Origin of the sequence: Sinorhizobium kostiense (assembly GCF_017874595.1) — a bacterium.
GTDB lineage: Bacteria > Pseudomonadota > Alphaproteobacteria > Rhizobiales > Rhizobiaceae > Sinorhizobium > Sinorhizobium kostiense.
Genome location: NZ_JAGILA010000001.1, coordinates 960619 through 1017297, shown reverse-complemented (window position 1 = coordinate 1017297; position 56679 = coordinate 960619). Strand labels below are relative to the sequence as shown.

The following is a 56679-nucleotide window of genomic DNA, read 5'->3' as shown; positions in this document are numbered from 1 at the left end:
CGCTCACGCCCTTGCCGCCAGTGATGCAGATCGTGTCGCCGTCGCCGATCTCGTCGATCAGCAGGCGGGCTGCCGCCTCTCCGACCGCCTGGAGCGCGGTCTGCGGATTGTCGGAAACGGTCGGCACCACGACCGCGCGGCTGATCCCGCCGAGCGCCAGAAGCCGTTCCTCGAGATCGACCAGCGACTCGACCGGGGACTTGATCTTGATCTCGACGAGGCCGAGCTGACGGCCGCGCTTGATAAGGCGATTGACGGTTGCTTGCGAGATCCCGAGTTGCTCGGCGATCTGCGCCTGCGTCAGGCCCTCCATGAAGTGCAAGACCAGTGCCTGATGCATCTGGCGTGCGATCACGATGGCCTCGCGCGGCGTACTGGTCGTCTTGGCTTTCGTTTTGGCAATCGGCATGTCAGGCGGCCTTCCGCTTGTGCAGGAAATGGTCGATGGAAACGGCGGCGAGAAGAATGCACCCCTTGATCATATCCTGCCAATATACCGAGACGTCGAGCAGGATCAGCGAGCTCGTGACGACGGAGAGGAGCGCGATGCCGAGGATGGCGCCGAGGATCGTGCCCGAGCCGCCGCTGAGCGAGGCGCCGCCGATCACCGCCGCAGCGATGATGTTGAGCTCCATGCCGACGCCGAAGGTCGGAGTCGCGGCACCGAAGCGGGACATGTAGATGACGCCTGCGACACCGGCGAGCGTGGAGCAGAGCACCGTCACCCAGAATTTCACCTGGTTGGTCTTGATACCGGAATAGAGCGCCGCCTTCTCATTGCTGCCGGTGTAGAACACCTTGCGGAAGGCCGTCGCCCGGCGCAGCAGGAAATCGAACAGGACGACGACGGCGACGAAGATCAGGATGACGTAGGGAACGCCGTAGAACGTGCCCTGCCCCACCGCCTTGAAGCCCGCCGGCAGCGTGAAGAGCGAAAGGGGCGTGCCTTTCGTGACGATGAGGCAGAGCCCGCGGACGATCACCATGGCGGCGAGCGACGTGATGAAGTGGTTGAGACCGACGACGGTCACGAAGAAGCCCATGATGCCGCCGATCGCGCTGCTCACGGCAATGCCTGCGAGCGAGGCGATCCAGGGGTCGACCCCGGCGAGGAAGAGCGAGCCCGAGAGCACCATCGCAAAGCAAACGACGGAGCCCACCGCGAGATCAATGCCGCCGACGATGAGCAGGATGGTCATGCCCACGACCACGATGCCTTCGACGGAAAAACTCATCAGCATGGCGCGGAAATTGCCCAATGTCAGGAAGTGCGGCGATGCAATGCTCATGATCGCGCATAGTGCGAGAATGATCGCGATCAGCCCCGCCTCACGCATCGTGCCGATGCGTTTCCAGGACGATGTCTTGGGCGCGCCCGCTACCATCGTGTCGATTGCCATTCCCGTCTCTCCCAGTCTCTCGTCACGCGGCATGGTTCGCCGCCTTTGCCGTTCCCACCCCCGAGGCGAGGCGGATCACAGCCTCCTCCGTCATCTCTTCGGAGCCGAGCTCACCGGCGATGCGTCCCTCGCGGACGACGAGCACGCGGTCCGAAAGCCCGAGCAGTTCCGGCATTTCCGAAGAAATGACGATGATGCCGATGCCTGAGCGTGCAAGCTCGCGCAGCAGCCGGTGAATCTCCGTCTTCGCGCCGACGTCGATGCCGCGTGTCGGCTCGTCCATCAGGATGACCTTCGGCTTCACCGCGAGCTGCTTGGCGATCGCCACCTTCTGCTGGTTGCCGCCCGAGAGGGATTTCACGGGTGCCTCGATGCCGCCCATTCTGATCGCAAGCCGTCGGGCGAAATCCTCGGCAAGCGCGGCCTCTGCGCGGCCGTCCATGAGCCCGGCGGAATTGGTCAACGACTTCAGATCCAGCACGGAAATGTTTTGCGCGATCGACATTTCCAGAAAGACGCCGGAGCCCTTGCGGTCTTCCGACAGATAGACAATGCCGCGCTTGACCGCGTCGGAGTACGAGCTGATCTTCTCCGCCTTGCCATGCAGACGGACCCTGCCCGCCGTGCACGACCGCAGCCCGCAGATACCCTCGGCGAGTTCCGTGCGGCCGGATCCGATCAGACCGCCGATGCCGAGGATCTCGCCCTTTTTCAGCGTGAAGCTGACCCCATGGAAACGCTCGCCGTCAGCGATGTCGTCCACCTCGAGGATCGGCTCGCCGGACGCCTCATCGGGCCCGAGCTTTTCCGGGTAGAGCTGCGTGATCTCGCGCCCGACCATGCGGCGTACCACATCGTCCGGCGTGAGGTCGGCGATGTGGTCGGTGCAGACATATCGGCCGTCGCGGAACACGGTCACCCGGTCACAGAGACTGAATATCTCCGCCATGCGGTGGCTGATATAGATGATCGACATGCCGTTCGCCCTGAGGTCGCGGATGATCGAAAAAAGCTGCTGCGCCTCGGTTTCGGTCAGTGCCGCGGTCGGCTCATCGAGGATCAGCACGCGACAGTCGAGCGTCAGAGCCTTGGCGATCTCGACAAGCTGCTGGCTGGAGATCGGCAGGTCCGCGACCTTGCGGCGGACATCGATCGCCGCAAGCCGGCTCATGACCGCCTGCGCCCTCCGTTCGAGCGCGCGATAGTTCATGAGGGGGGCGCGGCGGCGGTTGGTCGCCGCCATGAACATGTTTTCGGCCACCGTCACGTCCGGGCAGAGCGCGACTTCCTGATGCACGAGGCCGATGCCGAGCGATTGGGCGACGGCAGGCGAAGAGATTTGCACGACCTTGCCGTCCACCCGGATTTCGCCCTCGTTCGGCTGCAACACGCCGGCGATGATGTTCATCAGCGTCGATTTTCCGGCGCCGTTCTCGCCGCAGAGCGCATGGACCTCGCCGCGTTCAAGCGTGAAGTCGACGTCCGTCAGCGCCTTCACCGCTCCGAAATGCTTCGTCACGCCAGTAATGGTGAGCGCCGGCTCTGCCATCGTCTCCTCCCTCTCCCTACTGCATGTCTCCTTAAATCGACCTCGATTTAAGGACAAAGACATGCAGCAATTCAAAGTGCTACAGCGACCTTTGCGCGTCTGATAAGACGCGCGGCGCTGTAAGACCATCCGCGCCGGAAAGCGCGGATGGCGCGATCGCGAGCCTACTCCTCGATGCCTTTTGTGCCGCGGCGCTTCAGGTACTTGTCCCAATAGAAGTCGTCGGCATTCTCGGCCGTCACAATGGAGAGGCCGTTGTCGACCACGGGAATGCTCATCGGATTGAAGCCGGAGCGCTTGGCGTCGTTCATCGGGTCAATCAGTTCCGGGTGCTTGGCGAGCCACAAGAGCATGAAGCCCATATAGCCCTGCATGCCCTGGTTCGGATTGATCGAGCCGAAGACCTCGCCGGCCTTGATCATGTCGAGGATGTTGGCGTTGACGTCCGCGCACATGACGAGGACCTTGCCGCCGCTTTCCTTGTTGGCCTGGGCGGCGCCAATCGCGGAGTTGGCTTCCGGCATGAAGACGGCGCCAAGGTTCGGATGAGCCTGGATGATGCTGTTGAGGCCCTGATAGGCCTTGGTCGGATCCTGGTTGGATGCAGCACGGCCGACGAGCTTCATGTCCGGCCACTTCTCTTCCATACGACCGATGAAGGCGGCGATGCGCTTGTCGTGATTGTCCTGACCCGGGTTTTCCAGAACCGCATACTCGCCCTTGCCGCCCATCTTCTCGGCGATCGCGTCGGCCGCGTAGATGCCCTCGCGGGTATTGTCCGAGGTGATGAAGGACACGCGTTTGGAAAGGGGCGAGTCCGCGGCGAACGTCACGACCGCGGTGCCCTGATCGATAGCGCGATTGATCGGCTCGATGAACGGGTCGGAGTTCATCGGATGGACCAGAATGCCGGCCGGGTTCTGCGCCAGTGCCTGGTCGAAGGTGGCGATCTGCTTGTTCACGTCATATTCCGGCGTGCCGGTGTATTCCGTCTCACAGCCGAACTGCTGGCCGGCCTGCTTGAACATTTCATAGACCGGAAACCAGTATTCCACGCCCGAGACCATGACGTTCATGACGTATTTTTCGCCCGGCTTGCAGCGGAACGGGTTCTCCGTCTCGGCGGCCGCGGAACCGGCAAAAAGCGTTGCTGCAAGGACCGCCATCGCGGTCGTGCTGAAAAATGTGCGCAAGTGTCCTCCTCGAGGCCGAAGCCCCTCCAAAAAGCCCGAGGGCGTCGAACCGACGCCGATGGTCGCAGTGAAGACCGGATTTCCTCCTCGAAGTCCGGTAAGGGCAACTAAACGCAAAAGTGCGGCGCCTGTCAATAAAATTCATGCCGTGAATTATAATTCACTTCCGCAGGCTTCGAACGGCTAAACCGACGGTGCCGAAGGCGACATCTGAAGTGATCAGGCGGTGTACTCGTAATCGATAGTCAGCCCGGTGACGGCTATTCGGCATAACCGCCGATTTTGACCAATCCTCCGCGTATGTCGGCAGCGCGGACGTTCAAGACGTTCAGATTGGCGGCTGGTAGGGCCAAACTCGACCCGTTGCGGACATCCGGCTCCAAGCACCGAATGACACAAAGTCCAGGCGGACGGCGATTTCTGCCTTAAATCGGCTTCAAGCAGTCACCCGGGAATTCGATGAAGCGTGCGTCGTTGCCGAAGCAGACGCGTTTCGGTGGCGGCGAAGACAGAGCGGCGGCGACGGTTTCCTCCGCCAGAAGCGCGCCCAACGTCGGTGTTGAGCCGGCATTTTCATCGCATCGATGCAGGGAGACGCGAAGGGCGAGCAGGCGGTCACATTAGTCAGGCGTCGTTCAACTCGATACGTTCTCCCGTTGCCGCCGCGCGTTTTACCGCATCGACTACCCTCAAGGCTTCGAGCCCCTCACGCCCGCTGACAAGCGGCGGTTCGTCTCCGCGGATCACCTTGCAGAATTGCCTGATCTGCAGGGCGAGCGGGTCCTCGTCTTCGACCTCGATGCGCGTTTGGTCAAATGGTTCCCACCAACTCCGTTTACCAGGATTGCGCCAGACCTCGAGCGAGGGAACAGCCAGCGACCCGTGCGTTCCTCCGATCATGTAACAGGATTGCTCGGTTTTGGGGTAAGCCGGATTCTCTCCGGTTGTCATCTCCCAACTCCATGGTGCGACCACCGCGTCGGAGACTGTCGCAGTTCCCAAAACTCCATTCTTGAACTCGATGAGGATTACAGCCGTTTCCTCAACTGCGTTGCCGCGCACCGCGTTGGACTCGCGTGCCTGAACCGCAGCCACATCGCCGAAAAGGTAGCGCAGATTATCGACATCGTGGATGAGATTGAGGAAAACCGGCCCTGCGCCGCGCTCACGACGCCACGAGATGTCGAAGTAGTCGTCGGGCTTGAACAGCCAGAACATCGCATTGACAACAAGAACGCGGCCGAGCTTCCCGCTTTCGATGATTTCCTTTGCCTTCTGCATCATCGGATTGTGTCGGCGGTGATGGCCGGTCAAAAGAGGAACACCTTTTGCCTCAGCCGCTGCGATCAGCTTTTCCCCGGACATAATATCGTCGGCGATAGGCTTTTCGATGAGTGCGGGAATGCCGGCTTCAACGGCCTCCAACCCGTTCTGGACGTGAGCCTGGTTGGGCGTAGCCACGATGATCCCGTCAGGCCGGTCTGCGGCGATCATGTCCGCGAAGCTTGTAAACCACTTCACGCTGGCTTCCTTGGCAATGGTCTCACCAACCGGCGTGGGATCGACCACGGCACTGAGTTGCGCCGAGGGCTCGGCCAGGACGTGCTGGATATGGCGCTTACCGATGAGGCCTGCCCCAAGTACGGCCAGCTTAACCCGCATTTCTCACACTCCTTGCGCCCTGCGTTGGATTGTGGCGAGGTGGATACGGGCGAAAGCTGCGAAAAGCGTAGCTTGCCCTACGGTTGAGCGGCTTTCGCCCGGAGGCAGCCGGCACAATCCAACCCTGCGGGCCGGTTGAAAATGGCGGCAGTATGCGTCGAATGACTTGCCCGATAAACCACATCGGGCCGCGCCATTCTCCTACCCTGTCGCCATTTTGAACCGGCGCAGGGCACAAGGAGTGTGAGAAATGTGGGTTAACCCGTTCGGTCATGGTCACCTCAGCCCTTGCTCGCCGCCTTGATCATTGTCGCCACGCGCCGGATGCCAAGCTGGTATCCTTCTGTTCCAAGACCGCAAATCACGCCGTCCGCGCGGTGCGAAACGAACGAATGGTGTCGGAAGCTTTCGCGCTTGTGCACATTGGAGATGTGGATCTCGATCACAGGCCCTTCAAATGTGTTCAGAGCGTCGAGGATGGCGAGTGAGGTATGGGTGAAGGCTGCCGGATTGATGACGATGCCCGCACCGTCCTCGCGCGCCTCATGAATCCAATCAATGATCTCGTATTCCCGATTGCTCTGATGAAAGCGGATTTCATGGCCGAGTTCGGCAGCCAGTTTGCGGCAGTCCGCCTCTACGTCTGCAAGGGTTTCATGCCCGTAGATATGCGGCTGGCGTTTGCCAAGCAGATTGAGGTTTGGTCCATTGAGAACGTAGATCAGGCTCATAGTATAATTTCCTTCTTGAGCAAACTGTTCTGGTCAGACGATTGCTTGAACAGCAAAATCGGGGTCCGACTCGTAGAGATCTGCGCGCAAGCCGAGCCTTCCCGCTTCGAGAGCAGGCGCGGCGATCGCCCGCGCGGCGTCGAGAACGGCAGTGAGAAGCTGCTGCTTGGTCTCTGCGGTACGACCCGGTGCCATCCGCACGATGATTTGGATGAAATGATTATCGGCATGCTCATCGCCCACGCAGGAGTATGTCGCCTCTCGCGCAAGCGTGCGCACGGCGGAAGGTTTCACAAGGCCGCCATCGCGAACGCAGCGATGCACGGTCAGCGTCAGCCGGTCCATTGCTACATGCTCGCCGGCGCCCCGGCTATAATCGATGATGATATGCGGCATTGGGATCTCCCCATCAAGCCGACAGGCTGCACAGGTCCATAAAGTGACGGGACATGCGCTCTGCGTCGGGTGCTATCCCGGTGAACAATTCGAAAGCCGCTGCTGCCTGGTAGACGGTCATGCCGCCGCCACGAAGGGTTCGGCAGCCTTTTCTTTCGGCGAGAGCAAGGAGCTCTGTGACGAGCGGCATATAGACAATGTCGGCGACCCAATGCCGTGGCAGAAGCCATTCCGGGTCGATCGGCAAACCAGGATGGCTCTTCATACCCGTCGGCGTCGCGTGGATAAGGCCGTCCGCGGAGCGCAGCACGCTGCCGACATCCGTCGTGGCACGCGCACAACCCCTTGAGAACCGATCGTTCAACTGCCCAGCCAAGGTGTCTGCCCGTTTCGAATCCTGGTCAAAGATCGATAATCTATCAATACCGAGCTTGATTGCGGCATGCGCCACGGCGACACCGGCGCCGCCGGCGCCAAGCAGGACGGCATGCGACTTCGCGACGTCCGGAAGACCGCGCTGGAAATTCTCGTAGAAGCCGTACCAATCAGTGTTATGGCCGATCCTCTCGCCGTTGCGAAAGACCACGGTGTTGACCGCACCGAGCATCTCTGCATCCTCGGAAAGGCGATCGAGGTGGGCGATCACCGTCTGCTTGCACGGATGGGTAATGTTGCTCCCGGCAAAGCCGCGCCGCTCTTCCTCGTCCAGGAGGTCCGGCAGCGCGGAGGCGGGAAGGCCTAGCTCGGCGAAGTCGAGAAGCTCGTAACGGTAATCAAGGCCCTGGTGTCGAGCCTCCGTTTCGTGGAGAGCCGGGGACTTTGACATTTGAATGTCGGCCCCGATCAGTCCCACGAGGAATTTCTTGTCCTGCATTGGCATCGCCTTCGAACGTCAGTGGTGGGCAAGGATTTCGCCGAGGAAGGTTTTCGTGCGTTCGTGCCTGGGAGCTTTGAAGAAGACCTCCGGTTCGGCCTCTTCGACGATTTCTCCGGACGCCATGAAGATGACGCGATCAGCGACCTGACGGGCAAAGCCCATTTCGTGCGTGACACAGATCATCGTCATGCCGTCACGGGCGAGCCCGATCATGGTGTCGAGCACTTCCTTCACCATTTCAGGATCGAGAGCAGAGGTCGGTTCGTCGAAGAGCATGACCTTCGGCTCCATGCAGAGCGCGCGAGCGATGGCAACGCGTTGTTGTTGCCCGCCGGATAGCTGCGCAGGATACTTTTCGGCCTGGTCAAGGATTCGAACGCGCTCGAGATATTTTCGAGCCAGTCGCTCTGCGTCAGTGTGGCTTGTGCCTCGAACACGCATCGGGGCGAGCGTACAGTTCTGAAGTACGGTCATGTGCGGGAAGAGATTGAAGCTCTGGAAGACCATTCCCACTTCGCGACGTATCGCATCGATGGATCTGGTGCTTCCGTCCAGCACCTGACCCTCGACGACGATCTTGCCTTCCTCGATCGTTTCGAGGGCATTGATGCAGCGGATTAATGTTGATTTTCCAGAGCCCGACGGTCCGCAGAGGACGATCTTTTCGCCTTTGCGGACCGAAAGACTGATGGACTTCAAGGCATGGAAAGCGCCGTACCACTTCTGCACGTCCTCAAGGGAAATCAGCGTCGATCGATCGTTTGCGGAATTGAGCACGGAACTCTCCATTTGGGCTTTAGAGCATGATCCGACCGGAGTGAAACGAGGATCGATAAGATCATGCGTCAGAAAGAAAGCGTTAGAGCGCCGATCTGAACCAGTCAGATCGACACGCGCGCTAATTGACGGTGAACGGGATGTTCGGAATGGATTCCGGGAACTGCGGCAGATCGATCGCCATCCACTTCTTCGTGATGGCGGCAAGCTCACCATTGGCCTTGATCTTGTCGATGAAGGCGTTGACGGCTTCGTTCCAGTCCTTCTCGCCGAGACGGGTCCCGACGCCGTTATAGGTCGTCAGAAAGTCAATCTTGCGCTCGTAGGTGCCGGCACTCGCCGCATCCAGACGCTGACCATAGAACTGGTTGCCGCCAATCGCCTTTACCTGTCCGGAGATCAGAGCCTGGATGGTTGCAGCGTCGTCATCAAAGCGGCGAACCGTTGCGGTGGATCCGACGGTATCGGTTACTGCCTTATCCTGCGAACTGGACTTTGGAACGCCGATCTCCCATCCCGCAACGTCTTCAGGCTTCGTAACCGTGTCGGCCTTCGCGGCATAAAGCGAAATCGTGTTGGCGGCGTAGGGCTTGCTGTATTGAATTGATTTTGCGCGTTCTTCCGTCATCGCCATCGTTGCGAACAGGATGTCGACTTTGCCGGTCGTAAGCGCCGGAATTCGGTTGGCAACGGCGAGCGGCTGGAATTCAACCTTCACGCCCAATTCCTTGGCGAAAAGGTTAGCGACGTCAGCGTCGAAGCCGTCCTGCACGCCGCTTGTGTTGACGAACCCCCATGGCGCATTGTCGCCCTGGATGCCGACCACAAGCGTGCCTTTTGCCTTGATTTCCTCCACACTTGCCGCTGTGGCGGTGGCAGCGCCAACGGTTGCGAAGGCAACGGTTGCGAGTGCAAGTCCGAGAAAATTCCTACGATTGTTACGCATGCTTGTTCTCCTCCTCAAGAGTTTTGCTTCGAGCGAAGCGGTTAGCGGGCAGCTTTCGCCATCCGTTTTTCGAGGCCACTTCCGGCATGGGAGAGCGGCCAGCAAATGATGAAGTAGATTGCGCCGACGATCCCGAAGACGAGCAGCGGACGATAGGTCTGGTTTGAAATGATCTGGCCGGCGCGAGTGAGTTCAATGAAGCCGACGATTGCTGCCAGCGACGTGCCCTTGATGAGCTGGACAAGGAAGCCGATCGTGGCCGGCATCGAGATTTTCAGGGCCTGCGGCAGGATGACGTCTTTCATCCGCGAGACATAATGCAGACCGAGGGCGTTGGCGGCCTCCGTCTGGCCCTTCGGCACAGCCTCGATGGAACCGCGCCAGATTTCGCCTAGGAAAGCACTGGCATGGAGCGTGAAGGCGATTGCGACCGCGATCCACGCGTTAACCTCGATGCCCAACAGCGCAACGCCGTAATAGACAACGAAGAGCTGCATCAGAAGGGGCGTGCCCTGGAAGACGCCGATATAGCCTGCGGTGATCCTCCGGGCGACTTTCATCTTCGAGGTGCGCAGCAGCGCGATCAGGATGCCGAATATCCCCCCACCGATGAAGCCCACGACCGCGAGCAGCACGGTCCACTTCAAGCCCTGCATTAAAAAGAAGAATTCATTTTCGCCGATGGGACCCATGGCTGCCTCCTAACGCGTCGGGTAGTTGAAGTAGTGGCGAGAAACGAGGGCAAAGAGGCCCATCATCAGCGTCGAGATAACCAGGTAGATGGCAGTCACCGTGAAATAGACCTCGAAGCTGCGGAATGTGTCAGACTCGATGCGCTGAGCGGCCGAGGTCAGTTCGTAGGCGGCGATTGACGTGCAGACAGACGTTGTCAGTGTCAGCAGGATGAACTGGCTTGTGAGCGAGGGATAAATGGCCCGCAGCGCCGGCTTGAGCACGATGAGCCGGAAGACGTCCGCCTTGTGCAGACCAAGTGCGAAACCTGCCTCGATCTGGCCGCGCGACACGCTTTCGACCCCGCCTCGGATGATCTCGATTGCGTACGCCCCACCATTGATGCCGAGGGCAATGATCGCCGTGACGGTCGGATTGAGGCGGATGCCCATGAGAGGAAGGGCAAAATATATGAAGAAGATCTGCACCAGGAATGGCGTATTACGCACGACCTCAACGAAGACGATAACAAGAGTGCGCGTGATCTCGCTCTTGGAAGTCCTTGCAACAACGCCCAGGATTCCGATGACGAGTGCGAGGAGCATCCCAGCCAACGCAAGGCCAAGCGTTCCAAGCGAACCCCATAGCAATTCCGGGGCGCGGTCGAGGACCGCACCGAAATCAAACGTATAAGTCATGTAAGACTTCCTCCCTCCGACGGGCCCACGCCGCGTCGGCGCCGGATCACTGATCCGGTTTCAAAATTCCCAGTGCGCTGTCATGCAGATGCTTTAGATGTGCCTCCGGGTCCACCGACCCGACGAGTGGCACTTCAACGGAGATAGCAGTACCGTAATCGGTTGCCGCCCGGAGATCCTTCAGTGGCAATTCGCCTTCCCCGGGAGCGAGCCTGCCGCTTCTCGCCTCGGCGATCATTTCGTCCGATGTTTTGGGAGCAGGCCCGCGGACGTCGCAAAGCTGGACGTGTTTTACCTTCCCTGCACTTGCGCGAAGCTCGTCGAGAGAGGCTCCGTTTCGGAAGAAGTGAATCCCGTCAACGAGGACACCGGCATTCTCTGCTCCGCAGGAATTCACGACCGCTACGCTGTCGCGAAAAGTCCTTACCGTCCGCCAGCCCATGTTTTCGACGTCGATTGACATGCCATATCGCGCCGCGAGGGCGCAAAACTCGGAAAGGTTTGTGGCAAGACGGCCGCCGTCCCGATCATCGCCGCAAACACTCAGCCGGCGCGCCCCTATGTTCGCAGCGGCTGCCACGGTCGCCTCATGGGAGGCCGCAACGAAGCTCTCGTCGATCACGAAGAACTCGATATCGAACACCCTGATGCCTTCGCCATCGGCAACTGTCTGGAACTCCTGGGCACTGTGGCTGCCCACCGGCAACTCGTAGAAAGGGGCCCCGGGAAAGGCGGGGTGCAGACGCAGACCTATCGACGCAAAACCCGCCCGAGCAGCCATCACGGCGAATTCCTTGGGCGGCAGCGCGATGGATGAAAAATGCGCCACGCCCAGCTCAAGCCCCGGTCTCGGCGGTGTCGCGACGGTCATCACAAGATCCCCTTTGTCGCGAGGTGTTTGCGCAGATTGGTTCCTGTGCGGTGAATATGCTGACGCAACATGTCGCACGCATAGTCCAGATCCCGCGCGACGGCTCCCTGAGCAATCTCACTGTGCTCCTGGCTGACGTTGCGGTCACCCGATGTGCGGGTCAGAAACGCCCGGCGATAACGGTCGTTGAGATTAAGAAGCAATCTGCAGAAATGGAGCAGGATCGGCTTCCCGCAGCCAGATATGAGTGTCAGATGAAATTCGCGGTGGAGCTCTTCCCAGCGCTCCAGTGTCTCCGGCCGAGCCGCGTCGCGCTCGGTGCGGTTAAGGCGATGCAGCGCGCGCATCACGTTACCCTCCCACTCCACATCGCCGAGCCGCATGGACTCGCGAAGCGCAAAGACTTCAAACTCTTCGCGGAGCGTGGTGATCTCTTCCAGATTGGCCAAGGAAATTGATGAAACGCGGTAGCCGCGATTGTCCTCGAACTCCACTAGACCGTCCGATATCAGCCGCGCCAACCCTTCCCGCAGCGGGCTGAGGCTTACGTTGAACGTCTTGCGCGCCTTGTCGAGATTGATCTTGCTGCCGGCCTGAAGCTCGCCGGAGATGATCGCCTCACGAAGGCGGGATGCGAGCTGGCTCCCAATTGTGTTCTTGCCGTCGTCAAGAAAGCCAGAAGACGATGGTGCATCTTCTGTCGTCGGAGCAAATGCGCCGTCGTGATCCGGTACCATTGTTCCTCCCAAGGCTCCCCAACTGATTGTCGATGATCGATACAATAAACGATTATTCGTGTCAACTTGAGCACACGTGAAATCTGCAGAATGTCAAGCCTCAGCTTCCTCTTCGGAACGTAAACGCGAATTAAATCAACTATTTACATGCAAAGACGCTGTTTCTTTTGGCTTAGCGGCGCCGCGATAATGCACGGCGGCCTTGACAAATAATCGATTATTTGGATAGTCGGGAAATTGGGAGGTAGCCCACATGGTGATCAAAACTGAAAGCGATCTGACGCCAGCCGTCCTCGCGGTCATGAATCGTACTGAAGACCCCCGCCTGCGAGAAATCCTCGTCGCGATGGTCAAGCATCTTCATGCCTTCGTGCGCGAGGTTCGACTGACGGAGGTCGAGTTTCGGGAGACGACAGCCGTGCTGAACGAGATCGGGAAGCTGCATACTGATCACCACAACGAGTTTGTGCTGATGGCCGGTTCCCTTGGCGTGTCCTCACTTGTCTGCCTGCTGAACAATGGCGACAGAGGACAGACCGAGACCTCCCAGTCGCTGTTGGGCCCATTCTGGCGCCTCAACTCTCCACGAGTCGAAAATGGCGGGTCGATCATCCGATCCGAGACGCCGGGCACTCCCTTGTTCGTGCATGCCAAGGTCGTAGACCGCGACGGTAAGCCAATTGCCGACGCCGAAGTGGATGTGTGGCATGCATCTCCCGTCGGTCTTTATGAAAACCAGGACCCGGACCAGGCCGAGATGAACTTGCGCGGCAAATTCATGACCGACGAGCAAGGTCGGTTCTGGTTCAGGACCGTCAAGATGGTCGGTTATCCGATACCGGTCGATGGCGTGGTCGGACGCCTGCTCAAAGCTCAGGGACGCCATCCCTACCGACCCGCGCACTTGCACGCACTGATCTTCAAGCACGGATACAAGACGCTGATTTCCCAGGTCTTCGACCCCAGCGACCCGAACATCGACTCCGATGTTCAGTTCGGTGTCACGGCAGCGCTGACCGGCGACTTCATTCGCCATGAGGAGCCCCATCCGACCGAAACGGATATCCCTGGTCCGTGGTTCTCGCTTGACTACACCTATGTCATGGAACCCGGAGAAGCCGTTTTGCCGCGTCCCCCGATCAAATAAAACACCATCAGCAGAGCAAACGAAATGATCACCGAAGAAGAACGCCGCGCCGCGGCAGACGCGCTGCTCAAAGCTGAGATCGAGCGCAAGCCGATCATACAGCCCAGCAAGACCTACCCGAACCTCGAACTCGAGGACGCCTACCGAATTCAGGCTTTGTGGGCGGAGTCGAGAGTGGCCAAGGGCGCACGGATCGTCGGGCACAAAATCGGCCTGACGTCGCGCGCAATGCAGATGGCTTCGAAGATGACGGAGCCGGACTACGGCTGCATTCTCGACGATGCGCTTTACAACGACGGAGCGCAGATCAGGGCTGAGTTGTTTATCAAGCCGCGCCTCGAGGTCGAACTGGCCTTTGTAATGGGTGAGGATCTCGTCGGGCCTGGCACCAGGATCTATGACGTCATGCGCGCGACCGAGTTCGTTGTCCCGGCGCTCGAGATTATCGACTACCGGACCGAGGTCCCCCGAGCGATCACCGATACCATTGCGGACAACGCGGCTTTCGGCGCCCTCGTCGTTGGCGGCCGTATAATTCGTCCGATGGACATTGATATCCGTTGGGTCGGAGCGACTCTTTCCAAGAACGGCATTATCGAGGAGTCGGGCGTGTCGGCGGCGATCATGGGACATCCGGCAGCCGGCATCGCCTGGCTGGTCAACAAACTTCATGCTGTGGGCGGTGGCCTGAAGAAGGGACAAATAGTCCTGGCTGGCTCCTTCACGCGTCCTGTCGATATCGCGCAGGGTGACGTCATTCAGGCCGACTACGGCCCTGTTGGCTCCATCGGCGTGTCGTTCGTGTGAGGTGCTAGATGGAACATCCCGTCAATCGTTTCAAGCAGAAGCTTCTTGCTGGTCAAAGTCAGATCGGCCTGTGGTGTGGCTTGCCGGGAAGCTACGCTGCGGAAATCGTCGCGCCTTCAGGTTTCGATTGGCTCCTGTTCGATACGGAACATTCCCCGGGCGACGTTCTGACCGTCCTGCCGCAATTGCAAGCGGTCGCACCATACGACGTTTCCCCAGTCGTCCGCCCGGCGATCAACGACCCCGTTCTCATCAAACGTTTTCTGGATATTGGCGTTCAGACACTGCTCATTCCCTACGTGCAGAACGCTGAAGAGGCGAAAGCCGCAGTCGCGGCGGTGCGATATCCTCCGGATGGAATTCGTGGTGTTTCTGCCTTGACGCGCGCCACTCGTTTCGGCCGGGTTGCGAACTATGCGCAAAATGCGGAACGGGAAATTTGCCTGTTGCTGCAAGTTGAGACTCGCGAAGCGCTTGGCAACCTCGAGTCGATTGCCTCGGTAGAAGGAGTGGATGGCGTATTCATAGGACCGGCAGACCTGGCAGCGAGTTTCGGACACAGGGGCCAACCGAGCCACCCGGAGGTGGTCGATGCCATTGTCGACGCGATTGAACGGCTGAAAGCGTTGGGCAAGCCTGCGGGCATCCTTACACCGGATGAGAAGTTCGCGGCACGGTGCATTTCTCTGGGAACACTATTTACTGCCGTTGGTGTCGATGTCGCTGTTCTGGCAAGGGGATCGGAAGCACTCGCGGCACGATTTGCATCATAAGGAGCGTACCGCGATGCCGGAACGTAATGAACTCCTCATCGAAATCGCACCGACGGGAGTCATCAGAGCGGCGGTCAACATGTCGAATGCCGCACTTGTCCAACTCGATCCAGTGACAGGCGTTCTAACAGGACCGAGCGCGCAGATTGCGATCGCACTTGCGGCAGAACTGGGCTGCGATTTGTCGATAATTCGATACGGATCGGCCGCTGACATTCTTGCGGCTGCCAACGGCAACGAGTGGGATGTAGCGTTCATTGCTTCCGATCCGTCGCGTGCTGACAGCTTCTCCTTCTCGCCTCCCTATACCACGGTGACCGCCAGCTTTCTGGTGTCGGACAGTAGCCCGCTTTGCAGCGTGGGGCATGTCGACGTCGAAGGGGTGCGCATTGCTGCCGCCAGAACCGCTGCGTATACAAAGCAGCTTGAGCGACAGGTTAGAAATGCAGTTGTCCTCCATACAGAAAATCCCGCCTCCGCCCTGGACATGCTTGCATCCTCCCAGTGCGATGCGGCTGCGGGCTTAACCGAGTCCCTGTCACGTTTCTGCGAAGAGAATCCAGGTTTCCGCGTTGTTGACGGGTCATTCTCGCAAGTACCTCAGGCGATCGCCGTGCATCGAAGGTGCGTTCACGCTTCAACTTTCCTGTCGGACTTCATCAAACAGCATTGCAGTGCGGGCAAGCCGAGCAATTGAAGCAGTTGGCGGGACACGCGAGGGAGCGGGGTCGGGGACGCGATGCGATAACTCCCGAATAGTCAATTGGAATTCTCTTCCCTCTCAAGCGTTCCGACTCGGAAGTTCATGTTTCGTTGAGCCTCAGCTTGTCCAGCCAGAAAGAGCTTCGACGCGAGCAACAAGGCGGCAGTTAGGATTCGTTCTAATATGCCGCACCGAATGGCTCGACTGGGTGCGATTGGCAGACAGATACGGTGCAATGCCTCGACCGGTATTCCTGTTGATACGCCTGTGCCCACCGCGTCTGGGTATCCGGCGGTTCGGCTTACTAAGAGTTGCCAGCCGCTGACGACTGTGAGGGCGCCCCTCGAGGGGGCGGAAGCTCCCTTGCATCTGGGCCAATTTGCTGCGTCGGCAACTCGCCTGGGCGAATCATCCGCGTCTTGCCGATGTTTGGCGCAGGCATGACCAGCTCGGTATCGCCGACCTTGGGCGGCTCCAATACACCGTCACATTCATGGAGCTCCTCGGCAAATGACCTCTCACGGTCGCCGCGACCCGGTGCCACGCCGCAATCGGCCGTGCTCCCACGGATGTCGTGGGGGAACCCCGGCGTTGCATTCACCACCGCGAATCCAATCAGGGCCATCAATAGAGGTTTTGTTGATTTTCGGTGCCTCATCGACTGGCACCTTCGTTTTAGGCTCCAACCAACACGCCGCTTTTTCCATCGAGGCGGAGGCTACCGTTTAAAAATTGAACCCAGATTGAGGGGTAAGGTTCCGACGATGGATGAGGTGGATCATCGATTTAATGAACTTCCCGGCATGGTCGTGATTTCGGCAGCTCTTGCCGCCCATCACACGACGGTCCCGCTTCATAAAAGAAAACGCCCGCGGCCCAGGAGGACCGCAGGCAGTTCATGTGAGCCCAAACTGATCAAGACTCGGAGATCTCGACCCGCATGTTGGCGCGAAGCTCGGTGCCTGTTTCCGAACTGATATTCGGCATAGCCTCGATGTCTTCCTCGCTCATCCCTCGCATGAGAAGCTGATCGTCGCCCTGAACGGAGGAGATGCGATCCAGCGGCACCGCGACCTCGTCCTCACCGAGGCCGAGGAAGCCGCCATGTTCGAGAACCACATAGAGGCGATCATTCGAGCGGATCACCCGGTCCACCGTGCCGAGCTCTTCACCGCGGCGGTTCACGACGTCGCGGCCGACTATTTCCGAGACGAGAATGCGCCAGGTTCGACCCTCAGCTTCCTCTCGGCCATCGCCCTGGAGCATACGGCGTGCCTCTTCGGGCACAGATCGCCGGTCTATACTGGCGGTTTGTTCTCGTCCGACATCCTGTTCAGCCCGCGCCTGTTGTTCTGCGCGCCGCTGCTGATCGGCCCCGGCTTGCCTTTGCTGCGTCTCCTCGAAACGCACCTGCGGCTCGCCGGTCCGCTCGAAGCGCACTTGCGGTTCGCCGGTCATTTCGAACTCCACGTTCGGTTCAGCCGGTTCGAAGCGCACCTGCGGCTGCTGCCTCTGGACATTCACCCGTGCCTGCTGCTGCGGAGTTGCGCGCCGTCGGATAACCGGCTCTTCATCCGGTTGCTGAATCTGCACCTCAGGCTCGCTGCGAGAGACTTCGACATCCGGCTCGGGCATCGATACCGATACATTTGGCTCCGGCATCCGAACGACGATTTCCGGCTCGGGCTGCTGGATGGTGATCCGCGGCTGCGGCATCTCCACGCGAATGGTCGGCTCGGCCTGCCTGACGAGGATCTCCGGCCTGCCCTGCTGCACGTTCACCTGCGGCTGCGGCTGCGCGTAGGTTATCTCGGGCGCGCCTTGTTGGATCGTGATCCGTGGTTCGGCCTGCTCGATCATGATGCCCTGTTGATCCGCCTGATCTTGCTGCTGACGCGCTGTGCCGGCTCGCTGTTCTCGGGCCTCCTCCTGGTCGAGTTCGCGCAAGGCAGCCTCGGCCTGAGTGAAATATTGCGCGCACCGCTGTAGCTGGTTCTGCCGCACTGCGATGTTCGCCTGATTGATCCACTCGTCGCGAAGCTGATCCTGGTTCTCCTGAATCAACCGGGTCAGCCTCTGACAGTTTTGCCGATCGCCTGCAGCCTGATTGGCTTGCTGGGCAGAGGCCGTAGCCAGGCCCGTCCCGCAAAGAAGACCCGCAGCAAGTATTATTCTACCACTCTTTAGCATGGTTTCCTCCTCACTGACGCGCAGCCGCCTTGCTCGCGCGGTGCGCTCGTTGAACACGCCCTGCAATACTCGATCTGCAACGGCGGCCGGAAAAGGCCGCTATCAGCGCGGGGCGCACTACTGTACGTTGAACACGGCGGCACCGCCGCCGGTCCATGGTTCTGGGGGCACCGGCTTACTGCTGTGTATCGGTGGTGCCCTGGGTGGTGCTGCCAGTCGTCTCCGGCGGATCGATCAGCATCAGCACCTTATTGCCTTCCTTGGTCTGTGCCTCGACCAGATAGGTCGCATCCAGCACCTGGACCTGTTAAAAGCCGGCGTCAGTCAGCTGTTTTTTCAGGTTTTCAGCCGTTACCGGACTCGCTTGAACGGTTCCGCTCTGCGCCTGCGCATCGCTCGACTGAGCGAAAGCGGGTAGCGCGAAGGCGGCCATGGCGAGGGAGAGGATAATTGCTTTCATGCGTGTCCTCCTTCGGTCTTGTTGCTTCACCCACTGGTTGGCGGGCGACGCCTGGCCAGGACAGTCCCAGGCGCCGTAGTGCAGGCATGGCCAGGCCCGCATTGCTCGCGAGGCAGTCTGGTCGCGAGCTCCGCTTCGCCGATTTTTGCCGACGAAGCGTTTTTGGAACGGTTACGTACTCTTGGAATCCGGGCGTCGATCAGTGAGCTCGTGCTCAGACAAATGGCCCGTCCGGCTCCCGTTGGCCTGTCGTTTGGAAGAGCGCTCCTTCTCTCTGGTCGTTTCGGTTGGGAGCTGTCAGCCGCGCTCGCGCGACGTACCGTGGCGTCGGCCGCGGCTCCCTCATCATCATCAAGAAGTGGACCGCCCACGGTACCTACCTAAGGCCGTCGCGCGTGCGGCAGAGCTCGTGTCATCGGGCCTCCACAAAACGCCGATCACCGCTTCAGGGACCGGTCTGGCAAATAGGTGCTGTGAGCCACCCAACCCGGATATTCGGTTCCTGTTCCGCATGAGGGAAACAATTTAAATAAAAAATGAGGATCAACTCTGCTCAACAAGGCCCACTGGCAAGTAAATCAAAGAAAAGAACTAGATAGGCGCAACTGTGTACTTAAAGGTGCAGGGTTCGGCTAGTGTCACTCCGTTAGATTGCGGTGGTCACCGTGGTGGGAGCGAGAAATGAAGATGAGATGGTCGCCACACGTGAAGGGTGAAAAATGGACCGAATTGGCCGCGGCCGTCGCCATCCCAGTACTATCGAAGAGCTAAGCGCGTGGCATGCTGAACGAGTCCTGCCCCAACAAGTTCTGAAGCGGTAGAGCGAGGGTTCGCCATGCGTCGTTATCGGTTCCGTATCATATCGGCAAACGGAGCAACTCCATGGCGGATGGCGCTCGCATCCGCGACGGCATTGGCGATTGCGCCGCCAACATATGTGCAGGAATGGCCCGACCAGTCGACAAACGTACGTCCACCATTTCTTGCCACGCTGAAGCTTATGGGTGCACTGCGAGCCCATCCGGCTGTCAATGCCGACACGTGGTCGCACTGGAGAGGAACTATCGTCCTTTCCCCTTAGGAAGCCAATTGCGTTGCAATCCATCCGGCGAGCACCGGACATTCGGAACCGGCAACTCAGTCCGGTGTTTGGGTATGATCCGAGTTGAGGAGGCGCCCTTGAGAATGAGGCTGAACAGATGGCTCGGTCGCAAGGAATGGCCGGTCGTGTTGGCCCTGCTGCTGATCGCGGGTGCTTTGTGGGCCTTTTTAGAGATCGCCGATGAAGTCATCGAGGGGGAGACCGGCGCGATCGACCGGCTGCTGCTGCGCGCCATGCGCAGTCAGGCGGATCCGACGGATCCTCTCGGACCCCGATGGTTCGAGGAGATGATGCGCGACTTCACCGCGCTCGGCGGCATTGGGGTATTGACCCTCATCGTCATCACGGCAGTGGGTTATCTGCTGATAATGGACAAGCCAAGGGCCGCGCTCGCCGTGATGTTCGCCGTCGGCGGAGGCGCTCTGCTGAGCACGCTGGTGAAGATGGGGATCGACAGACCGCGGCCGGACATTGTGCCGCACGATTCTTACGTCTCCTCAGCGAGTTTCCCGAGCGGGCACTCGATGATGGCTGCCGTGGTTTACCTTACGCTGGCGGTGATGATCGCACGAGTACGGCCACACTGGAGATTGAAGGCCTATATCCTGTTCTGCGCGGTGGCGATCTCAATGCTGGTTGGGGTCAGTCGAGTCTATCTCGGCGTCCATTGGCCGACGGATGTCCTGGCGGGCTGGTTCATTGGCGCCGGCTGGGCTCTTCTATGCTGGGCTCTAACTCTTTGGTTGCAGCGAAAAGGTGAAGTGGAAGACGAGGCCGGCTAGGCCGAGCTAAGGAATATGGGCCCGTTGCGGAAGCGGTTCCATGCGTCGCCTGCGAAGGCGGGATGAGGCTTCATTCCGAACGATTTCCCGCAGCCGCGATCATAATCTTGCGTCCCTCGCCGGTAGAGAGCATCGAAAATCCAATATGGGTTACGCCAGAGCCGAGGAGTGTTCCCCGGTTCCGCCGACTTTTCAGCCATTGGTCGATAAAGTAGCGGATATCGGCCCTCGTCGGCTGCACGCCGCAGCCGCCGCATGCGCCTGCCATAACCTCGATTGTGCTCCAATCGGCCGCCGAACCGGCTGGCAAGAGGTCGAACAGGTCGTCCGGTCGCCTCATGACCATCTCCCCGGACCCGTCTTCCGGCAGGAGGAGCTGCGCGACCGTATTGAGTGGCTCGCTTGTATCCAGGGGCGCGAGACCTTCGCGTTTACGTTCTGCATTTATAATGTGTGCGGCAGCGCTTACTTGCTCTGAAGGCGAAAGTTCAACGGGCTTCTCATTGGGCCGTAATGCCAGCGGTACACCCGGGCCGGCAAACGTCTGCACTGCAAACTGCCTGCCGTTCTCGCCGATGATGCCGAATCCGAAGCTTTCCAGCCCCGCAGCCAGGATGTTCTGGCGATGTCCGGGGCTATTCATCCATCCCTCCTGAAACTCGGAAACTCGCTCGGCTGTAGGCACCGTCGGGCAGCCGGCGCAACGAGCGATGTTCTCTGCGACCTTTTTCCAGCGGCTGCCACCGCGGTCACGGTAGCGATCGCTGACAGTCTCGCCTTCCGGAGAGGTGTGGGAATAATAGTTGCGCTTGAGCATGTCCTCCGCATGGGCCTGCGCAGCGGAATTAAGCGTTTCGGTCGCCTGCAGGGAATTCAGCCCATGCCGCTTGCGAGCGTCGTTGACCAGGGAGAGCGCCTGAGCCCGCAGGTCCGTCAGTTCCCCCGTGTCGGCGGCCAATGCCGGGCCGAAGGACAACAAGAAGAGAATTCCGGCGACGGCCAAGCCTAATCCCGAATTCGGGGCCGACGCATGGGAGAGCCAGAGTTTCACGGATTCGCCTCCTGTCTGCTGTTCTGAGAGCACCTCTTGCAGCTACGGTCAGCTACGGGGGACATCGTATGAGGACCTCCTGTCGTGGCGAGCCCTTGAGCCGAATGCGCATCCGCTCTGGGCTTTCTCGGCGCAAAAGGAACTCACGCTCGGACCGGTCATCTTCCGAAACACACATCGCCGTCAGCTCCCCACCGGCTTCAGTTTTCTTGACGTCGCGTACACTGCAGGTCTGGCCCTCCCACCGCAGCAGAGTATCGGTAAGGAGCAATGGACTCGGTGGCGACGTCGGCTCCGCCACTGGACATTGGGCAGCATTCTCGACCCACCGGCCATGGATCTGCACGAAGCTTTCCTCACGCGGCTGGATTTCGGAGGGCAAGGGCGCAGGTTTCGGGGGTCTGTCGGTGATCCGCCATGAGGGTCTCTCTTGTATTTTCCTGGGCTGCGCTGAGGCATTATCCACGAGGAGTTGACATGCGGCTAGTGCCGCTGTCGTTGCCACGCAGTGGCACCAGTTGGGGGTCCAAGCCCGCGCGCCACGCCGCCCTTTGAATAAGACCATAGGCATGATGAGCCTCCGATTGCCGTGCAATTAACCTTCGAGCGGTCGATCGCTTTTTGAAAGCCCTGGTCGCCCCGCTGGCGCTTCGACCGCCTGTGAATCGTCGTCTTCTTGTAGCCACAGCGTTCTCACCAACACGACCGAGAGAACGGTGAGCGGTGCTGCAAGGACAACGCCCATCGGCCCAAGCAGGACGCCGAAGGCGATGATTGCGAAAATGGCCAGAGCGGGCGCGAGATCGACCGCCTTCCGCTGGATGGCAGGGGCAATCAGAAGCCCCTCTGCCTGCTGGATGGCGAAGTAAAGCGCCAGGACCAGACCGGCTTTTGCCGGCCCCTCGGCCAGACCGACTGCCACGGCCGGCGCGAAGCTGATAACCGGTCCCACGTAAGGGACAAATTCAAGCAGCCCCGCCAGGAACCCGAGCGCAACGGCAGACGGAATGCCCAACGCCATGAGGCCAAGGGTTGTCAGAGCACCAACCGCTATCATCGCTACGAACTGGCCCAGCAGCCAGATCCGTAACGCTTCCGCGGCCTCCGAAATGGATATCGCAGCCCGCGGGCGCCACGCCTTTGGCAGCAGCCCGAGAAAACCGTCGTGATAGGTCCTGGGTCTGACGGCCAGATATATTCCTCCAGCCACCACGATCAGCGTCTCGATCAACACCGAGTAAACGACGGTTGAAACACCGGAGATGCCTCTCAGCAGAGACAGGTCACGGAAAATCCTCCGACCCTGTTGTTCGAGCCACTCCCAAGGGTCTTCCAGACCCAGCCAGTTTCCCACGGATACGGCGAGCTCGGGAGCGCGCTCCGCCAATTGCTTGATTTCACCCGCGATCTGGGATCCAAGCAGAAGCGTAAAGCCGGTGATGCATGCAAGAATTGCCACGACCGCAATAGCCAGCGAGAGTGGACCGTTGATCCCGATCGAGCCGCTGATCATCCGTGACAGCGAGTTGAGTACGATCGCGAGCAGGATCGCAGCGAAAATGAGCAGCAGAAGATGTCGCAATTGCCAGAGCGCAAGTCCGGCGACGACTAGTGCGGCTGCCAGCAAAAGGAGTCGGGCGGAAGGGTCCGTAGGTTTCGGGAACGCTGGCATCTGGGTAATCTTCTCGCTTCAACCTCGGCATCCCTCAGCTGGAACCAGCGTGCGATCGCCGCGACAACCGGATCACAGCCCGCTCGGACTTCAGTCCATTCTTGCCATTGCCGCGGCGCATGACAGGCCAAGGAGTGCCCCTCGGGGGACACTCCGGTAGAGACCGCCCGACCGCTCACTGGGCGGTATTCGGAGCCGGCTGGGTGCTTGATGTTGTGCCCTGGTCTGTGCCGGCTTTGCGCTGCATCTTGTTGTAATCAAAGACCTGCATTACGGTGATCTCGTCCGCCCTGTACGGCAGATTGTACCGCCCGGGATGCGTCATCCAAGCCGTCGGTCCTGTATACGGATAGGCATAATACCCGCGGCCACCTCCCGTCCTGGTGTCAGAAACCACGGCTGCGAGCTTGCCATCGTTGACAATGATGTCGTTCACATAGCCGTAGCGGTCGGTTTCGCCGAGATAGACGGTGTCTCCCATTATGTCCGTGGCCTTGAACAGGTTCGGCCCTGTCGCGAGATCTTCCTCGACTGTGGCGACCTGTCCCGCCTCGCCTTGCCTGATGACCCCAGGATCAGCGACGGCAAGGGCGTAGTTGTCGGCGGTTTCTTCCGTGACCGGCACGGTGATCCGTGACGCGTCTTCCGAGAGTTCCACCTCGTTCCACGGGACGCTGACATGCGTATCACCGATGTCCCATAAACCGCCCACCTCAGCTATCAGCGCAACGACTTCGCCTTGTTTGTTGAAGACGATGTTCTCGACGTCGCCGATCTCTTCGCCGTTACGGCCGACGACGGTGGCCTCGTCGAAGACATGATCGACGCTCCAGCCGGTCGCGTAAAGCGGGTCATACCGCCACTCAGACAAGACGACGACCTTGCTCGGCTCGGTTTGGGCCTGTGGCTCAGTTGGTTGCGTTTGCTCCTGCGCAAACGCGGGCGCGATAAGCACAGCCATAAGGCTGGCGCTATAGACTAGCGCTTTCATGTGACTCTCCCTTCTGATTGCTTAGTTGCAGGGGGCGCCCGGGCCACCCATGCCGGCCGAACCGCAGTGGGAAGGGGATGTTCCGAGTATGAGTAAGATTTAATGTTTCTGTTGAGCTGCGGGTTTCACAGTGCCAAAACACTGCCTCTTTTCGATGGAGAGGCGAGGCGAGCCGACTCGGCTGCGCCCTTGAGGCGGTCGGCACACGCTACTCTTCCCTCCGCAGTTTCTGGCCAGAACGCGCTCGCGAACCTTCTCACACGGGCCAGTTGATAATATATATCATGGCGTGACCTAAATAAGGAATGGGTTGAATGCCGTCAGGGGGACGATCGAAATCTCGCACCAAAAGCCGAGCCACGACCAAGGGAGAGGTGCTTGATCAGGGGATATTTGAAGGCCTTGCTGGGGTTAGAATGGCTATGCGCCGCTTCCTGTCGTTCAGCGAGGCTGCACTCTCCGAGGCAGGAGTAACTTCGCAGCAGTACCAGGCAATGCTGGTCATCAAAGTGGCCCCGCAAAGCCGTGTCATGGTCCGAGAACTCTCCGAAGAGATGCTGATGCAGCGTAACGGCGCCGTTCAACTCGTTGACCGGCTGGAAGCGGCGGGACTCGCATTGCGCACCCCCTCTGTTTCCGACAAACGCACGGTCTTCGTCGGTCTGACTGATCACGGGGAAAGGGTCTTGGACGCGCTTGCCAGGAGACACTTGGGCGCAATGCTTGAGAATGAGCCATTGCTGGTTGAATCCCTCGCACGCCTCCGAACGTTGGCTAAGATGGGCTAAGCCAGGACGGCCTATGCACGTGTCTGCCATCCGCCACCGCCGGCGTAATTCCAAAATTGGCAGGCAGTCTTTTCCGTCACCCACGCATGGCGGTGCGTACTCGCTCCGGCAGGAGCGGCAGGTCTCGAATACGCGCGCCAATGGCATCCGCCACAGCATTGGCGATTGCCGCCGCGGCCGGCCCTTGCGAGGCCTCGCCGGTGCCGAGGAAAGGCTCTCCTGGACGATCGACGACATGAACCTCCACCGCCGCCGGCACTGACGGAAAGCGCATGATTGGATAGCCAGCCCAATCCACCGATTGCACACCATCGGCGTTGAAGTGGACCTGCTCGAAGAGAGTCCAACTGGCCGATTGCACCAGGCCGCCCTCGATCTGGTTGCGGATGCCGTCAGGATTGACCGCCTGACCACTGTCGCAGGCCGCCACAGCACTGCCGAGCTTGATGCGCCCAGTTGCCCGATCCACGTCCAGATCGATGGCGACGGCGCAGTAGGCGGCGAGGTTCTTGTAACGGGCATAGGCAAAGCCGCGTCCGCGTCCCGGCTCTCGCTTCCAGCCGGTCCAGTCAAATGCGTCGGCAACCGTCGTCACGACGTGCCTCGCGCGTGGGTCTTCGAGACGGGCAAGCCGGAACTCCACCGGATCCACGCCGGCGGCGAGCGCCAGTTCGTCCACGAAGCTTTCCAACGCAAAGACGTTCATATAGGCGCCGAGAGAGCGCAGGGCCGATGTACGCAACGGCATTTCGGCGATGAAGTGTTCGACAACGCGAGCATTCGGGATTCGGTATTCCGGAACGGCGTTTCGGTCCGCGCCGCCGGCTGGTTGCGGGATATTGGTGGGCGCTTCCGGTTTAAAGGCGCCGGAAATCAGTTGCGCTGGCAGAAGGTTTCCCGCAGGGCCGGGTCTTGTGGTGTGGGGATTGCTCCAGACTTCGTAATTCCAGCTCGAAATGTCGCCAGTGCCGGACACCGAGCCCTTTGCTCTCACGATCATGGCCGAGCCATAGGGTTCCCATTGATGCTCGTGGTCGCGCATCCACTGAATGCGAACGGGGCGGTCGGGCAGCGCGCGCGCCAGCAGGGCGGCATCGGCCGCCGCGTCGTCGGCGCCGTTGTGGCCATAACAGCCAGCGCCCTCCATGTGGATGAGGTGAACCGATTGCTCGTCCATGCCAGTCATCTCGGCAATCGCAGCACGGTCCGGGTAAACACCCTGGGTGTGGCTCCAGATGGTGAGCTGATCATTCTGGAAGAGACCGACTGCGCAGGACGGCCCGATGGAACCGTGCATCTGGTACGGTCGCGTGTAGGTGGCTTCGACGATCTTCGCCCCCTCCGGGGGTGATTGGGGAGTTTGTGGCCCATTAATCACACTGATGTCGGCCGGCAGTTGCATCAGATGGCCGTAGATGTCGGTATCGGACGGCAACGAGGTGCCTCCCTCCCACTGCGCGGCCGCCTGAAGCGCCTGCATCGCTTTGATCGCTTGGAACTCGCCCTCTGCGATCACGCCAAGATAGTTGCTGTCACGCACAACCCTGAGGACGCCGGGCATCCGGTCGACCTCCGACGTATCGAGCTTGGCAAGGCGCGCGCCACGTCTCGGCGGACGCACGATGCGCGCGTGGACCATGCCGCCCAATCGCAGGTCGTGGACGTAGGACGGCTTCCCGGTGAGCTTGCCCGGAATGTCGACCCGTGGCACCGATTGTCCCATGACGGTATAGCTATCGGGCGCGAAGAATTCGCTTTGGTCGTTTACCGTCACATGAAGCGACCGTCCGCTTACGAGTTGTCCGTAACTTCGTCTTTCGCCGGCGCTGCTGACGACAATGCCGTCCTCGACCTTGAGATTGTCCGCTGCGACACCAAGTTCCTCTGCAGCAAGTCCGATTATCGTGCGGCGGAGATAGGCTGCCGCGTGCAGAATAGCAGTGCCGCTCTTTTCCATGGAATGGCTGGCGGCCGTGTAGCCCTCGTTCGGCGTCTGCGCCGTGTCGGCGGTGAGAAGCTTGATGCGGGGGAAGTCCACCTTGAGCTGTTCGGCTGCGACCTGGGTGAGAGCTGTCCGGATGCCCTGTCCGAGCTCGGCCTTACCGGTGAAAACGGTAATAGTGTCGTCGCTGTCGATGCGAATCCACGCATCGAGGAACGGATATTCGGACAGGCTTCCTGGAAGCTCGGCGGAAGGGGCTGCGGTCGGGGCGCCTTCCTGGGCTAGAAGCACCCGCGCAGGCGATATAGCGAAATACAGTACCAGTGCGCCACCCCCCTTGAGAAGCGAGCGGCGCGGGAATTTCAATTGGCCAAGGGCGTTCATTGAGTGCTCTCCCCAGCAGCAGATGTTTGTTCCTGAAAGCCATCGCTCGCCCGGTGCACGGCGCGCAGGATGCGCAAATGCGTTCCGCAGCGACAGAGCGAAGGCTCAAGGGCCTCGCGGATGGCGGCTTCGTCGGGAGCGGAATTCTGCAGCAGAAGGGCATGCGCGCGCATGATCATGCCGGGAATGCAATAGCCGCATTGTGCGGCCTGCTCCTCAATGAAGGCGCGCTGTACCGGCCCGGGATCATCGATCGAGCCGAGACCTTCGAGCGTCGTGATCTCGCGTTCCGATAGCATGGCGATCGGGGTGAGGCAGGAAAAGATGGGCCTGTTGTCGGCGAGCACCGTGCAAGAGCCGCACTGACCCAAGCCGCAGCCGAACTTCGCACCATTGAGCTCCATCTCATTACGCAAAACGTAGAGGAGCGGCGTCTCAGGATCGCTGTCGGTATCGAATGTACTGCCGTTCACTCTCAGGGTGATCATTTGTCTCACTCCGCATTGGATATCTCGGCCCCGGCACTTCCTTCAGTGGCGGTTGCCTTGACGACGCTATCGATATCCGCCCAGGGATCGCGCCCGGTGAACCGCCCGCGCAGATAAGAGGCAAGCGCCACGAGCTGCTCGTCCGTCAGAGCGCCGGCAAAACCTGGCATATAGCGGCCTGGCTGGCCTTCGGGCGGCTTCACGCCGTTCTCTATGATTTGGATCAGGTTCAGCGGCGTCGGGATGCGCAGCGACGTGCTGAAGGCAAGGGGCAAACCGGCCGCGAAAGGTGAGGGGCTCGCGTCGTGGCAAACCGCGCAAGCGCCGGCATAGATGACTGCTCCGACGTCGCCGCTATCCGGCCGCTCGCCCACCGCGCCGGTGATCTCGGCATCGGTCTCGGCGGTATCGTCTTCCATGAGCGAGGCGATATAGGCGGAGATCGCTACGACGTCTTCGTCGGTGACGCGCGAGAGATTATGGGCGACCGGCGCCATGGCGCCGAGGGCGACACCGTGCTGCTCGACCCATCGGCCAGTCAGATAATCGGCGAGTTGATTTTCGCTCCATTTCACCGCCGCCGGGACATCGCCAGAAATCGCGGGAGCGTACCAGTTTTCGGTGACCTCGCCCTGAAGGAACTCGTCCTTTTTTTCGGCCTGGAGAGCATTGCGAGGTGTGTGGCAGCCGCCGCAATGTGCCAGCCCCTGGACAAGATAAGCGCCGCGATTCACCTTCTCGTCCGCATCGGCGAGACCGGCGAAGCGCCCGTTGTCGAGATAGAGCAGTTTCCACCCGGCCAACAATGGCCTGAGGTTGAATGGGAATCTGAGCTCGTTTGCCGGCGCCTCGTTCCGCACGGGCTCGCGCGTCATGAGATAGGCGTAGAGGGCGTCGATGTCCTCCGGCAGCACCTTTGTGAAATGATGATAGGGAAAGGCCGGATAGAGGTGTTCTCCCTCTCTGTCGAGCCCTTCGTACATCGACCGGCGAAAGGCTTCTCGTGACCATGTGCCGATGCCTGTCTCCGGGTCCGGCGTGATATTTGTCGCGTAGATGGTGCCGAAGGGAGTGGGAATCGCCCGGCCGCCTGCATAGGCTTCACCCTGCTCGGCTGTGTGACACTCGGCGCAATTTCCGATGAGTGCCAATCGTTCGCCATGGGCAACGGTGGCCCCGTCGAAGCTCTGCGGATCGGGGCGCTTGACGGCCTCGATCGCACGCGGACTGACCGCGTAGGCGACGGCTGCCGCGGCAAGCACGAGAAGTGCGACGGCAATTCCGTAGAGAACCTTCATCGAAGGCCTCCTATCGAGAGGATTCCGTAGTGGCTTCCAACTCGCGGCCCTCTCAGAAGGTTCCAGGCGTCGAAGGCCTCCGGCAGCCACAATTCTCGCCGGACCGAGATGACTATGTACAGCTGTTGACCACGCTACCGTGGCCTTTGCTCGCCAGCGTCAGCCTTTGCTCGCCAGCGTCTTCATATTATATCATGGCATGACATGTCATGCCATGATATAATATGTGCTCTCAAAATCGAGAGAAGCAATGCGTATAGATGAGTTCCACTGGGAACGGGAAGTAATCATCAAGGCACAATGCCAGGACAAGCGATCCGCATTTCAGCTAATCGCATGCGAAACATCGGAGCGGACTGGTATCGCGGCAAACGTCATTCTTGAGCATCTTCTGACCCGTGAGGCTCTCGGAGCAACCGACTTTGGTGGAGGATTCGCTCTGCCTCATGCACTCGTGCCTAAGCTCCGCTCACCCTCAAAACTGCTCACCACACTTCGCCAGGGGATTGAATTTGGAGCACCGGATGATGAGCCGGTCGACATTATTCTAGCGATGCTTTGGCCGCAGGACCACCAGGACGGCTTCTTACCGTCACTTGCCAGATACAGCCGCCTGTTCAGGACGGACCGAATTCTACAGGGGCTCCGGAACGCCGTTTCTAAAACTGAGGCAATGATGGTGCTTCACTCTTTCTCAAACCCCGAAGGCATGTTTTCCTCCAATCCTGCGCCCCTGCTAGATCGCCACTGATCAGTGAAATCGCAATCGCCCTCTCCTATCCGAACGAATTTCACGGGGTAGCCCATTGCTGATGCTGACGCTGTAGGCGTTTGTGAGACCGCTACTTCGAAACGAAGAGTAGGTCGAAGCCTCTGAATTCGCCTCTCGCGAGTGACTTGCGCAGCGCCGTCCAGATCACCGACGAATTCTCCAACCTGAAACCCTCGAAGCTTCGGATAAGACGGATCGTCGCCGCCAATGTGCGGACCGCGCGCAGGATCGCTGGACCGGAGAGCGAGGCGGAAAAGATTTGCGGGTGCACGGCAAGCAGCACCCCTGCGGTCCTCTCCCGGTCGATTGCCCGAAACTGCTCGACCGCCTTGTATTCATAGCCTTCTATGTCGATCTTGAAGCAGATGCGCTTGGTCTTCGCTTTTGCCTGAAGCTCGAGAATCGTCACCGTCCTTGCGGTAATCGCCATCCCCGTGTCGTCGGCGATCAGCGCCGAGGTCTCCGAGCTGCCGAAGCTGCCGCCGACGGAGTGAAGCACCAGGGATTCGTCTTCGGATAGCGCGGAGTTGACGAGTTCCACCTCGCCGGCATTCTCAGGCTGCATCCGCGTCAGGATATCGAAACATACCGGGTCAGGTTCAACGACGATGACATTGTTCGCAAGCTGCGCGGCCCAGTAGGGAGTAACGCCAATCCACCCGCCTATATCGATGAAGGTCGTGTTGTCGTCGACCAGGCGTTCAATGTTGCGAAACGTACCCGGCTCCCACTCTCCAGCCTGCAGTCGAGAGAAGAAGCGCTTCTTTTCCGGCTGTTCGGGAAAATAGACGGTCTTCTGAAAATAGGTGATCGCGCGCATCGCGCTTCTCTACCGCATCATCCGCGGATTCGGAACCGGTTCCAGCGAAAATCACCCGAGACGGAAGGGCTCACGCCTCCACACGCTGAGCGCGGCTTCGGGCTTCGGTCAGCTCGGACGTCGTTTGGCTGAGGCGATCGGCAAGCACGCGCATGATCTCCACGGCCATCTCCGGAAAATCTGCCAAAAGCTTCAGGAAATCGTCCTTGCGGATGCGAAGCGCCTCGAGGGGCGCGGTCGTCGTGAGCGTGGCGGTGCGCGGTGTATTGCAGAGAATGGCGATTTCGCCCACGATCGAATTCTCTTCCACCTCCGCCACTTTCAACTGTCCGCCGGGCGTCGAGACCAGAACGTCCGCCTTGCCGGAAAGGATGACGTACGCGGCATCGCCGATGTCACCCTGATGAAACAGGTTCTCTCCGGCACTAAACATCACCCGGTCGGAGGTGAAGGCGAGAAGCTTCAGCTTCGCAGGCGGCAGTCCGGAAAACAACGGGATCCGGCGCAGCATTTCCACTTCGTCTTTCAGGAGCATATCAGTCCGCTTCTCCGAGTTTTATCGCGGGCGCAAACAGCGTCCCTCCCGACCGGCCGGGAAATATGCCTGCCTCGCAACAAGAATATTACATCAAGATGCCAGTTCCTTATAGTCGCTGTCATCTCGAGAGGTTTCAACAGACTTGTCTTCCACCAGGCGTCCGTTCTCGAAATGCGCCACGCGGTCGAAAAGGTCAGAAAGCGCCGGGTTGGAAAGAACCCATAGGATGGCCGGATTCCGCTCTTCCGCCCGCAGGAAGGAAAAGACGTTGCGCGTGATCTGGTCCTGCGTGCGCTGGTCGAGGGCGAGCAGCGGCTGATTGAAGATGTAGAAGTCCGAAAGGCGGATGAGGGTCCTCGCCAGGTTGAGCTTTTGCCGCTGACTTGCCGTCAAGCGCTTGCCGCCGGCCCCGACGTCGAAATCGAGGCCGAAGGCAAGCACCTTGTCATAGAGGCCAAGCGACTCGAAAAGATCACGCACGATCGCCCGAATCCTGTCCGAGCCGTCGGTATGCTTATGGCCGATGCGGCCGAACAGCACGTTGTCGATGATGCTGGCAGAGGCCATGTAGCGGTTCGGCTGATAATGCTCGATGATGCCGGCGAGATCGTCGGGAAGCCCGTCGCTGAATTCGCGCCGCGCCTCGACGATCTTTTCCATCATCTCGTCGGTCAAGAGACCGAAGCGATGCCGGGGCTCGATATAGCCGAAGCAAAGCCGGATGATCCGGATCGCGTCCTCTTCGGAGACCTGATCGATGGGGCGACCCCGGAGCTTCTGCAGAAGCGTCTCATAAACCGGGATCTCCTCGCTGCTCATGAAAGTGAGTTGCTGGAAGAACGGGTGATCCGGAGGCAGGTCGCGGAAGAGCTCGACGACGTTCTCGGCAATCTCCAGTCCCATTTCGTAGAAGGTCTCGTGCAGCCCTGCCCTCTTCAGCACCGTTTTGAAGAAAGGATGGGTCTCCAGCACCTTCTCCCACCTTGCCCGATCCGTGATCGTGCCGAACAGCAGGTTTTCGCCGATGGTGGCTTCTATATTGTAGGATCCGGGCTCGAAGAACACGACGAGGTCGCTGAGCTTTTCGGCCTCGAGGCGCCGGCGCAGCGCCCCACGCATGTCGACGATCTCGCTGGCGAAGGCGGCGTGTACGGCCGGATCGATAGTGGAGCGGACCGCAAGCGCCAATATGTCGTTGGTCAGCAGAACGACGTCGAGAACCGCCCTGATCTTGGCGAAGAGATCATCGGGCCCGCTCGCGCCCGCGGCGGCATAGTCGATCCAGTCGCTGTTGAGATCGAGCGACGGATTGCCGGCGAGTTTGGCTTCGAGCAATTCCCACCGGCGATGCGCGGCCTTGTCGCCGTCATAGGCGACATCCGTCAATGGCGCGTGCTTGAGACCATAGAGAAGGTTGTCTCCGAGACTGCCCTGGAAGGTATAGACCTCCGACGAGGCGTAGGAGATCCGTCGGCCGACGATCGCCTCCGGCAGTTCGTGGATATCGGTATCGCCGACGACGATCCGCCCGCTTTCCGGCCAGGTCAGCCGGCCGAAGGCCTCCGCAAGGGCCTCCCCGCCGCCACCGGTCCCGCCGGTAATCGCCACCGTCTCGTTCGGGCGAACCTGCAAGGATACATGCTCGATGATCCTCGCCCCGCCCTCGTCGGCGACGGATAGGTTGACCGCTGCTAGCGCGCCGGAGAGCGGCGCCGCCGCACCGACCGAAAGCTCCTGCACCTTGGGGTGGATCAACGGTTCGACGCTGAACTGCTCAACCACTTGCGCGTATTTCACCTGCACGTCCTGGCGTGCCTGGTCCCAGTCGATCAGCTCCTTGAGCGGGCCGGGCAGGTCCTTGTAGGCGCCAATCACCGCGACGAGTTGGCCGATATCGAGCCGCCCCTGCAGCGCGAAGTAGCCGCCGATCGAATAGAACAGGAACGGCGTGACCTGCGCCAGGAAATTGTTGAGGAACTTTACCAGGAACTTCCACTGGTAAATGTCATAGCGGATCTTGAAGATCCGGCCGAGGCGCGCGGCGATGTCGGCCCGCTCGTAATTGGAGGTGTCATGCCCGCGGATCGTGCCGATTCCGTCGACGATCTCGCTGACGCGGCCGGAGAGCTCACGCGCCGTCAATTGGCGTTCGCGGCCAAGCACGAGCAACCGCCTGCGCATGCGCGGGATGATGAGCGCCTGTACGGCGACGATCACCGCCGCGATGACGCCAAGCCAGAAGCTCTGGATAAGGATGAAGACCAGCGCCGTCAGTGCCTGCCCGCCAAGTAGCGCCGGCTGGACGAAGGCGTCGCCGGTGAAGCCGCCCATGGGCTCGACCTCGTCCTTGATCATGGTCGCGATTTCGGCGGGCTTCACACGTTTCAGGTGTTTGGGCGGAAAGCGCAGCACCCGGTCGACGAGTTCGAAACGGATGCGCCGCAGCAGGCGCTCTCCCAGCCGGCCCTTATAGGTGTTGATGTAGAACTTGAAGAGCCCGTTGATGATCACGAGCAGGAGGAAGACGAGGCTCAACGCAAGAAGCGTCTCTTGCCGACCGAGTTCGATACCCGAAAACAGAGTGACCTCCCCGAAAAAAGGCAGCTCGAACGAAATCGGCATGAAACGCTGAGTCGATCCGGGTTCTTCGAACCCCTGGCCCTGGATGGGACCGTTGACGATCCGCTTCGGCAAATCGAAGGACAGGAAATACGGCACCATCGAAAGCGCCACGACCAGCAGGATCCACAGCTGCTGCTTGCGGGTATGAGTCCATATGTAACGGGAAAGACGTGTTTCCATGGGCCGGCAATGAAACCTACTCAAAAATTTGCGATCGTATGGACGCCCCGACGGCGGACGCATGCCGCAAAATGGTCCCTTTCCCTCTGATCTTCAATGACCCGCTCCGCCAAAATCGTGAGCGCGCTCGGCATCAGACCCGTAAGGCATTCGGCAAGCAAACTTCCGCCCGCGACTCTCCCGCCAGCAACCGGGTTCCGGTGGTAGTCTGCGCCGCTTGCGCTCGTCTATCCGCGAGCTTACAACAGCCGCATGACGCATGCCAGCCACTCCCCCGCCCCGTCCGCAGATTGGCACGAGAATGCCTACGACCTCGTCCGGGGGCTCGCCTTTTACTCGGGCAGCTTGCTGGTGGATGGCATCGCGAAGGTAATCGCCAGGCATCCTGAAGCCAATATCGCCAATGCGTTCAACCATAAGCAGGTCGGCTGCAAGCTATGGGCGCGCGACAAACTGCTGGAAAGCGTCGGTCCGGCCTACCGGAAGATCGCGGTGCTTGGCGGTTGGTACGGCATCCTGCCGGCGATGCTGCTCGATGATCGTCGCTTCGAAATCGGCGCGGCCATCAGCTACGACATAGACCCGGCAGTGGAGAAGGTCGCGCACACCCTCAACTCCGGATTCGGCGAGAGATTCCGCGCGTTGACGGCGGACATGTATGCTCTCGATTATTCGAGCCTTCAGGCCGACCTGATCGTCAATACGAGCTGCGAACACATCGCCGACCTTAGGGGTTGGCTCGGCCTCCTGCCACCCGGCACGCGCATCCTCTTGCAGTCGAACGATTATTTCAGCGAGCCGACCCACATAAACTGCGTTTCCTCGCTCGACGAGTTTCGCACCCAGGCCGGCCTCACCCATATCGACTTCGCCGGTGCCCTGCCGATGAGGAAATACACGCGCTTCATGCTGATCGGGACGGTCTGACGGACCCTCCCCGCTGCAGCCGATCGCCGAGGATCACGGCCGTCTTCATCGCCCCGTCGAGGTCGAGCGGAGGGATGTCCGGCCGCGGCAGGGCGAGCATCGTTTCGATCCGGCGCGCGAGTTCAGGCGGCGTGATGCCCTCTTCCGGCAGAACGGACGCAAGGCCGAGCCTTTCGAGCCGTTCCGCACGCGTGCTCTGCTCCGTTTCGCCGCCGGCGGTGAACGGGATCAGCAGCGAGCCGCATCCGGCGCGAAGGATGTCGCAGACGGTGTTGTAGCCGGCCTGAGAGACGGAAAGGCGCGCGCCCGCAAGCAGGCTGGCAAAATCCTGCCGAAAACGGAAGAGGTTGACGCTCGCCGGCGCCGACGCGGCAAGCGCATCGAAATCCGCTTCCGGCAGGTTGGGTCCGGTCACCAGGCACCAGCGCAATGCCTCAGGCAGGAGCCGCGCGGCCTCGAGGGCCGAGCCGATCAGCTCCTTGCCGACCGCACCGCCGCCCGCCGAAACCACTATGTCAAATGTTTCCAACGGCGCGGCCGGCGGCGGAGGCGCGACGAGGCCCGTATAGACGACCTTGTCCTCGATCTCGCGCGCGAGCGGAAAGGTCTCCTCGATTCGTGCAAAAGCCGGGTCGCCGTGCACGAGCACCAGGTCAAAATGGGCTTTCACGAGCTCGACCGTCTCCTCGGCTCGCCCGGGTTTCGTCCGCTCCTGCAGGATGTCGCGCAGCGAGGTCGCGACCAGCGGCCGCTTTTCCATGGCGGCAATCGCTTCGAGCAATGGCAGGAGTTCGAAACGCATCTGCCGGCGGCCGAAAGGAAACGCCTCGATGATGACGATGTCCGGCTCTGCACGCCGAAAGGCGTCGATCAGCAGGTCCTTGCGGTGCTCCCGGAAAGCGGACGTCAGTGGATTGCCGGCGGCGTCGCTGAGACCAGAGAAGCCCTTGTCGCCGGCCGCGACTGCCGGCAGGGCGATCGTCTTCACCCCTTCGCCCGGGAAGCCGGGCAGAGGCAGACCGCCGGTCACCATTGTCACGTCGAAATCCCGCTCGACAAGCGCCTTGGCAATGCGGCTTGCCCGCGCCAGGTGCCCGATCCCGAGCAGGTGCTGCACGTAAAAGAAAACGCGACGTTCCCTCAAGATGCCTTGCTCCATTCGTCCCGGAAAAGTTCGCTCAATTGCCGAACGCTCGAATGATGATCGAAATCGGAGCGCACGCGCTCTTCCGCGGCACTGCCAAGCCGTTGCCTGAGGTCAGGATCGCGGATCAATTGCTCCAGTGCCTTGGCGAGCGCACTTGGGTCTTCCGGCGGCACTACCACGCCATTCCTGCCGTGTTCGATGAGTTCCGGAACCCCGGATACGGCCGTCGACACGCAGGCGAGGCGCTGGCTCGATGCCTCGACCAGAACGTTAGGCAGGCCGTCGCGATCGCCATCGGAGGCGATCCGGCAGGCAAGCGCGAAGACGTCGCTCTCGCGGTAGCGGGCAAGAACGTCCTTTTGGTCGAGAGCCCCGTCCCAGCGAACCCGATCCGCAATTCCCAGATTGCCGGCCATGGCGCGAAGCTCCTTCGTCAGGTCGCCCGCTCCGATGTGATCAAAGCGCCAATGGAGTTGCGCGGGCAGCAGCGATAGCGCCTTCAGAAGAACGTCGTACCCCTTCTTGGCGACCGCCCGCCCGACGCTGACGATGCGAACCGGATCGGCGGGATCGGAGCCGTCGCGCTTCGAATGGTTGCCCTCGAACACCGGGAACCGGTCGAGATCGAGGCCGTGATAGCTCAGATGCACCCGGGACTTTTCTTCCGCGAGGCTGCTCAGGTGCTCAAAGCCGGTCCTGGTGCAGGTAACCGTCCAGCGGGCACCGCCGAGTTTTTCCGAAAGCTCCCAGTCGGACGAGGTCCAGATGTCCTTCGCGTGCGCCGAGCAAGTCCAAGGGACGCCCGCCATGAGACTTGCATAGGCCGTCACCGATGCGGGCGTGTGGATGAAATGCGCATGCAGCCAGCGCGCATCGCCCGGCCACTCGGCAACGAGCACCAACGCCTGGCCGAAGCGGCGGACACGGTTTCGCGTCCTGTCGCGACGGAGGTCGCGGAGAAACGGACCGAGTGCGCGCCAGAAGCCGGCCCTCGGCGCCGTCCGAAGGAGGGCGCGAAAGACGCGCCAGGGCTCGTCGTGCAGATACTCCGGCAGATAGTGAACCTCAGCCCGTATCTCGTCATGGACCGGATGGCGCTTGCGGTCGGTCGGGCGGCGGAGGGCGACGAGCACGAGCTCGTGCCCCGCCCTCTCGAGGCCGAGCAGTTCCTGTGCGATGAATGTCTCCGAAAGGCGCGGATAGCCTTTCAGGACAACGGCAATCTTTCTATGTGGCGACACGGGATTTCAGATTGTCTGCTTTACGATGCTCAAGTGCTGTTTCGATCTGTGATCGAGCCAATCTCCGACGATCTCGGATATGTGCACGAGGCCTTCAAGTCTGAGGCCGTTGGCGCGGTGCGACGGCGGCGCCCGGTCAGGCAAAGCCTTGATCGCCGCGGCGAACCGCAGCGGATCTTCCGCCTCGTGCGGCAACAACATGTCGACGAGGCCAAGTGCGGACGCGCGTTGGGCGCGGATCAACTGCTCCTCGCGCGGCTGCAGCCGCGGCACGATCAGCGCCGGCTTGTCGAAAGACAGGATCTCGCAATAGGTGTTGTAGCCGCCCATCGAGACGACGCCCTTGGCGCCGGCGACCAGTTCCTCCATGCGGTTGTCGAATTCGATCATCCTGATGAAGGGGATGCTGCTCCCCTTTCGGATCAGCTTGTTGCGCTTCTTGGCCGGCATGTAGGGGCCAAGCACGACGAGGGCATTGAAGGTGAGTTCCGGGTCCTGCTGATAGGCATGAATGACGTCGTGGATGAGGTCGGCGCCGTCACCGCCGCCGCCGGTCGTGACCAGAATGTAATCGCCCTCGGGCCTGTGGCTCGGCGCATCGTCTTTCGGAACGCCTCTTTGCAGAAATCCGACGAAATTCATGCGGTCGCGAACGGTCGCCGGAACCTCCAGACCGACAAGCGGATCGTAGAAATCCGGAGGGCCATAGACCCAGATCGAATCGTAGAACTGCTCGATCTTGCGCATCGTGTCGCGGCGTTTCCATTCGGCTTCGAGCAGATGCGGCGCATCCATGATATCGCGGAGGCCGAGCACCAACCTGGTGCCGTGTGTCTTCAAATAGGTCAGGGTCTCCTCGACTTCACCGCGCAGTCCCATCGGCTCCTTGTCGACGATGAAGATGTCCGGCTTGAAGGTTTCCGCAGTCGAACGGATGATCGACTGGCGCATCTTCAGCGTCTCGTGCAGTTCGATGTGCCGGTCGAGCGAGGTATACTCGCCGTTGCGAAGCTTGATGACGCTCGGGATCTTCACGAAATCAACACGGGCGCGGTAGTCGAAGGCGCCGGCAATCGTCGCGCCGGAAATGATAAGAATCTGCAAGCCCCTATAGTCCTCGACCAGCGCATGCGCGATCGCGCGGCAGCGCCTCAGATGACCAAGTCCGAAGGTGTCATGACTGTACATGAGGATCCGGGCATCTTCGAAACGCCGTGTCATGCCTAGAACCCTTTCTCTAGTTGAAGCGTTGCCGCTGCAGCGCCCTTAGGCCCGGGAGGAGTGATAGGGGCTATTTGTAGGGATCGGCGGCGTCGCGCAACCCGTCTCCCAGGAAGTTGAACGCCAATATCACAAGAATGACAGGTATAGTCGGCAACAGCAGCCATGGGTAGAAGGCAATGACGCTGACGCTTCTCGCCTCCGTCAGGAGAATGCCCCAACTGGTGATCGGCGGGCGCAGACCCAGGCCGAGAAAGCTCAGCGCGGTTTCGCCAAGGATCATGCCGGGGATGGAGATGGTCGCGGTCGCGATCAAGTGGGACATGAAGCCCGGCACGAGGTGCCGCCCGATGATGCGGCCGCTCCTGGCCCCCATCAATTGCGCCGCAAGAACGTAATCCTCTTCCCTGAGCGCGAGCAGCTTCGATCGGACCGCACGAGCCAAACCGGTCCAGTCGAGAAGCCCAAGAATGACGGTGATGCCGAGATAGATCAGGAGCGGGCTCCAGGTCGCCGGCATGATCGCCGCAAGCGACAGCCAGAGGGGGATGCTGGGGATCGACTGCAGCACCTCGATCAGCCGCTGGACAACGAGGTCGAAAATCCCGCCGTGGTATCCGGCAAGCCCCCCGATGGCAATGCCGAGGACGAAGCTGACGGTAATGCCGAGGAGGCCGATCGTCAGCGAGATCCGCGCACCGTAGATGATGCGCGACAGCACGTCGCGGCCGAGCCTGTCCGTGCCGAGGAGGAAGAGCTGGCCGTCTTCCGCCGGACAGACAAGATGCCAGTCGCTCTCGAAAAGCCCCCAGAAACGATAGCTGTCGCCGCGACAGAAGAAGCGAATCGGCTCTAGGTCCGACGGATCGTCCGCATAGTTCCGTTTCAACGTGTCCATGTCGAGCGTCATCGTCCGGCCATAGACGAAAGGCCCGATGAAGTTGCCTTCATGAAAGAAGTGGACCCGCTGCGGCGGCGCGTAGATGAAGTCGACATTGCGGGTGTGCAGGTTGTAGGGCGCGAGGAACTCGCAGATGAGGATCATGCCGTAGAGCACGGCGAGGAAAATGCCCGACGCCAGCGCCAGCCTGTGGCGTTTGAACTTCCACCACATCAGCCGCAATTGCGACGCCTGGTTGACGCGCTCCTGCTCCTCGGTCATCGCCTCGACCGAATAGGGATCGAAGGGAGCGGTCGAAACGTAATGCGGCAGGGGTTCGCCAGGCGCGGGAATCGGTGACGTCACTTGGTGCTCCTGCCTTGCAAGCGGATTCGCGGGTCCAGGATGGCGAGTGCCAGGTCCGAAATCAGGACGCCGATGACGGTGAGGAATGCCAGGAACATCAGAAACGATCCGGCGAGGTACATGTCCTGGCTTTGCAAGGCCTTTATCAGCATCGGCCCGGTGGTTTCGAGCGAGAGCACGATCGCCGTGATCTCGGCGCCGGAGATGATCGCCGGCAGGATCGAGCCGATATCGGAGATGAAGAAGTTGAGCGCCATGCGCAGCGGATATTTAAGCAGCGTCTTTGTCGGCGGGAGGCCCTTGGCCCTCGCGGTCACGACATATTGCTTCTGAAGCTCGTCGAGCAGGTTGGCGCGCAAGCGCCGGATCATGCCGGCGGTCCCTGCCGCACCGATGATGACGACCGGTATCCAGATGTGTTCGAGAATCGACTTCGCCTTCTCCCAGCTCATCGGCTCGGAGAGATACTTCTGATCCATCAGGTGGCCGATCGAGGTGCCGAACCAGATATTGGCGAAATACATAAGGATCAGCGCCAGCATGAAGTTCGGAACCGCGATGCCGATGAGGCCGACCAGCGAAAGGCCGTAATCGCCCCAGCTATATTGATGCGTGGCAGCATAGATGCCGATCGGGAAGGCGATGATCCAGGTGAAGGCGATCGTGAAGAAGGAGACGAGAATTGTCAGCCACAGCCGGTCGCCAACGACCTCGCTCACCGGCAGCTGGTATTCGAAGGAATAGCCGAAGTCGCCCTGCAGCATGCCGCCGACCCAGTAGACGTAGCGCAGCACCGCCGGCTGGTCGAAGCCGTACTCCTTGCGCAGCGCCTCGATCTGCTCCATGTCGACGCCCTCCCCCTGGGCGCGGAGCTCGGCAATGTAGCTTTCGAAATAGTCGCCCGGCGGCAGCTCAATGATGGTAAAAACGAGCGCGGAAATGATGATGAGGGTTGGCACCATGACAGCGATACGCCAGAGGATGTAGCGAAGCATGTCAGTTGCCCTCGTCCAGCCAGAACGTATCGGTCTTGTAGACGCCGAAGTAGCTCGTCGGATCGAAGCCGTACAGCCCCTCCTCCGGGAAGTTGCGCAGCTTCTTGGTGACGAGAATCGGCTGTAGCGAGCCGTTGACGAGGCCTATCGAGAAAACCTGGTCCGTGTAGATGGACAACATCTCCTTCCAGACTTCCTCCCGCTCGGCTGCGTCCGAGGAAAGCCTCCAGCGCTTGAGCCGCTTAAGCAGCTCGACCACCGGCGGCAATTCGGGCGCCACACCCATTTCGCCATGGGAAATATAGTTCAGGCCCCAGACCGGCCATTGCAACTGGTCATCCGCGGTCGGGGCGAGCTGACCCGGATTCATGTCCGCGGTCGGCACGCCGTTGTCGATCCCGAACCACATCGACATGATGATCTCGCCACCGACGGCGCGGCTGCGGAAGGTATCGCGCTGGGAGGTGCGGATGAAGAGCGATATGCCGATCTTCTGCCAGTAATCGGCGATGAGTTGCAGCACATCCGTATCGAGCGTGCCTTCGCCGGGCGTTTCCACCACGATCTGCGCCCTGCGGCCATCGGGCAGTATGCGGATGCCGTCGCTGTCCCGCACAAGGAGACCTACTTCGTCGAGCAGCGCATTGGCCCGATCCGGGTCGTGGGCGATCCAGGCATTGGCAAACCTGGGCTCGTAGAGTGGGCTCTCCGGCAGGACCGTATCGGCACTCTCGTTCGCCAGGCCGTAGAACATAGCCATGTTGATTTCGTGCCTGTCGATCGCCAGCGACAGGGCTCTGCGGACGCGCACGTCCCTGAGCAGCGGCCGCCAAACCGGATCGGCGCAGTTGAGGTTCGGAAGCAGCGCAAGGCGCGAGCCTTGGATCTTCTTCCAAAGCTTGACCTCGACCGGATAGCGTTTCTCCGCGTCCTTGAGATAGGTGTAGTCGACGAAGTCGATGCCGGCCGCCTGCAGGTCGCTCTCGCCCGTGCCGGCCTTGGCCGGAATGAGGGCGGACGAGCTGACGCTCAGCACGAAGCGGTCGATATAGGGCAGTTGCAGGCCGTTTTCGTCCACCCGGTGGAAATAGGGATTGCGCTCGAAGACGAATTGTTCGGCCGGGAGCGGTGTGGTATTGCGCCAGGGATCGAGCGTCGGCAAATCCGGATTTTCCGGCCGGTAGGAGCGCGCCATACGCATGTGGACCTTGCTCCACTTGTTCAGCCGCTCCGCCTCGAGGATTTCCTTCAGCTTTTCCTCGTCCTGGTACTTCTCGTGAAACTGCTTGAGGTAAGCAGCCGGCATGGCAATGACCAATGGCTGCGGCGCCGCGAGTTTCTGCAGGAAGTCCGGATTGGGCACCGACCATGAGTAGCGCACGGTACGCTCGTCGAGGACCTCGAACTTCGCCGCCTCGCCGTCGATGACCATCGCCGTCGGTAGGCCCGCCGGCGACAGGTCCTCGTTGAGGAGGACATCCTCCCAGCAGTAGCGAAAGTCCTCCGCCGTCAGCGGCGTGCCATCCGACCACTTGTGGCCTTCGCGCAGGCGGAAGGTGAAGATGCGATCCTCCACCACCTCATAGCTTTCAAGAACATCGGGATGAAGCTTGAGATGCTCGTCATAACCGACCAAACGGGCATAGCCATAAATGGTCATCAGGCGAATATCCTTCGCGCTGCCGATCAGCATGCGGATCCTGCCGCCATGCCGGCCAGGTTCCCGTCCCATCGCCGCGACGTTGATTACCCGCGGCGTTTTCGGCAGCCGCTCGGCGAGCGGCGGCAGCTTGCCTTCGGCAACGGCAGGCGCGAGGGCATCATTTTCGCGCGCGGCGCCGAGCAGCGTCCTCGGCAGCGCGGTCGAGGCGAGCATCGCAAGCGCGGTTCTTCGGGTGATCACGACCGTAGCTCCCTGGCATCCACCGATTTGCGGGCGAGCACATAGTGGCCGCCACCGAGATGGGCGGGAGACAGCGCATCCTTCTCGCCGCCATCGGAGAACTGTGCTCCCCATTGCCGCTGATCCGACCCCCCGCTCCTCTGGAGCGAATCGAAATCCAGCTTGCGATCGAGATCGGGATAGGGCACGGCGGCAAGCAGCGATTTCGTATAGGGATGGACCGGATCCCGCATCAGCACTTCGCGCGGCGCCAGCTCCACGATCCTGCCCGCGCACATGACGGCGATCCGGTCCGCCATGTAGTCGACCACGGCGAGATTGTGTGAGATGAAGAGCATCGTCAGACCGAGCTCCTTCTGCAGATCCTTGAGGAGATTGAGGATCTGCGCCTGCACCGAAACGTCAAGGGCCGAAACGGGTTCGTCGCAGATCAGCAGCTGCGGCAACAGCGCGAGCGCGCGAGCAATGCCGATACGCTGCCTCTGCCCGCCGGAGAAGCTGTGGGGATAACGGTTGATGAACCGCTGATCGAGGCCGACCGCCTGCAACAGGGAACGGACGGTTTCAACCCGCGACAGCGGCGTTCCCCGCCCATGGATCTCGAGCGGTTCGCTCAGGATGTTCTTGACCGTCATCCGCGGAGACAGCGAAGATACCGGGTCCTGGAAGACCATCTGGATCTTCGAGCGCAACGCTTTCAATTCCGCGCCGTCGAGCTTCAGCACGTCGACGGGCCCTTCGCCCTCGTCGAAGGTTATCGATCCGCTGTCGGGCGTCACCGCCCGCATCAGGATCTTGCTTACCGTCGTCTTGCCGCAGCCGCTTTCGCCGACGAGCCCCAGGCACTCGCCGCGGCGGATGTCGAAACTGACATGGTCGATGGCGCGATGGCGGGACTCCTCATCGCCGCCGAACCAGCCGGAACTGCGCGTGGTGAAGGTCTTCGACAGGTTACGGACGGACACCAGGATATCCGGCCCCGACGCCCGCTTCGCCTCCCCTCCGATCAGCGTTCCGGCCTTGACCGGCACCTCTCGAAGCGCCTTCAGGCGTTCGCCGGGCTTCATGTCGAAATGCGGCACCGCGGCCATCAGTCCCTTGAGGTAAGGATGTTGCGGGTTGCGGAAGATCGCATCCACCGGCCCGGCCTCGACGACTTCGCCGTGATAGATGACCACGACCTCATCGGCCATGTTGGCCACGACCCCGAGATCATGCGTGATCAGCAGCATCGCCATGTTCATCTTTGCCTGGAGCTCACGCAGGAGTTGCAGGATCTGCGCCTGGACCGTGACGTCGAGCGCCGTCGTCGGCTCGTCGGCAATCAACAGCGCCGGACGACAGATCAGCGCCATTGCGATCATCGCCCGCTGCCGCATGCCGCCGGAGAGCTCGAACGGGTACATGTCATAGGCCCGCTTCGGGTCGCCAAAGCCGACATAGCCGAGGAGCTGCTCGGTCCTTTGTCGCCGCTCGGCTCCATCCGCCTCGGTATGAATTTGCAACACCTCGGAAATTTGGTTCCCGATCGTGTGGAGCGGTGACAGCGAGGTCATGGGTTCCTGGAAAATCTTGCTGATCCGGGCTCCGCGAATCTCGTGGATCTCGCGCCCGTCAGGCTCCAGCGCCAATAGCTCGACCGGTCCAGCCGCCTTCGGGTCGTTGAACAGGACCCGCCCGCTGACCTTCGCCACGGTCGGCAGGATGCCCATGATTGCCTGGCTTATCGCCGACTTTCCCGAGCCGGACTCACCGACGAGGGCGGTCACCTTTCCCGGCAAAATCCTGAAGCTTGCTCCCCGGACGGCATTTACGTCGCCGCCAAGCACGGAGAATGTGATCCGCAGACCCTCAACCCGCAGCAGGTCCGCTCCCGAAGTCATTGCAACATGCTTTCCTCATGCCCCTGCTTGCATAATTTTCTTAGTTGAAAATTATGCAAGCAACGCCAAGTGTTACAGCGACTTCACGCGTCCGACAGAAGCATTGCCCGCTGCAGCAAAAACAGTAGCCTAGCTTCAACTGGCTGTCCAGCAGACCCGGCAAATGTGTCAACGGAGAGGAGAAGTCTTGCCGCTGATTTAGAACGGGCAAACGCCGCCGGTCAGGACGTCGGCACAATGTGGCGAACGGCGGAAGTCGTCGTAATAAAGCGTCCACTGCGTGGTATCCGCGGCGCGATACGGACCGAACTTGAAATACTGGTTCTTACCGAGACCCTCGTCGGCGTGGCCGATATGGCCCTTCACGGTCACGATCGGCTTACCGTTGGCATAGAGTTCGATGTGTCCCGTGCCGTCAGGGCCGGGCTTGGTGTAAACGACAAAGTCGATCCAGCCGGATTTCGGATCGGGCAGCGGATTGCCATGGTCGGTGATTGTTACCGCGTTCGTACAGGAATTGAATAGGCTGCCGTCCTCCGCTTTCCAGTTGCCGTCGGTTGCGGCCAGAATGCGCATCTGATTGACGTCCGGCCGCAGCCAGACGGGAACCTCGCCTGGCCCGCAGCGCGCCGCGACATTCTCGCGGCCTGTCGACACCGGCGGCAGATAATTGGTCTCGACGGTTGCAAAGAGCTTGCCGAGTTCCATGCGCAGCGCGAGGAACGGGCTGAAATCGCCTTCGGCGCCGGGGATGATCTCACGCTTCCATTGAGCGATGAGGTAGCGGTGATCGCCGTTCGGCACGGGGTCGTCGAAATTGACCGCAAAGCCGTACCACACGCCCTGATCATAGGGGACGCGCAGTTCCGTCTTCTCCCAGATTTCCGCCCGTTCGCTGCAACCGTCGTTCAGGTTCGGACAATGAGGGACGACACTGAGCTTCAGTCCCCCAGTGCCGGTCCTCTTCACCAGGCTCTGGAACTCGTAGGTGCCGGCGCTCTGCTCGAAATTCTCGCGGTAGTAGAGCCCGCCTTCGGGGGCGAAGTCCCGGCCTTCGAAGCCGTCGACGAGCTTGCGCTGCGGCGACGCCTGCGGCTCCGACGATTGGGCGCCCGCAACGCCTGACAGAACGACAATGGCAGCGACCAAAGCTATGCGAAACATCGAACCTCTCATTGAAGCATCTTATCGATCAGGCCGCGCGGGCCGGGCAGTTGTTTCTTGTTGCGATAAAGCAGCATGACATGCTCCGCTTCGGAAAGTCCATCCTCCATCGCATCCTCAGCGCGCTCCTCCGCGATCGCAGCAAGGGTGGCATCGCGTGGGTGAAGCACGGTGAATTTCTGCCGCACGCCGCGCAACGTCTCCTCGCCGAGAGCAAGCCAATCGCCACCGCAATAGTTCACGAAAGCTTCGCTCGCGACGACGCTGTGACCGTATTTCCTCGTAAGGCTCTGAAGCCGCTGCACCTCGTTCACCGCCGAGCCGAAGACTGAGAAGGTCAGGCGGTCGCGAAGGCCGACATTGCCGAACATGACGTTGCCCACATGCAGGCCGATGCCGTAGCCGATCGGTTCGCGGCCCTGTTTCCCGCGCTCGGCATTGAGAGCGGCCATGCGGGCGCTCGCCGTCCCGACCGCGGCAAAAGCCTCGCGGCTCGCCAGCTCCGAAGGCTCCTTGTGCCGTCCGCAAGGATAGACGGCAATGAAGCCGTCGCCGATGAAGCTCAGGATCTGCCCGCCATTTCGGTTGAACGGCGTGGCAATCGCATCGAAAAATCCGTTGAGTGTCTCGATGTAGGCCTGACGCCCTTCCTTCTCCGCCAGCATGGTAGAGTCGCGCATGTCCGCCATCACCAGGGCCGCGCGAACCGTTTCGCCGTCGCCGCGCCGGACTTGGCCGCTCATGACGCGCCGTCCGGCATTGGCGCCGAGATAGGTCGTCAGCATGTTGTCGGCGAGCTTGCCGAGCACCGCGACCTTTGCCGCGACCGCCAAGTGGTTCTGCAGCCTGAGCAGTGCGGCGATCACATCGTCCGTGAAGCCTCCGTGGCGATCGGTCGTCCAGGAACCAACCATGCCATGTTCGGATTCGGCCCCGAGCGGCTGCATGAAGGCGATATAGTCGGTCGCCCCCTGATCCTTCAGTTCGTCGAAAATCGGAAATTCCGACGGTTGAGCCGGATCGATGCGACGGCGCACGTGGTCGAGATTGTTGCTCAGCAGATAATAGTAGGGGCTGCGCAGGAAGCGGTCCGGATTGCGCGCCAAATCCTCATGGCGCAAGCCGCTCACTTCCATACCCCGGCCCCGCCACCACGTGAACCCGAGGGCGTCGTAGAGCGGGTGCAGCATAGAGAAGGACAAGTGGACTCGCATGAGCGGCAGCCCCGCCGCCGCCAGACGCTCACAGAAACCGCGTACGATCGTCTCCAGCGACTCGTCGCTGAGCGAGGTGCGCATGAGCCAGTCCGCGACCTTGTCCAGGAGGATCTCGGAAACAGTGCCATTGGTCGGGCTCATTGCGTATCCTCATCATCGCTGCTGCATGTCTCCTAAAGTCGACCTCGATCCAAGGACAGGACATGCAGCAATTCAAAGTGCTAGAGCGGCGCGTCTGATAAGAGCCGCCGCGCCGTATATCGGCTATGCCCGCTGTTCCCGCAGACGAGTGACGAGCACTCGCCCCGCCCGGAGCAGCATGGAGGTTGCGCCGTCGAAATGAAAAGCTTCTGCCGGCTGTGTCGGTCCGTGCTCGGTCGCCAGAAGCTGCGGTGCAGATATTCACCGCCGAACTGAATTTCCAGAGACGCCCGCAAATTTTGTCGCCGTCAAAATGTTACACGGAACGATGGCTCGTTTAACACCCTGTAATTGCTAGGGTTGTCCGCAGTTTCAGGCCGATGCTTGACTTGCGGCGGCGTTACCGCCAACAAATCGGAACCGAAACGGCGGCTCACAAAAGGCCGCCTCAATATCTGGAAGCGAATCTTGACCTCCCCACATCACGACCGGCTCCTCCAATCGATCTCAGCGCGCACGGCCCAGGTCGGCGTCATCGGGCTCGGCTATGTCGGCCTGCCGCTCGCGATTGCGATCGCGCGTGCCGGCTTTCCAGTGACCGGCTTTGACATCGACCCCGCAAAGATCGTCGCTCTCGACAGCGGCCGTTCCTATATCGAAGCGGTGTCGCATGAGGCTCTTGGCCGGGAGGCGTCCGCCGGACGGTTCCGCTCGACCACCGATTTCGCGAAGCTCGCCTCCTGCGACGTGATCGTCATCTGCGTTCCGACGCCGCTCAACAAACACCGCGACCCGGACCTTTCGTTCGTGGAAAAGACGTCGCGCTCGATCGCCGAGGGCTTGCGGCCTGGACAGCTCGTCGTGCTTGAATCGACCACCTATCCTGGAACGACCGACGGCATCGTGCGCTCGATCCTGGAGGATACGGGTCTTAAATCCGGCACGGATTTCTTCCTCGGCTTCTCGCCGGAACGCGAGGATCCGGGCAACCGGACCTTTCAGACCGACAACATCCCCAAGGTGGTAGCCGGCGACGGCCCCCTCGCCGCAACGCTGATGGAACGCTTCTACGGCGCGGTGGTCTCGACCGTCGTTCCGGTCTCTTCCAATGCGACGGCCGAGGCGGTGAAACTCACCGAAAATATCTTCCGGGCCGTCAACATCGCGCTCGTCAACGAACTCAAGGTCGTCTACGAAGCGATGGGCATCGACATCTGGGAAGTGATCGAAGCCGCCAAGACGAAGCCGTTCGGTTACATGCCCTTCTATCCGGGTCCCGGACTCGGCGGGCACTGCATCCCGATCGATCCGTTCTACCTCACCTGGAAATCACGAGAATATGAACTGCCGACCCGTTTCATCGAGCTCGCCGGCGAGATCAACTCGGCGATGCCCCGTCACGTCGTCGGTCGCCTCGCAGAAACGCTCGACAGCCGGCAGGGAAAGGCGCTCAGCCGCTCGAAGGTGCTGATCATCGGCCTCGCCTACAAGAAGAACGTCCCGGACATTCGCGAGAGCCCGTCGCTCAGGCTGATCGAGCTCATCGAGGAGCGCGGGGGCAAGGCCGGTTTCTACGATCCGCATGTCGAGGAGATTCCCTCGACCCGCGAGCATCAGAACCTCAAAGGTCGTCGGTCGATTGCCTTCGACGAGGAGAGCGTGCGGGATTTTGACGCCGTCTTGATCGCGACGGACCATGATGCCGTCGACTATGCGGCGCTCGCGCGCTGGGCACCCCTGATCGTTGACACCCGTAACGTATTTGCCCGCCTTGGCCTTGCGGCAGGCCACATCGTCAAGGCATGAGCGAAGCGTCGGCCGCGCCTACTGTCGTTGCGCGTCCGGTAAGACGCGCGGCTCCATCGGCATTCGCCCGGGAAAGTTCGCCTTGAGGCTCCGTGCGGCCATCGCGTAACCGCCGGCCGCGCCGTCGATGAAGTGCATGTGGTCGCGGCTCATCGGCGAGGGGACGATACAGGTCATGAGGGCCGAATCCTGCTGATGCAACCCGTAACGGCAGATGCCCACCTCCACGCCCTGCCGCAGGCGCTCCTCGATCCGGCGCAGGCGCTCGGCGCTGACGTCGAGTGTCATCTTAAGCCCGTCGTCGAATTTGCGGAAATCGGAATTGCTCGCGAGATCGCGCTTATATTGCGCGACGTCGAATCTGCCGAGATTGAAGCCAAGCCGGAAGCACAGGAACAAAACGAAGCTCTGCAGCGCTATCCAAGACCAGGCAAGCAGCCGCCAAGCCGGCGCAAATGCGCGCGATTCCATTGTTACGCCCTTGATCGAAAGCCGCGGCTGCGGACCTTCATCCGGAACCGGGTGCCCGCCCCGCTCCTCGCCTTCGGCGAGCGCCACGATGTCACCGATCAAGCGCTGGAATTCAGGACCGCTGCCACGCTCGCCGGGCAGCGCAATGATCGAGACGATCGTGCCATGCCGGGAGCCGATCGGATTCCAGCGGCACGAAAGCCCTGTCAGGTCGGGCCGCGTACCGGCCGGCGCCGCTTCGACATGGTAGCGCCCCGCCTTCATTTCCGCCTCGGCCCAACTGCCACCACCGCCGGAAAACATGGCGTAGGACACCTCCTCGCTCGCCTTGAAGCGCGCAACGCGGATATCGAGTCCCTGCGCGCGAACATCGGCGACCGGCACGAGCGCGGCGCGCAGTTCGAGGCCCAACTCCTCCGCCACCCAGGTCTTGGCGGCGGCCAGTGCCGCACGCGCCCTGACCGCCAACGCCGCCGGTAACGCCGCAAGCGCCCCGTCGCCGCCGAAGACGAAAGGCAGGTTTGGCTCGTCGAGCGCATTCATCAGGGCGGAGATCACGCTCGCACCGGCCATGTTGACGCTCTTGTATCGGCCTCCCGCGATCGCCCCCGTCGAATCGACGATGTCGGCCACAGCCAATAGCCACCCTCCCGGCAGCGGCCGGTAATTGGCCTCGTCTGCGACCCGCTCGAACGCGTCGAAGAGCGGGAGATTGGTGTAGAATTGAATGTCGGCCGGCTCAGCCATGAGCGCCGTTCCTTTCATTGGCGGGCGGTCGGCCGCCTCGGATGCCTCTAGATCGCCATGATTATAGGCGGATCGACCCAAAATCATAAACGTGATCGCTTGTAAGACGTTAGCGCGGGATGCGGCGGATGCGTGCACACCTTTTTCGCGTCGGCATCGTTGATGTTGGGGCGCGGCGACGGAGCTTCAAGAGGGCGGTCCGGGTGAGGAAGCCGTGCCTGCTGAAAAAACCAACCAAAAGCGCGGTGCCGTCAGCTTATGTGAGCGCGTCCTACTCTAATGCCATTGCAGGACCGTGATAATCTGTGCTTGTCTAGATCGCGCACGGGGCAAGGTGCCGAGCGGAAAGGGCGGAACTGAATCTGGAATGCAGGAAAACACATTTCGCGTGAAGTTTTGGGGCGTAAGAGGCAGCTTGCCGGTTTCCGGCGAGCAATTCCTGCTCTATGGCGGTAACACATCTTGCATCGAAGTCCGATGCGGCGGCGAGGCTTTGATCTTCGACGCCGGGTCGGGCGTGCGCGAGGCCGGGCTCTCGCTGATGGCGGAAGGCGTTGCGAAATTCGACGTCTTTTTCACCCACACCCACTACGACCACATCATCGGTCTTCCCTATTTCAAACCGATCTACCGATGCAGCACGGCGGTGCGCTTCTGGTCCGGCCACCTGCATGGCCATATGTCGACCAAGGAAATGCTCGACCAATTCATGCGGCCGCCGTGGTTTCCGGTCGGCCCGGCGATCTGCGAGGCAAGCCTGGACTGCGTTGATTTTCGGCCCGGCGATACGCTTTCCCCCCGAAAGGATGTTTCCATTCGAACGATGAGCCTCGTCCACCCAGGTGGCTGCGTCGGCTACAGGGTCGAATGGGGCGGGCGGGCGGTGGCGCTCATCTATGATACCGAACACGAGCCGGGCGTCCTCGACCCGGCGCTGCTCGACTTCATCGCTGGGGTGGACCTGATGGTCTACGATTGCACTTATCTGGAGTCGGAAATGGCAGGCTTTCGGGGCTATGGCCATTCGACCGGAATGCACGGTTCACGGCTGGCAAAAGCGGCCGGTATTCCACGGCTGGCGATGTTCCACCACGACCCGTCGCGCACGGACGCGGCGCTTGCGGCCATGGAACAGGAGGTGCAGGCCTTCTTTCCCGGCGCCTTCGCCGCGCGCGACGGCCAATCCATCGACTTGTAATCCCAAGACGTCATGGCATAGACCAGCGCGGGGTGCGGGCGGGAAAACCGCGCACACTTTTCCTCATCCCGCGCCAAGGACGGCCACGCTGCGCCAGCGGCTTGCTGGGTGCGACGCGGTGATCTCGAAGAGTTTCGACAAGAAGACCCAGACGCTCTCGTCGTGGACGAGGTGATGAGTGAGAATGCCGACGGCCCCCTCGCGGTCATTCACCTCATCGAGTCGCCGCAGGGTGTCCCGGATCAGTTCGCCATGGTTGCGGCCGCCACGCGTGCCGCGCCAGTCCATAACGTCCACATGCGTGTTGATGATCTTCAGCCCCGGTTGGCGGAGGGGCGCAGCTTTGTCACCAGTCTCCGGCCCGAAGACCGACAGCGCCCTGAAGCCGACCTCGACGAGCTCTGCGATCACGCCTGGGTCGATGCGGTTCCATGGCGGAACGAGAAGCGGCACGAAGGCGGGGCCGTGAAGTGTACGCAGGCGCCCAAATCCGGCGCGCAACTCCGCGGCGACGGCCCCGGGCGGACGTTGGGCTCCGAGCTCCTGCCGCTTTTCGCCCTGAGCGGCATGGTTTTCATGCGACCAGCCGTGGACTGCGACACTGATGTGGCGACGACCGGCAATGCAGCGCGCCAAGCGCTCGTCGGTATACGCCGGTATGACCGCCAGTGTCGCCGGCACGGAGAAGCGCTCCGTCAGATCGAGCAAACGGTGGAGCGCCGCCGTCGGTTCGACCGCATCGTCGTCGCGCAGCCAGAAATTGACGCCTTGGCCGGCGTCCTGCAACTGGTCGAGCCTGTCGATCAGCGGCTGCCAGAGGGAGTCCCCGCTCATGCCATCTTCCTTACATAAACGTCGAAAATTTCGCTCAACCGCCGCGAGGCAGCTGAAAGCGAGCGTTCTTCGAAGACGAAACGGCGTGCCCGCTCGCCGAACTGCGCCGTGAGTGTCTCGTCGGCGAGAAAGCGCCTGACCGCTGCGGCGAACGCGACGAGATCGCCCTCCGCCGGCAGCAGCCCCGTTTCGCCGTCCCGGACCACTTCAGGCACGCCACCCGTACGCTGAGCAACGACGGGCAGGCCCGCCGCCTGTGCCTCGAGATAGGAAAGGCCATAGGCCTCGCCACAACCGGGCCAGACATAGAGATCGGCGCCGGCAAGCATGCCGGCGATCGCCTGCGGGGGTTTCTCTCCGGCCCAGTCGAGCCGCTCCGCCGGGAGGGGGGAGAAGACGTTCTGCACCTCCGAACGGGCAGGACCGTCGCCGACCAACGTCAGGCTCCAGGGCATGTCGACGACGAGTTCAAGGGCGCGCGCGAGCATGCGGTAACTGTCCATCTTGTCGCCTGGACGCATCATCGCGACCGCGATCAGCCGGAAGCCATCCCTCGCGGCTCTTCCCAAACTCTGAAACGGCATGACGTCGATAAAGGGCGCGAGCATCGCGTAACGGCCGTCCGGTATCGTCGCCTCGAGCCCCTGCCGGTCCCGCTGCGTCAAGCAGACATTCACCGCGGCCTGCCGCGCACCCGCGGCAACCGCATCCTGCGCGAGCTTCCATGCTCCCTGATTGCGGCGGGAGGAATAGGAGCTTTCGACAGTCAGGTAGGGGATGGAGAACTCTGCCGAGAGGCGGGGACCAATGAGGTCCGGGGATTTGTAGTATGGATGGTAGCAGAACCACGCATCGGGCGGGCCGTCCCGGCGCCAGAGGGCGCGAAGTCGCTCGATTTCGCGCTCTGCTTCATGATGCAGGGCTGAAAAGGCGGCCTGTGAACTATCGCGCAAAAATATGCGCAGATGCGAGGCGATATCAACCTTGTGCCCGGCCAGGCGGAGCGCTTCGATGAGCATGCGGGCCATCTGCCTGTCGCCGGACGGGACAGGGTGATCCGGAGATTTCAGCGGCGCATGAAAGGCGATCTTCATCGCGGCGAGCTATCCCGCTATCGCTCGGCGGTGTCAATATCGGCATGACGGGTTGAAAGGTCCTCAACCGCCCGCCGCAGTCCGCGTGGAAGTCACGCGATCCTGCCTGTAGCCGAGCTTCTCGGAGAGTTCCGCCGCCGCATCGATCAGCACGCGCAGATAGGCGCTGCGATTGCGCAAACCGTCTTCCTTCGGTGCAACAAGGCAAAGGGTGGCAATACAGATGCCGTCCGCGTCGCAAACCGGCACGGCAAAACAATGGGTGAAGCTGTCGACGATGCTGTTGAAGGTGAAGTAGCCGTCCTTTTTCGCCTGACGAACCTGAGCAATGAACTCGGACGGATCAAGCCGCTTGCCGCTCGGCAGCACGAAATCCTCTTCCGGAATGAAGCTCAGTATCTCCTCGTCGCTCATATGGTCGACGAGCAGGCGACCGGAAGCGGTCCACGGAATGGCAACGGGCTCGCCTATATTGGTCGAGATGCGGAAAGGCCGGCTGCCCTCGTTCATCAGCACAACGGCGTATTTGTTGCCTTCGAGCTGGCACATCTGCGCGGTTTCGCGCGTCTCTTCCGCGACCCGCGCCAGCAAATGCTCGCATTCGCGGATGAGGTCGAAATTCTCGGCATAGGCCGAGCCGAGGAAATAGAGCTTACGCCCCAGGAAGACGCGCCCGTCATCGCCCCGATATTCGATTACGCCCTGGCGGAGGAGCAGATTGACCAGCTCATAGACCGACGAGCGCGGCGCCCCGATCCCCTGGGCGATCTCGTTCGGCCGGAGCGGCTGGCGCTTGAGGCGCAGATAGTCCAGGATTTCAAAGGCGCGATCGAGCCCCCTTGCCCTTCGATTGATCGTGTCTGCCTCATCCGCCATCGTGCATGCTCCGGTGAGGGCCTGCCCAGAAGCGGGCCCGGTCCACCTCATTTAGCCTTGTAGGCGACGCAGTCAACTTCGACCTTGCAGTCGACCATCATGCGCGACTGCACGCAGGCTCGGGCCGGCGGGTTCTTGCCGAAATATTCCGCATAGATGCCGTTGAAGGTCCAGAAGTCGCGCGGATCGTCGAGCCAGACGCCCACCCGCACGACATCCTCGATACCATAACCCGCCTCATCGAGAATGGCGATCATGTTCTCGATCGCCTTGCGGCTTTCCGAAATGATGCCGCCGCCGATGATCTCGCCTCCCTCCATGGCGACCTGGCCGGAAACATAGAGCCAGCCATTCGCTTCGACTGCGCGCGCAAATGGCAAGGCCTGTTTGCCGGCACCGGTTTCGCCCGTTCCATAACGCTTGATCGTCACACGTCACTCCATTTCTTCATGTCAGTTGGTTGGTCAGTTGAAAGTCGAATTTTTCAGGAATTCCGCCAGACGCTCGGTCTTGGGTTTCAGGAACATCTCGCGCGGGTCCCCCTCCTCGCCGATCCGGCCCTGGTTCATGAAGATCACCCGCGACGACACCTCATAGGCAAATCGCATCTCGTGCGTGACGATCAGCATGCTCATGCCGTCGTCGGCGAGGCCCTTGATCACCTGCAGCACCTCGTTGACGAGTTCCGGGTCGAGCGCGGAGGTCACCTCGTCGAAGAGCATAAGCTTCGGGTTCATGGCGATGGCGCGGGCAATCGCAACGCGCTGCTGCTGGCCGCCGGAAAGCTGGCCGGGATAATGATCCTTGCGGGAAAGGAGACCGACCCGGTTCAGCCATTTCTCCGCGAGCGCGCTTGCCTCGTCGCGGCTCATCTTCTTCACCTTGACGAGACCGAGCATGACATTGCCGGCGGCCGTCATGTGCGGGAACAGGTTGAACTGCTGAAAGGCCATGCCGGTCAGCGCTCGCTGGCGGGCGATTTCCCGCTCCGGCTTGCGGCGGCGCACGCCCCCCACCGCCTCATAGCCGATTTCCTGTCCGTCGATCGAGATCGTGCCGCCCTGGAATTCCTCGAGCATATTGATGCAGCGAAGCATGGTCGTCTTGCCGGAGCCGCTGGAACCGATGATGCTGATCACCTCGCCCTGCCGCATGGAGCAATCGACACCCTTCAGGACTTCGACCGTGCCGTAGCGTTTGTGAAGGTCGCGGATTTCAAGAAGATTGGTCATCGGGGCCTCACGATGGAACGGCGGTTTTGCGCTCGACGTAACGGCCGAAGCGCTCGATGCCGTAATTGATGACGAAATAGAGGAAGCCTGCGAAGAAATAGAATTCGAGGCTCATGAAGGTGCGGGAAATCACTTCCTGCGTGCTCAGGAGCAGCTCTCCCACACCGATGATCGAAAGCAAGGTCGATGCCTTGACCATCTCGGCCGCTGTGTTCACCCAGGCGGGCAAGGCTTGGCGGAGCGCCTGCGGCCCCAGCACATAGGCGAAGGTTTGCGGGAAGGTCAGCCCGATCGCCTTGGCGGCCTCAGTCTGGCCCTTGGGGATCGACTGCAGCGCCCCGCGCACCAGTTCGCCGACATGCGAGCTGCAGAAGACCGCCAGCGCGAGAACGCCCGCCTGGAACGGCCCGAGGTCGACGCCGACAGTGCTCAAGACGTAATAGCTCGCAAGAACCAGCACGAGCACCGGCGTGCCGCGGATGAAATCCGTATAGCCGCGCACCAGCCATTTTAGCGGCCGCACGCCATAGGTGAGCGCCAGGCCGACCAGAACACCGAGCACCGTCCCAGCGGCAATCGAGAGCATCGAGATGGAGATCGAAATGCCAAGCCCCCTGACAAGCGGAATACGCGCCGCCCAGAGCTGGTCGAGAAAGGCAAAATCCATGGAGTTCACCTCGGCACGGCAAGGCGCCGCTCGACGGCGCGCATCAGCGCGGCGAGCAGCGAGCAGGTTGCGACATAGAGGCAGCTCGCGACAATCCAGGTCTCGATCACACGGAAGGTCTCGACATTGATCTTGCGCGCCTCGAAGGTGAGTTCCGGCACGGCAATCGCGGCGGCAAGCGAAGTATCCTTGAAAAGCGAGATCATGGTGCTGCCGAGCGATGGCAGGACATTGCGCAGCATCAGCGGAATGATGATCGAGGTGCGGATCTGCATCTCGGTCAAACCGATCGCCAGCCCCGCTTCGCGCTGCCCCGGGGGTACGGCGATCAGGCCGCCCCTGAAGACTTCGGCGAGATAGGCGCCGGAATAGACGGCGAGCGTCAGGACGAAGCTCTCGATCTTCCCGAGACGGACGCCGAGTTGCGGAAGCGCAAAGTAGCTGAAGAGCACGAGAACCAGGATCGGCGTGTTGCGGATGATCGTGACGTAGAGGCCGGCCGGTCTGCGCAGAACTTCACTCTTCGAAACGAGTCCGAAGGCGGTGACCAAACCGAGCACGCTTCCGGCGAGAATGGCGATCACCGCGAGGCCGAGGCTGAGCGCCAGTCCCTGGAGCAGAAGGTCGAACGAGCGCCAGACCGCCGCAAA

Annotated in this window: 54 protein-coding genes (2 of these 54 cut by a window edge); 11 read left to right on the top strand and 43 right to left on the bottom strand. The window is 61.0% G+C overall.

Annotation, left to right across the window (positions count from 1 at the left end; all coding sequences use genetic code 11):
• From J2Z31_RS04580 to J2Z31_RS04515, 14 genes are all read right to left on the bottom strand, one after another.
• A protein-coding gene (locus J2Z31_RS04580) for a sugar-binding transcriptional regulator (protein ID WP_209600680.1) crosses the window boundary here: on the bottom strand, positions 1-409 show its 5' end (the start). It extends 602 nt beyond the left edge of the window; the window shows 409 of its 1011 coding nt (coding positions 1-409); its start codon is at positions 407-409; its stop codon lies beyond the left edge, outside the window.
• Between the two features lies 1 nt (position 410).
• The gene (locus J2Z31_RS04575) at positions 411-1400 is read right to left on the bottom strand and encodes an ABC transporter permease (RefSeq protein ID WP_209600679.1); all 990 of its coding nucleotides are present in this window, start codon (positions 1398-1400) and stop codon (positions 411-413) included.
• A 22-nt stretch (positions 1401-1422) separates the two neighbouring features.
• A complete protein-coding gene (locus J2Z31_RS04570; RefSeq protein WP_209600678.1) occupies positions 1423-2949 on the bottom strand; it encodes a sugar ABC transporter ATP-binding protein in 1527 nt (508 codons plus the stop codon).
• Positions 2950-3113: 164 nt separating this feature from the next.
• Positions 3114-4142 (bottom strand): substrate-binding domain-containing protein, encoded by a 1029-nt coding sequence (locus tag J2Z31_RS04565; protein WP_209600677.1) that lies wholly within the window; start codon positions 4140-4142, stop codon positions 3114-3116.
• A 624-nt stretch (positions 4143-4766) separates the two neighbouring features.
• Positions 4767-5804 (bottom strand): Gfo/Idh/MocA family protein, encoded by a 1038-nt coding sequence (locus J2Z31_RS04560; protein WP_209600676.1) that lies wholly within the window; start codon positions 5802-5804, stop codon positions 4767-4769.
• Between the two features lie 281 nt (positions 5805-6085).
• Positions 6086-6535, bottom strand: coding sequence for a type II 3-dehydroquinate dehydratase (gene aroQ, locus J2Z31_RS04555; RefSeq protein WP_209600675.1), 450 nt, complete (start codon positions 6533-6535; stop codon positions 6086-6088).
• A gap of 33 nt (positions 6536-6568) precedes the next feature.
• Positions 6569-6931: a 5-carboxymethyl-2-hydroxymuconate Delta-isomerase gene (locus J2Z31_RS04550; RefSeq protein ID WP_209600674.1), complete on the bottom strand. Its 363-nt coding sequence runs from the start codon at positions 6929-6931 to the stop codon at positions 6569-6571.
• Positions 6932-6944: 13 nt separating this feature from the next.
• Positions 6945-7805, bottom strand: coding sequence for a shikimate dehydrogenase (locus J2Z31_RS04545; protein ID WP_209600673.1), 861 nt, complete (start codon positions 7803-7805; stop codon positions 6945-6947).
• A gap of 18 nt (positions 7806-7823) precedes the next feature.
• Positions 7824-8597, bottom strand: a complete 774-nt coding sequence (locus J2Z31_RS04540) for an amino acid ABC transporter ATP-binding protein (protein WP_328243177.1) — start codon at positions 8595-8597, stop codon at positions 7824-7826.
• 109 nt (positions 8598-8706) lie between these two features.
• Positions 8707-9531 carry a transporter substrate-binding domain-containing protein gene (locus tag J2Z31_RS04535; protein WP_209600672.1) on the bottom strand — a complete coding sequence of 275 codons (825 nt, stop codon included), beginning with the start codon at positions 9529-9531 and terminating at the stop codon, positions 8707-8709.
• A gap of 41 nt (positions 9532-9572) precedes the next feature.
• Entirely contained in the window at positions 9573-10223 is a 651-nt protein-coding gene (locus J2Z31_RS04530; protein WP_209600671.1) for an amino acid ABC transporter permease, read from the bottom strand.
• A 9-nt stretch (positions 10224-10232) separates the two neighbouring features.
• Positions 10233-10901, bottom strand: coding sequence for an amino acid ABC transporter permease (locus J2Z31_RS04525; RefSeq protein WP_209600670.1), 669 nt, complete (start codon positions 10899-10901; stop codon positions 10233-10235).
• A gap of 46 nt (positions 10902-10947) precedes the next feature.
• Positions 10948-11772 carry a sugar phosphate isomerase/epimerase family protein gene (locus J2Z31_RS04520; protein WP_209600669.1) on the bottom strand — a complete coding sequence of 275 codons (825 nt, stop codon included), beginning with the start codon at positions 11770-11772 and terminating at the stop codon, positions 10948-10950.
• Positions 11772-12509, bottom strand: coding sequence for a GntR family transcriptional regulator (locus J2Z31_RS04515; protein ID WP_209600668.1), 738 nt, complete (start codon positions 12507-12509; stop codon positions 11772-11774). The genes J2Z31_RS04520 and J2Z31_RS04515 overlap by 1 nt, the downstream gene beginning before the upstream one ends.
• 253 nt (positions 12510-12762) lie before the next feature.
• Here J2Z31_RS04515 and J2Z31_RS04510 point away from each other — a divergent pair, with 253 nt between their 5' ends.
• From J2Z31_RS04510 to J2Z31_RS04495, 4 genes are read left to right on the top strand one after another with little or no spacing between them, the layout of a single operon-like run.
• Positions 12763-13656, top strand: coding sequence for an intradiol ring-cleavage dioxygenase (locus J2Z31_RS04510; RefSeq protein ID WP_209600667.1), 894 nt, complete (start codon positions 12763-12765; stop codon positions 13654-13656).
• Positions 13657-13680: 24 nt separating this feature from the next.
• Positions 13681-14463 carry a fumarylacetoacetate hydrolase family protein gene (locus J2Z31_RS04505; protein WP_209600666.1) on the top strand — a complete coding sequence of 261 codons (783 nt, stop codon included), beginning with the start codon at positions 13681-13683 and terminating at the stop codon, positions 14461-14463.
• Positions 14464-14471: 8 nt separating this feature from the next.
• Positions 14472-15236: a 4-hydroxy-2-oxoheptanedioate aldolase gene (gene hpaI, locus J2Z31_RS04500; protein ID WP_209600665.1), complete on the top strand. Its 765-nt coding sequence runs from the start codon at positions 14472-14474 to the stop codon at positions 15234-15236.
• Between the two features lie 13 nt (positions 15237-15249).
• A complete protein-coding gene (locus J2Z31_RS04495; protein ID WP_209600664.1) occupies positions 15250-15933 on the top strand; it encodes a transporter substrate-binding domain-containing protein in 684 nt (227 codons plus the stop codon).
• A gap of 921 nt (positions 15934-16854) precedes the next feature.
• Here the strand turns inward: J2Z31_RS04495 and J2Z31_RS04490 are convergent.
• Entirely contained in the window at positions 16855-17205 is a 351-nt protein-coding gene (locus J2Z31_RS04490) for a PRC-barrel domain-containing protein (protein ID WP_209600663.1), read from the bottom strand.
• A gap of 45 nt (positions 17206-17250) precedes the next feature.
• Here J2Z31_RS04490 and J2Z31_RS04485 point away from each other — a divergent pair, with 45 nt between their 5' ends.
• Positions 17251-17928: a hypothetical protein gene (locus J2Z31_RS04485; protein WP_209600662.1), complete on the top strand. Its 678-nt coding sequence runs from the start codon at positions 17251-17253 to the stop codon at positions 17926-17928.
• Between the two features lie 376 nt (positions 17929-18304).
• On the opposite strand, the gene J2Z31_RS29590 is transcribed toward J2Z31_RS04485, so the two are convergent.
• Together J2Z31_RS29590 and J2Z31_RS04480 are read right to left on the bottom strand one after the other, a co-directional pair.
• Positions 18305-18427 (bottom strand): hypothetical protein, encoded by a 123-nt coding sequence (locus J2Z31_RS29590; RefSeq protein WP_268828415.1) that lies wholly within the window; start codon positions 18425-18427, stop codon positions 18305-18307.
• A 9-nt stretch (positions 18428-18436) separates the two neighbouring features.
• Complete coding sequence (locus J2Z31_RS04480; protein ID WP_209600661.1) at positions 18437-18589, bottom strand: hypothetical protein; 153 nt, start codon at positions 18587-18589, stop codon at positions 18437-18439.
• 1185 nt (positions 18590-19774) lie between these two features.
• Here J2Z31_RS04480 and J2Z31_RS04475 point away from each other — a divergent pair.
• Positions 19775-20473 (top strand): phosphatase PAP2 family protein, encoded by a 699-nt coding sequence (locus J2Z31_RS04475; protein WP_234939246.1) that lies wholly within the window; start codon positions 19775-19777, stop codon positions 20471-20473.
• A gap of 70 nt (positions 20474-20543) precedes the next feature.
• On the opposite strand, the gene J2Z31_RS04470 is transcribed toward J2Z31_RS04475, so the two are convergent.
• The 3 genes from J2Z31_RS04470 to J2Z31_RS04460 form a co-directional block, all read right to left on the bottom strand.
• Positions 20544-21431, bottom strand: a complete 888-nt coding sequence (locus tag J2Z31_RS04470; protein ID WP_209600659.1) for a CAP domain-containing protein — start codon at positions 21429-21431, stop codon at positions 20544-20546.
• A gap of 688 nt (positions 21432-22119) precedes the next feature.
• Complete coding sequence (locus J2Z31_RS04465) at positions 22120-23196, bottom strand: AI-2E family transporter (protein WP_234939245.1); 1077 nt, start codon at positions 23194-23196, stop codon at positions 22120-22122.
• 175 nt (positions 23197-23371) lie between these two features.
• On the bottom strand, positions 23372-24187 hold the full coding sequence (locus J2Z31_RS04460) for a PRC-barrel domain-containing protein (RefSeq protein ID WP_209600658.1): 816 nt from the start codon (positions 24185-24187) through the stop codon (positions 23372-23374).
• Between the two features lie 416 nt (positions 24188-24603).
• Here J2Z31_RS04460 and J2Z31_RS04455 point away from each other — a divergent pair, with 416 nt between their 5' ends.
• Positions 24604-24975 carry a MarR family winged helix-turn-helix transcriptional regulator gene (locus J2Z31_RS04455; protein WP_234939244.1) on the top strand — a complete coding sequence of 124 codons (372 nt, stop codon included), beginning with the start codon at positions 24604-24606 and terminating at the stop codon, positions 24973-24975.
• Between the two features lie 76 nt (positions 24976-25051).
• On the opposite strand, the gene J2Z31_RS04450 is transcribed toward J2Z31_RS04455, so the two are convergent.
• Genes J2Z31_RS04450 through J2Z31_RS04440 form a run of 3 tightly spaced genes read right to left on the bottom strand, consistent with a single transcriptional unit; the run spans position 25052 to position 29087 of the window.
• Positions 25052-27301 (bottom strand): xanthine dehydrogenase family protein molybdopterin-binding subunit, encoded by a 2250-nt coding sequence (locus J2Z31_RS04450; RefSeq protein ID WP_209600656.1) that lies wholly within the window; start codon positions 27299-27301, stop codon positions 25052-25054.
• The gene (locus J2Z31_RS04445) at positions 27298-27789 is read right to left on the bottom strand and encodes a (2Fe-2S)-binding protein (RefSeq protein ID WP_209600655.1); all 492 of its coding nucleotides are present in this window, start codon (positions 27787-27789) and stop codon (positions 27298-27300) included. Before J2Z31_RS04445 ends, J2Z31_RS04450 begins: the two co-directional genes overlap by 4 nt.
• 5 nt (positions 27790-27794) lie before the next feature.
• On the bottom strand, positions 27795-29087 hold the full coding sequence (locus J2Z31_RS04440; RefSeq protein WP_209600654.1) for a cytochrome c: 1293 nt from the start codon (positions 29085-29087) through the stop codon (positions 27795-27797).
• A gap of 250 nt (positions 29088-29337) precedes the next feature.
• On the opposite strand from J2Z31_RS04440, the gene J2Z31_RS04435 reads away from it, so the two are divergent.
• Positions 29338-29838 carry a PTS sugar transporter subunit IIA gene (locus J2Z31_RS04435; protein WP_209600653.1) on the top strand — a complete coding sequence of 167 codons (501 nt, stop codon included), beginning with the start codon at positions 29338-29340 and terminating at the stop codon, positions 29836-29838.
• Positions 29839-29929: 91 nt separating this feature from the next.
• On the opposite strand, the gene J2Z31_RS04430 is transcribed toward J2Z31_RS04435, so the two are convergent.
• From J2Z31_RS04430 to J2Z31_RS04420, 3 genes are all read right to left on the bottom strand, one after another.
• Positions 29930-30679 carry an FkbM family methyltransferase gene (locus J2Z31_RS04430; RefSeq protein ID WP_209600652.1) on the bottom strand — a complete coding sequence of 250 codons (750 nt, stop codon included), beginning with the start codon at positions 30677-30679 and terminating at the stop codon, positions 29930-29932.
• Positions 30680-30749: 70 nt separating this feature from the next.
• The gene (locus J2Z31_RS04425) at positions 30750-31214 is read right to left on the bottom strand and encodes a Crp/Fnr family transcriptional regulator (RefSeq protein WP_209600651.1); all 465 of its coding nucleotides are present in this window, start codon (positions 31212-31214) and stop codon (positions 30750-30752) included.
• A gap of 93 nt (positions 31215-31307) precedes the next feature.
• Positions 31308-34019, bottom strand: coding sequence for an ABC transporter transmembrane domain-containing protein (locus J2Z31_RS04420; RefSeq protein WP_209600650.1), 2712 nt, complete (start codon positions 34017-34019; stop codon positions 31308-31310).
• A 252-nt stretch (positions 34020-34271) separates the two neighbouring features.
• Here J2Z31_RS04420 and J2Z31_RS04415 point away from each other — a divergent pair, with 252 nt between their 5' ends.
• Complete coding sequence (locus tag J2Z31_RS04415; RefSeq protein ID WP_209600649.1) at positions 34272-34946, top strand: methyltransferase domain-containing protein; 675 nt, start codon at positions 34272-34274, stop codon at positions 34944-34946.
• Here J2Z31_RS04415 and J2Z31_RS04410 read toward each other — a convergent pair.
• The 9 genes from J2Z31_RS04410 to J2Z31_RS04370 all read right to left on the bottom strand — a co-directional run bounded on the left by J2Z31_RS04410 (position 34924) and on the right by J2Z31_RS04370 (position 47104).
• On the bottom strand, positions 34924-36105 hold the full coding sequence (locus J2Z31_RS04410) for a glycosyltransferase family protein (protein ID WP_209600648.1): 1182 nt from the start codon (positions 36103-36105) through the stop codon (positions 34924-34926). The two genes, J2Z31_RS04415 and J2Z31_RS04410, sit on opposite strands and share 23 nt — an antisense overlap.
• Positions 36087-37334: a glycosyltransferase family 4 protein gene (locus tag J2Z31_RS04405; RefSeq protein WP_209600647.1), complete on the bottom strand. Its 1248-nt coding sequence runs from the start codon at positions 37332-37334 to the stop codon at positions 36087-36089. Before J2Z31_RS04405 ends, J2Z31_RS04410 begins: the two co-directional genes overlap by 19 nt.
• 6 nt (positions 37335-37340) lie before the next feature.
• Positions 37341-38555 (bottom strand): glycosyltransferase family protein, encoded by a 1215-nt coding sequence (locus J2Z31_RS04400; RefSeq protein WP_209600646.1) that lies wholly within the window; start codon positions 38553-38555, stop codon positions 37341-37343.
• Positions 38556-38625: 70 nt separating this feature from the next.
• Positions 38626-39801 (bottom strand): ABC transporter permease, encoded by a 1176-nt coding sequence (locus J2Z31_RS04395; RefSeq protein ID WP_209600645.1) that lies wholly within the window; start codon positions 39799-39801, stop codon positions 38626-38628.
• Positions 39798-40796 (bottom strand): ABC transporter permease, encoded by a 999-nt coding sequence (locus J2Z31_RS04390; RefSeq protein ID WP_209600644.1) that lies wholly within the window; start codon positions 40794-40796, stop codon positions 39798-39800. The genes J2Z31_RS04395 and J2Z31_RS04390 overlap by 4 nt, the downstream gene beginning before the upstream one ends.
• A 1-nt stretch (position 40797) precedes the next feature.
• Complete coding sequence (locus tag J2Z31_RS04385; protein WP_209600643.1) at positions 40798-42699, bottom strand: ABC transporter substrate-binding protein; 1902 nt, start codon at positions 42697-42699, stop codon at positions 40798-40800.
• Positions 42696-44582 (bottom strand): ABC transporter ATP-binding protein, encoded by a 1887-nt coding sequence (locus tag J2Z31_RS04380; RefSeq protein ID WP_209600642.1) that lies wholly within the window; start codon positions 44580-44582, stop codon positions 42696-42698. The genes J2Z31_RS04385 and J2Z31_RS04380 overlap by 4 nt, the downstream gene beginning before the upstream one ends.
• Before the next feature lie 198 nt (positions 44583-44780).
• Positions 44781-45746, bottom strand: a complete 966-nt coding sequence (locus J2Z31_RS04375; protein ID WP_209600641.1) for a polysaccharide lyase — start codon at positions 45744-45746, stop codon at positions 44781-44783.
• Between the two features lie 8 nt (positions 45747-45754).
• A complete protein-coding gene (locus tag J2Z31_RS04370; protein WP_209600640.1) occupies positions 45755-47104 on the bottom strand; it encodes an adenylate/guanylate cyclase domain-containing protein in 1350 nt (449 codons plus the stop codon).
• Between the two features lie 468 nt (positions 47105-47572).
• Here J2Z31_RS04370 and J2Z31_RS04365 point away from each other — a divergent pair, with 468 nt between their 5' ends.
• A complete protein-coding gene (locus J2Z31_RS04365) occupies positions 47573-48910 on the top strand; it encodes a nucleotide sugar dehydrogenase (protein ID WP_209600639.1) in 1338 nt (445 codons plus the stop codon).
• 18 nt (positions 48911-48928) lie between these two features.
• On the opposite strand, the gene J2Z31_RS04360 is transcribed toward J2Z31_RS04365, so the two are convergent.
• The gene (locus tag J2Z31_RS04360) at positions 48929-50128 is read right to left on the bottom strand and encodes a DUF3095 domain-containing protein (RefSeq protein WP_209600638.1); all 1200 of its coding nucleotides are present in this window, start codon (positions 50126-50128) and stop codon (positions 48929-48931) included.
• Positions 50129-50495: 367 nt separating this feature from the next.
• Here J2Z31_RS04360 and J2Z31_RS04355 point away from each other — a divergent pair, with 367 nt between their 5' ends.
• Positions 50496-51326, top strand: coding sequence for an MBL fold metallo-hydrolase (locus J2Z31_RS04355; protein ID WP_209600637.1), 831 nt, complete (start codon positions 50496-50498; stop codon positions 51324-51326).
• A gap of 63 nt (positions 51327-51389) precedes the next feature.
• Here J2Z31_RS04355 and J2Z31_RS04350 read toward each other — a convergent pair whose 3' ends face one another.
• From J2Z31_RS04350 to J2Z31_RS04320, 7 genes are all read right to left on the bottom strand, one after another.
• A complete protein-coding gene (locus J2Z31_RS04350; RefSeq protein ID WP_209600636.1) occupies positions 51390-52160 on the bottom strand; it encodes a polysaccharide deacetylase family protein in 771 nt (256 codons plus the stop codon).
• Positions 52157-53254: a glycosyltransferase family 4 protein gene (locus tag J2Z31_RS04345; RefSeq protein ID WP_209600635.1), complete on the bottom strand. Its 1098-nt coding sequence runs from the start codon at positions 53252-53254 to the stop codon at positions 52157-52159. Before J2Z31_RS04345 ends, J2Z31_RS04350 begins: the two co-directional genes overlap by 4 nt.
• 63 nt (positions 53255-53317) lie before the next feature.
• Entirely contained in the window at positions 53318-54130 is an 813-nt protein-coding gene (locus tag J2Z31_RS04340) for an IclR family transcriptional regulator (protein WP_209600634.1), read from the bottom strand.
• A gap of 47 nt (positions 54131-54177) precedes the next feature.
• The gene (locus J2Z31_RS04335; RefSeq protein ID WP_209600633.1) at positions 54178-54561 is read right to left on the bottom strand and encodes a RidA family protein; all 384 of its coding nucleotides are present in this window, start codon (positions 54559-54561) and stop codon (positions 54178-54180) included.
• 33 nt (positions 54562-54594) lie between these two features.
• Positions 54595-55362 (bottom strand): amino acid ABC transporter ATP-binding protein, encoded by a 768-nt coding sequence (locus J2Z31_RS04330; RefSeq protein ID WP_209600632.1) that lies wholly within the window; start codon positions 55360-55362, stop codon positions 54595-54597.
• A 7-nt stretch (positions 55363-55369) separates the two neighbouring features.
• Complete coding sequence (locus J2Z31_RS04325; RefSeq protein ID WP_209600631.1) at positions 55370-56029, bottom strand: amino acid ABC transporter permease; 660 nt, start codon at positions 56027-56029, stop codon at positions 55370-55372.
• A gap of 5 nt (positions 56030-56034) precedes the next feature.
• Positions 56035-56679, bottom strand: partial view of an amino acid ABC transporter permease gene (locus J2Z31_RS04320; protein ID WP_209600630.1) — the 3' portion only. The gene runs 18 nt beyond the window's last position; 645 of the gene's 663 nt are visible here — the last part of the coding sequence; its start codon lies beyond the right edge, outside the window; the stop codon is at positions 56035-56037.

Bases quoted from the DNA above. Each gene is read 5' to 3' on its own strand.
- J2Z31_RS04575 (WP_209600679.1), bottom strand. From the start codon at position 1,400: ATGGCAATCGACACGATGGTAGCGGGCGCGCCCAAGACATCGTCCTGG.
- J2Z31_RS04570 (WP_209600678.1), bottom strand. From the start codon at position 2,949: ATGGCAGAGCCGGCGCTCACCATTACTGGCGTGACGAAGCATTTCGGA.
- J2Z31_RS04560 (WP_209600676.1), bottom strand. From the start codon at position 5,804: ATGCGGGTTAAGCTGGCCGTACTTGGGGCAGGCCTCATCGGTAAGCGC.
- aroQ (WP_209600675.1), bottom strand. From the start codon at position 6,535: ATGAGCCTGATCTACGTTCTCAATGGACCAAACCTCAATCTGCTTGGC.
- J2Z31_RS04550 (WP_209600674.1), bottom strand. From the start codon at position 6,931: ATGCCGCATATCATCATCGATTATAGCCGGGGCGCCGGCGAGCATGTA.
- J2Z31_RS04545 (WP_209600673.1), bottom strand. From the start codon at position 7,805: ATGCAGGACAAGAAATTCCTCGTGGGACTGATCGGGGCCGACATTCAA.
- J2Z31_RS04540 (WP_328243177.1), bottom strand. From the start codon at position 8,597: ATGGAGAGTTCCGTGCTCAATTCCGCAAACGATCGATCGACGCTGATT.
- J2Z31_RS04535 (WP_209600672.1), bottom strand. From the start codon at position 9,531: ATGCGTAACAATCGTAGGAATTTTCTCGGACTTGCACTCGCAACCGTT.
- J2Z31_RS04530 (WP_209600671.1), bottom strand. From the start codon at position 10,223: ATGGGTCCCATCGGCGAAAATGAATTCTTCTTTTTAATGCAGGGCTTG.
- J2Z31_RS04525 (WP_209600670.1), bottom strand. From the start codon at position 10,901: ATGACTTATACGTTTGATTTCGGTGCGGTCCTCGACCGCGCCCCGGAA.
- J2Z31_RS04520 (WP_209600669.1), bottom strand. From the start codon at position 11,772: ATGACCGTCGCGACACCGCCGAGACCGGGGCTTGAGCTGGGCGTGGCG.
- J2Z31_RS04515 (WP_209600668.1), bottom strand. From the start codon at position 12,509: ATGGTACCGGATCACGACGGCGCATTTGCTCCGACGACAGAAGATGCA.
- J2Z31_RS04510 (WP_209600667.1), top strand. From the start codon at position 12,763: ATGGTGATCAAAACTGAAAGCGATCTGACGCCAGCCGTCCTCGCGGTC.
- J2Z31_RS04505 (WP_209600666.1), top strand. From the start codon at position 13,681: ATGATCACCGAAGAAGAACGCCGCGCCGCGGCAGACGCGCTGCTCAAA.
- hpaI (WP_209600665.1), top strand. From the start codon at position 14,472: ATGGAACATCCCGTCAATCGTTTCAAGCAGAAGCTTCTTGCTGGTCAA.
- J2Z31_RS04495 (WP_209600664.1), top strand. From the start codon at position 15,250: ATGCCGGAACGTAATGAACTCCTCATCGAAATCGCACCGACGGGAGTC.
- J2Z31_RS04490 (WP_209600663.1), bottom strand. From the start codon at position 17,205: ATGCTCCAGGGCGATGGCCGAGAGGAAGCTGAGGGTCGAACCTGGCGC.
- J2Z31_RS04480 (WP_209600661.1), bottom strand. From the start codon at position 18,589: ATGAAAGCAATTATCCTCTCCCTCGCCATGGCCGCCTTCGCGCTACCC.
- J2Z31_RS04475 (WP_234939246.1), top strand. From the start codon at position 19,775: ATGAGGCTGAACAGATGGCTCGGTCGCAAGGAATGGCCGGTCGTGTTG.
- J2Z31_RS04465 (WP_234939245.1), bottom strand. From the start codon at position 23,196: ATGCCAGCGTTCCCGAAACCTACGGACCCTTCCGCCCGACTCCTTTTG.
- J2Z31_RS04460 (WP_209600658.1), bottom strand. From the start codon at position 24,187: ATGAAAGCGCTAGTCTATAGCGCCAGCCTTATGGCTGTGCTTATCGCG.
- J2Z31_RS04455 (WP_234939244.1), top strand. From the start codon at position 24,604: ATGGCTATGCGCCGCTTCCTGTCGTTCAGCGAGGCTGCACTCTCCGAG.
- J2Z31_RS04450 (WP_209600656.1), bottom strand. From the start codon at position 27,301: ATGAACGCCCTTGGCCAATTGAAATTCCCGCGCCGCTCGCTTCTCAAG.
- J2Z31_RS04445 (WP_209600655.1), bottom strand. From the start codon at position 27,789: ATGATCACCCTGAGAGTGAACGGCAGTACATTCGATACCGACAGCGAT.
- J2Z31_RS04440 (WP_209600654.1), bottom strand. From the start codon at position 29,087: ATGAAGGTTCTCTACGGAATTGCCGTCGCACTTCTCGTGCTTGCCGCG.
- J2Z31_RS04435 (WP_209600653.1), top strand. From the start codon at position 29,338: ATGCGTATAGATGAGTTCCACTGGGAACGGGAAGTAATCATCAAGGCA.
- J2Z31_RS04430 (WP_209600652.1), bottom strand. From the start codon at position 30,679: ATGCGCGCGATCACCTATTTTCAGAAGACCGTCTATTTTCCCGAACAG.
- J2Z31_RS04425 (WP_209600651.1), bottom strand. From the start codon at position 31,214: ATGCTCCTGAAAGACGAAGTGGAAATGCTGCGCCGGATCCCGTTGTTT.
- J2Z31_RS04420 (WP_209600650.1), bottom strand. From the start codon at position 34,019: ATGGAAACACGTCTTTCCCGTTACATATGGACTCATACCCGCAAGCAG.
- J2Z31_RS04415 (WP_209600649.1), top strand. From the start codon at position 34,272: ATGACGCATGCCAGCCACTCCCCCGCCCCGTCCGCAGATTGGCACGAG.
- J2Z31_RS04410 (WP_209600648.1), bottom strand. From the start codon at position 36,105: ATGGAGCAAGGCATCTTGAGGGAACGTCGCGTTTTCTTTTACGTGCAG.
- J2Z31_RS04400 (WP_209600646.1), bottom strand. From the start codon at position 38,555: ATGACACGGCGTTTCGAAGATGCCCGGATCCTCATGTACAGTCATGAC.
- J2Z31_RS04390 (WP_209600644.1), bottom strand. From the start codon at position 40,796: ATGCTTCGCTACATCCTCTGGCGTATCGCTGTCATGGTGCCAACCCTC.
- J2Z31_RS04380 (WP_209600642.1), bottom strand. From the start codon at position 44,582: ATGACTTCGGGAGCGGACCTGCTGCGGGTTGAGGGTCTGCGGATCACA.
- J2Z31_RS04375 (WP_209600641.1), bottom strand. From the start codon at position 45,746: ATGTTTCGCATAGCTTTGGTCGCTGCCATTGTCGTTCTGTCAGGCGTT.
- J2Z31_RS04370 (WP_209600640.1), bottom strand. From the start codon at position 47,104: ATGAGCCCGACCAATGGCACTGTTTCCGAGATCCTCCTGGACAAGGTC.
- J2Z31_RS04360 (WP_209600638.1), bottom strand. From the start codon at position 50,128: ATGGCTGAGCCGGCCGACATTCAATTCTACACCAATCTCCCGCTCTTC.
- J2Z31_RS04355 (WP_209600637.1), top strand. From the start codon at position 50,496: ATGCAGGAAAACACATTTCGCGTGAAGTTTTGGGGCGTAAGAGGCAGC.
- J2Z31_RS04350 (WP_209600636.1), bottom strand. From the start codon at position 52,160: ATGAGCGGGGACTCCCTCTGGCAGCCGCTGATCGACAGGCTCGACCAG.
- J2Z31_RS04345 (WP_209600635.1), bottom strand. From the start codon at position 53,254: ATGAAGATCGCCTTTCATGCGCCGCTGAAATCTCCGGATCACCCTGTC.
- J2Z31_RS04340 (WP_209600634.1), bottom strand. From the start codon at position 54,130: ATGGCGGATGAGGCAGACACGATCAATCGAAGGGCAAGGGGGCTCGAT.
- J2Z31_RS04330 (WP_209600632.1), bottom strand. From the start codon at position 55,362: ATGACCAATCTTCTTGAAATCCGCGACCTTCACAAACGCTACGGCACG.
- J2Z31_RS04325 (WP_209600631.1), bottom strand. From the start codon at position 56,029: ATGGATTTTGCCTTTCTCGACCAGCTCTGGGCGGCGCGTATTCCGCTT.